The organism is Escherichia whittamii (genome assembly GCF_014836715.1).
Classification (GTDB): domain Bacteria; phylum Pseudomonadota; class Gammaproteobacteria; order Enterobacterales; family Enterobacteriaceae; genus Escherichia; species Escherichia whittamii.
The window spans coordinates 305,218-362,888 of record NZ_JACSQI010000001.1; the positions used below are offsets into that span (position 1 = coordinate 305,218).

Here is a 57,671-nt window from a genome sequence, read left to right on the forward strand (position 1 = left end):
ATTTACTGATGATATATCCAGGTATTTAGCGCGGTGCGGATGTGCGCCAACACACCCGCACCGCTCATCACAATCCCTATTTCTAAGGAATAGTAATCATGACTGACACGCATTCTATTGCACAACCGTTCGAAGCAGAAGTCTCCCCGGCAAATAACCGTCAATTAACCGTGAGTTATGCGAGTCGCTACCCGGATTACAGCCGTATTGCCGCCATCACCCTGAAAGGTCAGTGGCTGGAAGCCGCCGGTTTTGCCACCGGTACGGCAGTAGACGTCAAAGTGATGGAAGGCTGTATTGTCCTCACCGCCCAACCCCCCGCCGCCGAAGAGAGCGAACTGATGCAGTCGCTGCGCCAGGTGTGCAAGCTGTCGGCGCGTAAACAAAAGCAGGTGCAGGAGTTTATTGGGGTGATTGCGGGTAAACAGAAAGTTGCATGAATGGAAAAACGCTCCCGACACGACGTCGGGAGCGGTTCATCATCAGGAGGCGATCACCTCCACCAGCACATCCGTTGCCCAGCTCTCTTCGCTGTTGGCCACATTTCCTTCATTGCAGGCCTGAGCCATTTTGACTAACTGGAAAGAAACGTCATCGCTGAAGTCAAAGTAATGCCATTTCGATGCAAAGTTGATACGCCAGTAGCCCATCCCCTGATCGAAGCGGATCTTCAATACCTGACCATCTTCAAAAGTCACCGTCAGTTTACGATGGTGAGGGATATCGCGCGGCGAGTCGAACACCGTCAGCTCTACCGGCCTGCCCAGCGCAGCTGCAAACCACTGATCAGCGAAATCCTGAAAATCCGCTATGCTCATCCAGTCATGGAAAGGCCGGTTACCGGGGCGATCTTTATCTTTAAACAGCGTATCCAGCGCCACTTCAGCGCCATCGGTCAGCTTTGTTTTTAGCGGTTTCAGAATTGACCCCAACAACGCCAGCGCAACCGGGTTTTGCAGATAGCGATCGGTATAGTGAACGCCGGTAATTCGCGTGTTTTTCATCAGTGACTGCGCTTCTTCATGGTCGTTAAACAGCACGTCCCAGAAGCGTTGCCCAAACTGCGACAGTGGTCCATTCAACTGTTTGTGGATCTGAATGTCTTTGACCCGCTCGACAGCGTTGGCGGCTTTAGCCGGCAGAATAAACTCGCTCAGTTCTACCGTTTTATAACCGAGACTACGCACCACCAGTTCGTCATTCAGGTGCCACTCCGGCCCCGGAATCGTTGCCTGCTGGCTGCGAGAGGCCAGCGTCATCACGCGATCGGCAAAGGTGACCTGGGCAACAATCGGTAATTGCAGCTCCTGCTCAACATGGCACAGCCGCACACCCAGCGCAGCAAATTGCGAAAGTTCATGCAACAGATCCGGGTCATCCACTCCCGCAGGGATAACAAGATCGACCTCGACGTTGTCTTTTAGCCGATAGCTCTGAATAGCCGCGCGGAACTGACGGGCGTATAAATCCCACTCATTGGGCGCGCCGGTCATCCACAGGGTAAGCTTTTCAGCACCTTCGTTAATCGCCCGGCGAATCGTATCGCCAATAGCGCCAGGGCAGTAGCGGGTATCCGGCAGCGAGAATGTCTCTTCATCCGGTAAACCGATGTAATACGTGAAGTCATCGCCAAGCCAGGCCAGTGCCGCTTTGCGGTCCAGCAAATCGTGATCGTGGCGAGTCTGGGAATCAAGCAGGCATTCACTACATGCAGTATCACAATGGCGGCAGCCTAACTGTTTCACCATTCCCTGCAATATAGCTTCAATGTGTACCGGTGCGCTGGAGGCAAAACCTGCACCACCGCTGATCACATCATAAAGCTGAACGGCTAATACCGATTGCCCATCCTCCAGTCTGACCGGACGTACAGAATAGCCGAGTTCTGCGGCGGAGATACCCAGAACGCCCGCCAGCGCCTGACGCAGAGCAACCGCCAGAGTCATGGCGACAATCCGACCCTCCTCTGTGTTATCTGGCAGATACTCGCCGTTTTGCGGTTTGCGCAGAACCATTTCAAAGACATCGGTGCGCGCCAGTGCGCCCAGGGTGACGTTCTTCATGAGTGCCGTCGAACCTGGGCAAATCAGACGATGATTCTGGCTGTCGCGGTCCGCTTTACCCGGACGCGGTGGATAGTGAGCTTCCATACTTTTCGGCGCATCATTTTCATTCAGCATCGACTCCGCACGGCCACAGCTCAGACACAATGCATAACCGTGTCCACCTTCCCCCAGACTTTGCTGGAAAACATGCCCATCAGCCCCAGAAGCCATATAACCCATTAGCGGGTTAGGTAACGGTACGGGCTCTGCTTTAACAAAGACCCAGGCGGGGACAACCGGGACGAATTTCATGGTTTCAATATTGTTCGTTACCGGAGCGTGTGCATCGGTGACAAACCCGGCAGGCTGCAGCACCTGACGGCGATTATCCATGATTATTTTTTCGCCACAGGCGCTATTGGAGCAAAAGAGCATCCCGGAACTGCTCATCCCCTCTTCATAGCCAATGGTCCCGCATTTGTGACAGCGCCAGGCACAATCCAGACGCTGGGCTTCATTGGTATCGGCATTGATATTGTGCCAATGCAGTGAGACACCGGCAGAGCGGAAGACACGGCCATCAAGAATGATCTCTGCTCCCGGCGCATATTCACGAATGGCAACACCGAGGTTACGGGAAGGTAATCCTTTATAACGGGAGACGTTATCTTCACGGTCCTTTTTATCACGACTTTTCTGCGATTTTTCGCGGATATAATCTTCCATCGTGAAGTTATCAAACGTCACTACATCTGTCGGGAAGCCGTATCCCGGCAGGAAGGTTCTGGCAGCCAGGTCGCGCAGCAGATACTCGCCACAGTGCCGTTTCTTCTCCAGCTCTATGCGCTTACGATAAGGCGTTTGCGGCTGCGACTCACGCTCCTGGGCCACGAGATCGCGATAAACGGAGAGCCACCGCTGTTGCAGGAAGGTGATCGCGTTGATTGTTTTATCCCGCAGATGTTCGGCTCTTGCGCCATGCAACGCCGTACCTTTCACCAGCCGTTCCAGCGCCGTGTCGATATCAAGAACCGGGCGTTCCAGCCAGATTTTAAAGCGTTCGCATTTTGATTGCCCGTCATCTTCACCGAAAAACCAGAGGCTATCGAGGCTGGTTTTCTCTTTATCGGTTTCGCCAATAACGTTACATAAAAAGTCGGACAGTAATAATGCATTGACGTGACGTTGCACCAGTCGAGCGGAGTTCATCGCAACCATGGGTGCCGGGATCATGGTTTCAAACGGCCAGAGCGGGTTGGCAAAAACCTGCTGGTCGTGTGGGTTACCTTTACATAGGGTGTAAGAGATCGCACGCGACTCTTTACTACGCCCGGCTCGCCCGGCGCGCTGTAAATAGTTGGCCGGATGTGGCGGAACGTTGTTCATTACCACCGCAGTAATGCCCCCGATATCAACCCCCATTTCCATGGTGGTTGAACAGTTGAGAACATTAAGTTGCCCATTCTTGAACATCTTTTCATAGCTTTGCAGGCGCTCTGAAGACTGCTGGGCTGAGTGCTCGGCTGTACGGTAGTAGAAGCCGCCTTCCACGACACGATCGTTAATGTCTGTCCAGACGTTTTCTGACCGCAATTGTGCGATCAGCGGATCATTGCTGACCCAGTCGCGTGCTTTTGCCAGACCCTCTGCGTAGTCTTCCTGTGAACGATCCAGCTTCCAGATTTCCGGCATGGTGACTTTCTGCGCGACAAAACTGTCATATTGCACCTGGGTAAGATGCTCGAACGAAATATGGGTAGGCAGATAAGGGGTTAAGCCTTTAAAAGCCGTATCCAGGATTTTATTGGTTACCGGGCAAATCCAGGCATCCGTGATTAAAGAAAAAGTCATATGCTCTTTCGGTAAATAAAAACGGTTGCCATCGGGTTTCAGTACTGCAAGCGGTCCGGTAAGTTGGGCCCATGCTTCTTTCAGCCATGTATTGATAATATCAATAGTCGCCGTATTGACGGTTTTGAATCCGGCTCCCAGCATCAGCAACTTCGCTAAACGATGGGTTATATTGCCATTACGAATTTGAGGCCAGCGTCTGTTCTGATTATCTTCAGGATCTTTTGATTCCGGGTTACGGACGAATTTTGATGAAAAACGGCTACCGATCCAGTTTTTCAGCTCATCATCCAACTGTGTGAAGTTACTCTCACGAACGTAATGATCCAGCGTAACTTTGAGAAAATCGCGCCAGTCATCCAGCGTTAATCCTTTTTCCTGCCAGTGCAGAGGGATCTTATGTATTTTCTCCAGTCCCAGGTAACCAACCTGAACAAGCCCCTGTGTTTCCAGGCTGTTGGTTCGTTTAGGGCGACGCATGAATTCCCGGAACAACAACATTTCCGAAAGCTTTAGAGGCCCGCCGTTTTCATTAAAAACTTCAGGCTTAAGATAATGGTTATATTGCAGAACCGGCCCGCGGATATCGGCTCTCTCTTTAAGCTCGTTAACCATTTCTGTCCAGGTTCGGGATACCAGAATAGTCGCGGCTTTCCCACCGGTTGCAGCCTGATAAGCCTGTTCAAGCTGTTCAGCCTGCGCTTGCGACAATTTAGCCTGGTCCGGCAATCCCCAGCTTCGATATTCTTCTGCCTGCTCACGGGCTTGCTTCGCCCTGGCCGCTAATTTTTCCAAATCGGCATTGGCATTCGGCGCTGTGGACGTTTGTGTCCGTTGATGCCAACTCAGAATTTCGACTACGCTTCCACGTAAGCGACTGCGTTCTGCTTCTTGCTGCATACGCACCGCCATTCTGGCTGTACCTTGTCGACTGTCCGTAAAAGTAATGAGTCGACGTCCTCGCCCTGGCAACGAATCTGGTCCGACGCCCTCTTTGCCTTCATCACTGGTAAAGTCCTGACAATACTCAAGAACGGTGGGCACGATGTTAGTAACGTAAAATGGCCCTCCTAATAATGCACGCCGGAAGGGCTGTTTCCCGCTCACGCCGCTGTAGCCACAGCCACTGGCGCCACAAACCTTTTTATCATTAATAATCAGCGGAATGCTGTCATTGTTAATAACGCCAATACGGCGCGTCTGGCGGTCGAGGCGTTGTAGGGTATAGCCTGTCTCGCTGCTCTCTTCTGCGGCAATAATCAACGGAGGCAGGAAACCGTTCTCTTTTTCGACTTTTTCCGCTGTAGCGTCATGTTCAACAGGTACTTCATCCTGCAAAGAGAATTCATCGCCACCTTTATTTTCCCACTGGACTAGTTTGCCCTTTTTATCCTGTGCCAGAAGATGAGGCTCATTACAATCATTACAGAATGCAACTTCGTATACAGGGCTTCCACAGTCACAATTTTGTCGCTGGTTCACATATACATAGCCAAAGGGCCAGCCTTTTTCGAGCGGTGTACCGTGCTTTAACTTACAATCTTTATCAACACAAGCCCATATTCCCTGGGTATTACGCTGGAAGATATGCGCCCTGACTTTAAGAAATGCGGGAGCTTTTGCATTAGGTTGGGTACCTGAACAGACGTCGATCCAACGCAGTACTTCCTGCTGGCTGTAATGCTTTTTAGTCAAAGCATTTAACCGCTGCATCATCTCATCCAGCCTCATTGGATTGGGCTGTTTGACCAACATCTCACGTATGTAACGCGCTTCGGGGGAGTGCGTGAGCGCATAAAAGCGATCCGGACTTATTCCTTTAATTTTATTGTTATTTTTATCTTTTATATCCTCATCAGGTATTTGCTCTATTTCGTCTAACGGAATAGAAACGTTCTTGCACGGTTCCAGCTCAGGAATCACCCGACTTCCGTCCAGAACATCGATGCGCTCCTGCGGAATACCAGATAACTCAGAGAGAAATTTTTTCAGCTGTTTTTCAGCATCGCTGCCGGCAATGGTCGCAGAGGTCGCTACAAAGCGCACGTCATCTGGTGTCACGCCAAACGCTGTCATCACACGACGCAGCTGGAGCGCCAGTTCAGCGGCCTGCGACCCTACATAAGTATGAGCTTCATCCAGTACGATCCAACGTAGTGATTTTTGTTCTCTGGATTGCTGGATAATTGGGGCGTCGATCTGGCGAACCATCATATATTCCAGCATCGTGCCATTGGTCACCAGAATCGGAGCTGGTTCTTCACGCATTTTTTCGCGCGAGAGCACCTCATTCGGCCTTTTTGCCTGTTCGCTTTTTACCGAAGCGTGTAGGTTTTCGGTGTTGCCGTTGTAAAGGCAGTAGCGGATCCCAGTACCAAAACCACGCGTCCAGGCATCCAGACGCTCGCGCTGTGAATTGATCAGGGCGTTCAATGGATAGAGAAAAAGGGCTCGGACACCGACCAACGGATTGTTGCCGTTTTCATGCAATTCCCGGTAGAGATCTTCCAGCACCGGAACCATAAAACATTCCGTTTTACCTGAACCCGTACCACTGGTTACCACCACCGAATGTTTCTTTTCCAGCAAAGCTTTCCAACTGGCTAACTGGTGCGTAAAAGGCTTCCAGTCAGCACCAAACCGGTACCGGCCATTACTCTGATCATCCAGTGAATCAACCACTGCTTTGCTCAACAATGCGTTGCCTTCCGTCAGGCTGCGCATCGTGTGGTTTGACTCCTTCCAGCCAAACATTTGCTGGAATACCGGAGAAGCAAGGAATGAGCCCGGTTTCCCACAATCAGCCCCCATTTGCTGCGCGAGATGTTCACGCAACTGCGGGTTTGTAACGCCCATGATACTGAGCGTTGCTTCAGTTGAACGAGACAACGATTGTTCAATAAGTGACGAAAAATAGCGTGTAGTCATCCTTATTCCTTTTTATTTTTTAGCAACATAACGCAACAGGCTGCACTGGAAGATGGTCTTAAACCAGCGGGAATCGAAGTCCCTGACTTGCCTCAGGAAAAATACGGCACCGGGTTTACGGTCAAATACAGCTTCAAAAGAAGTATTTCCGCTTGCCACAGCTGCAGCGAAGACGGGTAACCAGGCCACGGAATAGCGGTAGTCTGCGTCAGGATTAATACCAATCACTGGATTTTTTTGTGACATCACCCAGCTATGCAGACGCTTGCAGCCATATTCAGGCCAGCGAGCTTCACTGTGCTCACGTAAAAGCTCCTGATACCACTCGTGGACAAAAGACTCAGGAATAGACGGGGGGAGATATCCGTTACTTAACCATTTCTCAATTTCGTCGGCATATGTCGGGAACACGAGCCCCAGTCGTTGAAACATATTAGTAACCAGTAACTTCTGGGTTTCCTCTGGTGCACCTTTTTGGCTCAGGAACAATTTGAAACGCTCAGATGCAGCTTTGATCTCAAAGATGGGGAAAAACTCCCATAAAATAGGGAACTCATTCTCAATACGACTCAGATACTCTGCTGACATTTCGAATTTGAAGAGCGACATCGCCAGTGCCTGCGGATGCTGCACCAGTGCACGCCATACTTCAAAGGTTGCCAGCGGTAAATAACCAAATTGATCGTACAGACTACGCATAAATTGCCAGCCGGAATGGGCAGGATCGTTAGCCATCTGTCCGAGTACCAGTGTGATGGTATTAACTTCTGCCTGTGGATTAAAAAGCTGGGTCGCTTTCTGCAATGAGCGGATGTTGCTTTCTTCTACCGGTAACGAAGATTCGCCACGAATGAAGCAGGGGCGAAAAGCCATCTCTTCACCCGGTTTAGGAACAACCAACCACGGTCCATTTTTGTTAACGATCGAGCTCAATTCATATTCACCGACAGGCACTCCCTCGCTCATTCTTGACGCTAAGGGAATGGATTTCCTCTCGGGTTCACTTAACAGCATGATAACGGGGGAAGGAATTTGTCCGCCTCGATGGTTCACCGACTGGCTGAATAATAGTTCTTTTTCATAGTCATAGCGCAGGTTGTATTTATAACGGCGAATTTGCCAGGCCATGACCACCCCCGCCCCCGTAATACGCATCTCAACAACCTGATCAATACCTGCCTCAAGTGAAATCAGGTTCTCAATATGTTCGCGCAGACTATAGAGATTCAATTCAACAGGACGATCGCTCAATGCCGTATAACACCATTCGTGCCATGCCTGTAATCCACTAACGGAGCGCAAATGCAACTGCAATGTATATCTTGTCGGTTCACCATTTCTGGAAAACAGGAACGCTCTGGAACCCAGCAGATCATGCAGCGTAATGTTTTTATCCAGGGGACGTCCGTTTACATCAAGGGCCAGGCAACCTTTAGCAGGGAAAGGTAATTCAATGTCGATGGGGTCAGCCGCCAAATTAGGCAGAACTTGTAATGTAACAAATGCCGGAGGTATCCCTTCAGCTTTAAGCTGTATCTCTGTTCGCCCCTCGGTACGCTTACGTGTAGCCTCCAATGTTTTATCTTTAAGTTTTGCTACGCAAGGATGCTGTGTGGTGATTACGATAGAACCTTCATTTGCGCGCACACCGCCTTTTATCTCAACACTGAAATCTGCTGGCAGGATACCGATTTTGCGACGTAAGAGCGTTTCATTATTACTATTCCGGATAGAAAGATATTGAGCCCCCATCATCTCTTGTATATGACATTGCTCAATTGATATTCCGCTCAGGTAACGCGTTACATCAATGCTCTGAATATCCGGTAGTGTAGAAATGACTTTTGGTACACCAATAAATGTCTCATCTGGATGACAAACCCAGCTTGCTCGCTTTCCATGTAGAGCAAATCCCCCGGTGTTAATTTGTTCTCTTCCGGTGCGAATCCGATAAGTTTCATTTGCTGTAATAGTAACGTCCCGACATCCTTTAACAGGTAACGCTCTAAGTCCTAATACGTTTATTGCGCTCGGTTGGCCATCAAAACCGACAACAGTGCTGTTGTCCCGGGGGAGCACAATCAGAACATCGCTGCTTTGCACACTGCAGGAAGCCTGACCCTGTAATAGCCATCGTTCTGCATCAACGATGAAGGTTAATGGCACTTCGCCAATGGCAATTTCACTGTCATCAAGTTTAATGCTCCCAACAATCATCCCTCCAGCACGAGCGACTAACGACAAACTTGCCGATGGTTTTTGCCTGACAAATCTCACTTCGCTTTTACGTAACCGAACTGTTGCCTGTCTGTTTTCCAGAGAGGCATAGGCTGGCCCAAGACCAGAAACTTCCTCACCATCTTCACAAATGGCAAGTTCAAAGCGCGTGGTTGAAGGCTCGCTGGTTATAGGGAAAGAAACTTCGTCAGGGAGAGATACTATCGCCCTAAACTCATCAGGATGCTTTTCTGACCAATAGAATCGGCAACGCTTACTCTTATTTTTTTGTACCCGAGGTTTAGCTTCAATAGAGGCTGCGCAAAGCAGTCCATTCAAAAAACGCGTTCCTGTTTCATCATCTAACGGTATTGGAAACTCGCTTCGCCAGGTAGGGTGAACCTTATCAAGCTGTCGTACTGGTTCTTTGTGATTTATTAGATTGTGAGTAAGTACTAAGGAATTGAGGTTATCAGCCATATGGCTGATAAGTTCTACAGAAGTATCTTCGCTAAAAACAGTTGGCAGCGCTGATTTTTCTATGACAGCTCTTGCCAGCGAAAGGGCAGAAAAACCTGACTGTTTTGCTTGCTCATATTGTCCAAGGATCCTCGAGAAAACAGCCAGAAAGCGACTGTCTGATTCTTTGAGTAGCCGGAAAGGTAAACCACCTTCACTGAATAATGTTCCGATAAAATTGCGTCGTTCAGATTCATAAAATCGAATTGGGCGCAGCCAGTAATCTTCCATCCCTTTCGGTACGATAGTACCAAGCTCTGTGGCGGTGAATGAAATTCCTATTTTTTTATATATAGGGTCCCACGTCCATCCGCATTGCCGTTCATAATCCCTGCGGTACCACTCAGAGCAAAAAAGAACAAAACAGGCAGCAAAGTCCCTATTACATATATTAGATTGTGATTGACCGACTGCACGGAGTAGCTGCGTTAATTGGTTATATTCATCATTGGTCGCATGATATTCATAAAGAGGACGGCCATCCGGTTGTCTCAACCCTCTAAGATTCACAAAGTTACTTAGCCAGGAAGTACATTTTACCCATGAAATGTATTCTGATTGATCCAAAGCAAGCCCCTTACAGATAAAAGAAACAAAAACAAAACCCCAGAACAAATTAAAACCAAAAGAAAACTTTTTAGGTTATCGTACAATCAACTAGACGACAACAACTAATTTTCAGATCGGTACTTACAAATCATTTTAAGTAAAAAACAATACCGACCATCTATTAATCACGATTTATTTATCACCTGAGTTTATAATTTCAAATGAAAATAACCTATACATAATCAAAAAGTATTCAGTTACTAAAAATTAACTTTCCAAGATATAAAACAATTAGAGAAACTGCACAATCGGGAATAATGAGAGTTGTAAAGTCAGTCAAAAAACACATGAAATTACTGTGCGTTTTTTGACCATTACTGACATACATCTAAAGAGGCTGGCGAAGAAAATATCCCTGTACACTCCATGACTATTGAGGAGGTGTCTTGGGAAAATGTTTATAACTTAATTTAAAAGTCAAAAACGTTTTAATTTCCCCCCTCACTCCACATCCTCCCTGCGTAACCCAATATCCTTCAACCGCTCATCACTCATCTGCTGTAACACGCGCCGGGTCTGTCTATTCAGACACCAGCTTCTCACCGCCTGCCAGAGTTGCACGAAACCGATAAACGGCGCTTTGGCTTTGTTTTCGTGAAATTCCATCTGCTGCCTCCTCATCTTTCAGAGGCTTAATCATCCGCCTTCTGGCAGTTCACAATACAGATTCAAATATTACTTTTATTTAACATACAGACAGGTTAAAACAACATCTGCATCCGGTTTTTTGCCAGCATCTGTACCGGTTTCTCTCTCTGTATGGTCCAAATAAGGAATACAGCATGACGCGTTACCAACATCTGGCGACTCTGCTTGCCGGGCGAATTGAGCAAGGGCTGTATCGTCACGGGGAGAAATTGCCGTCGGTGCGCAGCTTAAGTCAGGAGCACGGCGTCAGCATCAGCACCGTGCAGCAGGCGTATCAGACGCTGGAAACGATGAAGCTCATCACCCCGCAGCCGCGTTCGGGTTATTTTGTCGCGCAACACAAAGCCCAGCCGCCAGTGCCGCCAATGACGCGTCCGGTGCAGCGCCCGGTGGAAATTACCCAGTGGGATCAGGTGCTGGATATGCTGAAAGCGCATAGCGATAGTTCTGTAATTCCGTTCAGTAAAAGCACGCCGGATGTCGAAGCGCCCAGTCTGAAACCGCTCTGGCGTGAGCTAAGTCGGGTGGTGCAGCATAATCTACAAACCGTTCTCAGCTATGATTCGTTAACCGGTCAGCGGGTATTGCGCGAGCAGATTGCCCGCCTGATGCTCGACAGCGGTTCGGTGGTTACCGCCGATGACATTATCATCACCAGCGGCTGCCATAACTCGATGTCGCTGGCGTTAATGGCGGTGTGTAAACCGGGCGATATTGTCGCGGTTGAATCGCCCTGTTATTACGGTTCGATGCAGATGCTGCGTGGCATAGGCGTGAATGTGATTGAAATCCCAACCGATCCAGAAACCGGCATCAGCGTTGAAGCCCTGGAACTGGCGCTGGAACAGTGGCCGATCAAAGGCATCATTCTGGTGCCAAACTGCAACAATCCGCTGGGATTTATTATGCCGGATGCGCGCAAACGGGCCGTTCTCACTCTTGCGCAACGCCATGATATTGTGATTTTTGAAGATGATGTCTACGGCGAACTGGCAACGGAGTATCCGCGCCCGCGGAGCATTCATTCATGGGATAGCGACGGTCGGGTGCTGCTGTGCAGCTCATTCAGTAAAAGCATTGCCCCTGGCCTGCGCGTGGGCTGGGTCGCGCCAGGGCGTTATCACGATAAGCTGCTGCATATGAAATACGCCACCAGCAGCTTTAATGTGCCGTCCACGCAAATGGCGGCGGCAACGTTTGTGCTGGAAGGCCACTATCATCGCCATATCCGACGGATGCGGCAGAACTATCAGCGCAATATGGCGCTTTATACCTGCTGGATACGGGAATATTTTCCCTGCGAAATCTGTATTACGCGCCCGAAAGGCGGATTTTTACTGTGGATAGAATTGCCTGAACAGGTCGATATGGTCTGCGTCGCGCGGCAATTGTGCCGCATGAAAATCCAGGTAGCGGCAGGCTCGATTTTCTCAGCTTCCGGTAAATACCGTAATTGCCTGCGCATCAACTGCGCTTTGCCACTCAGCGAAACCTATCGCGAAGCACTGAAGCAAATTGGCGAGGCCGTGTATCGGGCAATGGAATAAATACGAAATCGTGACGACGCGCCTGAATTTCCTCTCACGAATAGCCTGTGACTCGTTTTATCTCTGCTGGGTCATCACCAAATTCCAGTATGGCTTAGGAAAGTGCGCTTTGTTCATGCCGGATGTGGCGCTAGCGCCTTATCCGGCATAAAAATATTGCAAATTCAATATATTGCATGGGCTATGTAAGCCTGTTAAGCGTAGCACATCAGGAAGTTTGGCGTTTGTCATCAGTCTCTGATTAGTACTCGATCCATGGAGCGCGCTTTCTTTCAGGCAAGGGCTGTTCTAATGCCTGTATTTGCTCTGCCGAAAGTCCGGTATATCGTTGTATCCATTCAGGATCTGCACCATTTTGCAAAAACAATCGGAGAAGGCGCTGTTCCCCTTCTTCTTTACCTTCGATCCTCCCTTCTTCCCTTCCCAACAGCCATCCCGCATTATGAATTCGCTCTGCAATCGTCATGATTCGCTCCCTGTGTTGTGGCATTCGACGGGTAAGTTCGCTGATAAACTCCTTAAAACTCACTTCATCACCAGTCAGTAAAATGTAATTTAACAGCGCGGTTATCTGGCTGTCATTAGCACACTCTGTAACCAGTAATGCTACCAGTTGATCAATCAGCCCCATCATATTGCGCTGGCGAATATGCTTTTGGATCAACTCCAACAGGGCGACTCTGCGATGCTGCACAATCTCGTCGTCCGGCACCACGGTGATATCCACCAGCGGGAACGCGGCGGTATAAAGCTTCCGTGCGGTAATCGGGTCGGCAAATTCATCCAGCCAGCACAAAGACCAGGGGTAAGGACTACGACTACCGTGATAAAACAGCATCGGAATGACCAGCGGTAGCGGTCGGCGTTTATCATGCTCTATATGGCGCTGCATCACCGCCATGGAATATCGCATCAGGCGAAAGGCCATATGTATATCCTCGCGGCTCTGATGTTCAATCACCACATAGATATAGCCATCGCCTTCGCGGGTCTTTACCGACCACAGAATGTCGGAATGTAGCGCCCGTAATTTTTCATCGACAAAGCTGGCTGACTCCAGTTTTAAGGTGTCGAGATCGCACAGTTCACGTAAATCTTTGGGTAAATGGATCTCCATAAAATCCCGCGCAGTGTCAGGGTGTGTGAGAAAAGATTTGAATAATGCATCATGCGGCGTGCTGGTCGTGAAGTTTGTCATGGCGGTCCGTCACCTATAAAAGAGATGGCCTGACTTTAGCGATTAATAAACCAACTCTCACCCGGCAATATCCCGTTCCCCGAGGCGCTTTCCAGGCTATTTTTATTCTTCTGCAAGCGATACATTTTTATGGAAGATATCTCGCTTTTTGCGCTTTCTTATCGTCAGGCTCTATTCTTAACATTATGAATAAACTCATTGAACTCAGACGAGCCAAAATGTTGGCGCTCTCTTTGCTGCTTATCGCCGCGGCTACCTTTGTCGTTACGCTGTTTTTGCCGCCCAATTTTTGGGTGAGCGGCGTGAAGGCGATTGCCGAAGCAGCGATGGTCGGCGCGCTGGCGGACTGGTTTGCGGTGGTGGCGCTATTTCGCCGTGTGCCGATTCCGATTATTTCTCGTCATACGGCGATTATTCCGCGTAATAAAGACCGGATTGGCGAAAATCTCGGCCAGTTCGTACAGGAAAAATTTCTCGATACCCAGTCGCTGGTGGCATTAATTCGGCGTCACGAACCAGCGTTGTTAATTGGTAACTGGTTCAGCCAGCCGGAGAACGCCGCCCGCGTGGGTCAGCATCTGTTGCAGATCATGAGCGGTTTTCTCGAATTAACTGATGATGCGCGTATTCAGCGCCTGCTTAAGCGCGCGGTGCATAAGGCGATCGATAAAGTGGATCTTTCCGGCACCAGTGCGCTGATGCTGGAAAGCATGACCAAAAACGATCGTCATCAGGTGCTGCTCGATACGTTAATCGCACAACTGATCGCCCTGCTCCAGCGCGACAAATCGCGCAAATTTATCGCCCAACAGATTGTGCGCTGGCTGGAGAGTGAGCATCCACTGAAAGCGAAAATCTTACCTACCGAATGGCTGGGCGAACATAGCGCGGAGTTGGTTTCTGACGCCGTGAATTCTTTGCTTGATGATATCAGCCGCGATCGCGCGCATCAGATCCGCCATGCTTTTGATCGCGCTACCTTCGCGCTGATCGAGAAACTGAAAAACGATCCCGAAATGGCAGCGCGAGCCGACAATATCAAAGCGTATCTGAAAGAAGATGAAGCTTTTAACCGCTATCTCGGTGAATTGTGGGGAGATTTGCGGGAGTGGTTGAAAGTGGATATCAACAGCGAAGATTCTCGCGTGAAGGAACGCATCGCGCGAGCAGGACAGTGGTTTGGCGAGACGTTAATTGCCGATGATGCCCTGCGTGCCTCGTTAAATGGTCATCTGGAACAGGCCGCTCACCGCGTCGCGCCAGAGTTTTCGGCATTCCTGACTCGCCATATTAGCGATACGGTAAAAAGTTGGGACGCGCGGGATATGTCCCGGCAAATCGAGTTAAATATCGGCAAAGATCTCCAGTTTATCCGCGTTAACGGCACGCTGGTCGGCGGTTGTATTGGGCTGATATTGTATCTTTTATCGCAAATTCCGACCTTGTTATCCCTCGGCAACTTTTAGAAAACGATGATAAAAGCTAAATGACTAACCGCGAGAGAGAACAAATAAAGCACACTTAAATCATGGTGATAATGCGGTCTTTTTCATTGTCTCCCGTGCACGGGGAAGCACTTGTCACCGCTCTACCCGCCAGTTTCGAGCAGTTCTCCGAAGCGCGGCATTCCGCTGGTTGGCACTGACTGCACGTTTATGTCGCAGAAGATGCTAGCGGCCTCCGGTGCGGTTGCTCCACCTTAGCTGAAACTATCGAAGAAGCGGAGAAAGAGCCTGCGCAATCTTTGTCATTGCGCAACGAACTGAAGCCCGCATTCATCAACTACAGGAAGAAAGACAGCGACTGAAAATGCATTGCACATTACGGTCTGGCTCCGCGTTAAGGATTCATTAAGATCGCTACGTATACTTCTCGATATCTTATTGATTTGCCTTAAAGGGATTACCGTGACAAAAAGTATTTCGTTAAGTAAACGCATCGCCGTTATTGTGATTCTTTTTGCCATTGTGGCAGTGTGTACTTTCTTCGTGCAATCTTGCGCCCGTAAAAGCAATCATGCGGCATCATTTCAGAATTACCACGCCACCATTGACGGCAAAGAAATTGCAGGCGTAACGAATAATATCTCCTCGCTGACCTGGTCGGCACAGAGCAATACCTTGTTTAGCACTATCAACAAACCCGCCGCCATTGTTGAAATGACCACCAATGGCGATTTGATCCGCACTATTCCGCTGGATTTTGTTAAGGATCTCGAGACGATCGAATACATTGGCGATAATCAGTTTGTCATTAGCGATGAGCGCGATTATGCCATTTATGTGATTTCACTGACCCCAAACTCGGAAGTAAAAATCCTCAAAAAAATAAAAATCCCGCTGCAGGAATCTCCAACCAATTGTGGTTTTGAAGGGGTGGCCTATTCTCGCCAGGATCACACTTTCTGGTTTTTTAAAGAGAAAAATCCGATTGAGGTCTATAAAGTTAACGGACTGTTAAGTAGCAATGAATTGCACATCAGCAAAGACAAGGAACTACAACGTCAATTTACTTTAGATGATGTGTCCGGCGCAGAATTTAACCAGCAAAAAAATACGCTTCTGGTGCTGTCTCATGAATCACGCGCACTCCAGGAAGTAACGCTGGCGGGCGAAGTTATCGGTGAAATGTCACTAACTAAAGGTAGTCGAGGTTTGTCGCATAACATTAAACAGGCCGAAGGGGTTGCGATGGATGCCTCTGGTAATATTTATATCGTTAGCGAACCAAATCATTTTTATCGCTTTACCCCTAAATCATCACATTAACAGGCTGGCATGTTTCACTTTTTTGTTATTAACTTGTTAACAACAAAAAATACAAACAAGGTTAAACATGCCCCCGTCCTCGCATCCCGTAGAACGCTTTTCTTTCAGCACCGCGCTTTTCGGGATGCTGGTTCTGACCTTAGGGATGGGATTAGGTCGCTTCCTTTATACGCCTATGTTGCCCGTCATGATGGCGGAAGGGGCATTTTCATTTAGCCAGCTCTCGTGGATTGCCAGCGGCAACTACGCGGGGTATCTGACTGGCAGTCTGCTATTTTCATTTGGCGCATTTCACCAGCCGTCGCGCCTGCGCCCATTTCTGTTGGCTTCTGCCCTGGCGAGCGGATTGTTGATCCTCGCAATGGCATGGTCGCCGTCGTTTATTCTGGTGTTATTGATTCGCTTCCTGGCGGGTGTCGCCAGCGCCGGAATGCTGATTTTTGGTTCGACGCTGATTATGCAGCACACCCGCCATCCCTTTGTGCTGGCTGCTCTGTTTTCTGGCGTTGGTATTGGCATCGCGCTGGGCAATGAATATGTACTGACGGGCCTGCATTTTGCCCTCTCCTCGCAAACGTTATGGCAAGGCGCCGGGGCGCTTTCTGGCATGATGCTGATTGCACTTGCGCTTTTAATGCCCTCGAAAAAACACACCATCGCGCCAGCGCCATTGGCAAAAGCGGAGCAACAGATAATGAGCTGGTGGTTACTGGCTATTCTGTACGGCCTGGCGGGATTTGGTTATATCATCGTCGCGACTTACCTGCCGCTCATGGCAAATGATGCAGGCTCACCATTGTTAACCGCTCATCTCTGGACGTTAGTCGGCTTATCAATTGTGCCTGGCTGCTTTGGCTGGCTATGGGCAGCAAAACGCTGGGGGGCTTTGCCCTGCCTGACGGCGAATTTACTGGTGCAGGCTATCTGTGTACTGCTTACTCTCGCCAGCGACTCTCCTCTCTTGCTTATCATCAGTAGTATTGGTTTTGGCGGCACCTTTATGGGTACGACCTCTCTGGTGATGACCATCGCCCGCCAACTGAGCGTACCAGGAAATCTCAATCTTTTAGGCTTTGTGACGCTCATTTACGGCATTGGGCAAATTCTGGGCCCGGCGCTAACCAGTATGCTCGGCAATGGAACATCGGCGCTTGCCAGCGCCACTCTTTGCGGCGCAGCGGCGTTGTTTATTGCCGCGCTGATCAGCACAGTGCAATTATTCAAGCTGCAAGTGGTCGCTTCATAAGGGCAATTTCCCTTACCACTCAAGAAACTCAACCGCAACCGTTGATGTCAGCCAGACCCCGTTTTCCGCTTGCCATTTTCCACTATGCAAAAAACGCATAGCCAGAAACATACTTGCATTTTCCCCATACCCACATGACTGATAAGGTTTTTCAGCTCCAGGAATTTTCCTGGTAGCCGCAACACACATACACAAAAAAACAATGGGGATTGTTATGACACAACAAGGGGATGCTGTAGCTGGGGAGCTGGCGACAGAAAAAGTGGGTATTAAAGGGTATCTGGCCTTTTTTCTCACGATTATCTTTTTTCCGGAGTTTTTTCCGGAACAGACGGTTGGTGGCGTGTTTTTGATTTTTCCGTTCTGAACGGATCGTTTGGGCAACTGCCTGGTGCGAATGGCGCGACCACCTCGTTTCGCGGCGCAGGTGGCGCAGGGGCTAAAGATGGCTTTCTCTTCGCGCTGGAACTGGCACCGTCAGTGATTCTCTCGCTGGGGATTATCTCAATTACCGATGGTCTTGGCGGATTGCGCGCCGCGCAGCAGCTAATGACGCCCGTGCTAAAACCGTTGTTGGGCATTCCAGGTATCTGTTCACTGGCGCTAATCGCCAACCTGCAAAACACCGATGCCGCCGCGGGTATGACCAAAGAGCTGGCACAGGAAGGGGAAATTACCGAGCGCGATAAAGTGATTTTTGCCGCTTATCAAACCAGCGGTAGCGCCATCATCACCAACTATTTCTCTTCCGGCGTCGCTGTGTTTGCCTTTCTGGGGACGTCCGTAATCGTACCTTTAGCTGTCATCCTGGTGTTTAAATTTGTCGGTGCCAACATTTTGCGCGTCTGGCTTAACTTCGAAGAACGTCGCAACCCAACGCAAGGAGCGCAAGCATGACAACTCAGGTCCGCAAAAATGTCATGGATATGTTTATCGATGGCGCACGCCGTGGCTTTACTATCGCCACCACCAACCTGCTGCCGAACGTGGTGATGGCGTTTGTCATCATTCAGGCACTGAAAATTACTGGTCTGCTCGACTGGGTGGGACATATCTGTGAACCGGTAATGGCACTGTGGGGATTGCCCGGTGAAGCGGCAACCGTCCTTTTAGCCGCATTAATGAGTATGGGCGGCGCAGTCGGCGTTGCCGCCAGCCTGGCGACCGCTGGCGCATTAACCGGCCACGATGTCACTGTATTACTACCCGCGATGTATTTAATGGGCAACCCGGTGCAAAATGTCGGTCGCTGCCTGGGGACAGCCGAAGTGAATGCCAAATATTACCCGCATATCATTACGGTCTGCGTGATTAACGCACTGCTGTCGATCTGGGTTATGCAGCTTATTGTTTAACAAGGAGTTACCATGATTGATTATTCCGCAGCCGGTTTTACCCTGCTGCAGGGAGCGCATTTGTACGCGCCCGAAGATCGGGGAATTTGCGATGTCCTCGTCGCTAACGGCAAGATTATCGCCGTTGCCAGCAACATCCCTTCCGACATCGTACCGGACTGCACGGTTGTCGATCTCAGCGGGCAGATCCTCTGCCCAGGTTTTATTGATCAACACGTCCATTTAATTGGCGGCGGCGGCGAAGCTGGCCCTACCACACGTACGCCGGAAGTGGCATTAAGTCGTCTGACAGAAGCAGGCGTCACGTCAGTGGTTGGTCTGCTCGGCACTGACTCTATCTCTCGCCACCCGGAATCCTTACTCGCCAAAACTCGTGCACTCAATGAAGAAGGCATCAGCGCCTGGATGCTGACCGGTGCTTATCATGTGCCTTCCCGCACCATTACTGGTTCGGTGGAAAAAGATGTGGCGATTATCGATCGCGTGATTGGCGTGAAATGTGCCATCTCAGACCACCGTTCGGCCGCGCCGGATGTTTATCATCTGGCCAATATGGCGGCGGAATCCCGCGTTGGGGGGTTGCTTGGCGGTAAGCCTGGCGTCACCGTGTTCCACATGGGCGACAGCAAAAAGGCGTTACAGCCGATCTATGACCTCCTTGAGAACTGCGATGTGCCTATCAGCAAATTGCTGCCGACCCACGTTAACCGCAATGTACCTTTGTTTGAACAGGCGCTGGAGTTCGCGCGCAAAGGCGGCACCATCGATATCACCAGCAGCATTGACGAACCGGTCGCCCCTGCCGAAGGTATTGCCCGCGCCGTTCAGGCGGGTATTCCACTGGCTCGCGTCACCCTTAGCTCCGACGGCAACGGCAGTCAGCCGTTCTTTGACGACGAAGGGAATTTAACGCATATCGGCGTTGCGGGTTTTGAGACGTTGCTGGAAACCGTGCAAGTGTTGGTCAAAGACTATAACTTCAGCCTTAGCGATGCCCTGCGTCCACTCACCAGCAGCGTCGCTGGTTTTCTCAACCTGACCGGTAAAGGCGAAATTCTGCCGGGTAACGATGCGGACCTGTTAGTCATGACGCCGGAACTACACATTGAACAGGTATACGCTCGCGGCAAACTGATGGTTAAAAACGGCAAAGCCTGCGTGAAAGGAACGTTCGAAACTGCATAAGCGGTTGTCAGCCGCCCGAATGGACGTAGAATGCCCGCAACGGCGGCTGACAGAGTAAAACGCAATGGATGACAGTGGTGCGGTCTTGCATAATATTGAAACCAAATGGCTTTATGATTTTCTGACCCTGGAAAAATGCCGTAATTTCTCCCAGGCAGCAGTCAGCCGCAACGTCTCACAACCGGCATTCAGCCGCCGAATACGCGCGCTGGAACAGGCGGTTGGCGTTGAGTTGTTCAATCGTCAGGTAACGCCGCTACAACTCTCGGAACAAGGGAAAATCTTCCATTCGCAAATCCGCCATCTGTTGCAGCAGTTAGAGAGCAACCTCGCAGAACTTCGTGGCGGCAGCGATTATGCGCAACGTAAAATCAAGATTGCCGCCGCACACTCCCTTTCCCTCAGTCTGTTACCGTCCATTATCAGCCAGATGCCACCGCTCTTTACCTGGGCGATTGAAGCCATTGATGTCGACGAAGCGGTTGATAAGCTGCGCGAAGGGCAAAGTGACTGTATTTTTTCCTTTCACGACGAAGACTTACTGGAAGCGCCATTCGACTACATTCGGCTGTTTGAATCACGACTGTTCCCCGTCTGCGCCGTTAACGAACGGGGGGAAGCGCTTTTTAACCTCGCACAGCCGCACTTTCCTCTGCTCAACTACAGCCGCAACTCTTACATGGGGCGATTGATTAACCGTACCCTGACGCGCCACTGCGAGTTAAGTTTCAGCACCTTTTTCGTGTCTTCAATGAGCGAGTTATTAAAGCAGGTTGCCCTGGACGGTTGTGGGATTGCCTGGCTACCGGAGTACGCAATACAACAAGAAATTCGCGGCGGGCAGCTCATTGTCCTGAATCGGGACGAATTAGTTATCCCGATTCAGGCCTACGCATACCGGATGAACACACGGATGAATCCCGTTGCAGAGCGTTTCTGGCGTGAACTACGCGAACTAAAGATTGAACCTGGCTGAAACTCCCGGTATTGAACTGTGCCAGCTCCCCTTCTGCCAGACCAGGTCAAATGTGAGCGGCTCATCATCGTGGTACAGCATCATCTCCAGACTAATGGCCAACTCGTGGCAATAGACTTCTTTCAGGTTGACCTGCAATGCCGCAATACGTGGTTCATGAAATAAAAGCGCAGAACGTAACTGACGGCAATACCAACTCTGGAGAAGCTTGTCGCTCTGATTATTCCCTTGCCACTCAGGCATGCCTGAAACAAGTAATGTTGGTAGCGGTGAATGGGGAGAACTAAAAAGTTGAAAGAGATCCCGGCATACGGAATCACGCAGCGATAACGTATTGTTCCCTGTACTTTCAGGTAATAGCGTCTGAACTGATTGGCGCATCATTTTGCGCACTCCTGACGTTTAGTGGCATCTGTATCCTGCCCTGGCTGCTGGACACCACTGGGTTGATGCTCATATTCCATAATCATTCCTTTATGCTCATTGCGTCCCTGGCACTTTCATAAGGGATTTATAAGATCCGCCAAAGATAAAACACTGGACTGAAAAGAATATCCACTGACTTTTTATTTAAAAAGGTGTCATTTGACAAAAGTCATTAAACATAACGGAAATACGTTAACATATTCTGATTATTCCGAATAATTTCTCAGCGTTAAACTGATATATAATTATTCCAAAATAATATATCGTACGTAATTATTGAATTACGCATAATATATTCTGCAGAACATAATTAATTATTCGGGGAACATAGACAGTGCAAAGCGGTTCAACTTTGCACCAGAGATGAGGGATTGATCAGGCGTCCACTTTATCCAACGGCCACGAGTCAAACAGATAACCATCGAAATAGATGTCATCAACGTTAGAGAACTCCAGCAAGCGCTGTTTCACATTCTCCAGATGCTGCCACATCGCCAGTTTTGCTGCGCGGGCATCTTTCTTGATTAACGCAGCCAGGATCTGCTTGTGATCGTCCAACCACTCTTTGCGGTATAAGCTGTCATCCAGATGGCTATGTAACTGGATCCACATAGGGTTGTTTTCACGCCACTCCCAGGACTGACGGAACAACTCTACCAGCATGCTGTTATGCGTGGCTTCGGCAATAGCGAGGTGGAACTGCATGTCGCCGCTTTCGCTACTGCCCGGCGCACTGGAGGCCAGTTCACGCTCTTCCAGTTGCAATGCCTGACGCATTTTAACGATGTCTTCACGGGTGGCCTGCAAAGCGGCAAACTCGGCGATGTTACTTTCCAGCAACTGGCGCGCCTGTAACAGTTCAAAAGGACCGGCGTCATTGCAGACGTTGGCCTCTGCGCTGTCTGCATTGTGGCTGGGTAAATTGTCGAGAACATAAATACCGGCACCACGTCGTACTTCTACCAGCCCTTTGATCTCCAGCATGATCAGCGCCTCACGGACCACCGTGCGGGTGACATCCAGCATTTCTGCGATTTCGCGCTCCGGCGGCAGCCGTTCGCCAGGATTATACGGCGTCTTAAGGATCAGATCGCGGATCATCGCCCCAACTTCCTGGTAAGGTCTTTGCGCAGAGGTGGCAGATTTCATGATGTTGTGTCCGTTAGATGCGATTAATCAAATTATTGCCGAATGCAGCGTGAACGCCTTATTCGGCCTACAAAGAGTGCGTATTCAATAAATTGCGATTGATCCGTAGGCCCGATAAGCTTGTTTATCGGGCAATTTTACGTTGACCGTTAATTTCAAACTATACCATTAGCACTGGAAGTTGGCACGTACAGGTGGGCAAAAAACGAAAACTGGTCAACCAAATATGTTTTTGATTGACCAGAATGTCTGTAGGGTAATCAGTCAGTTACAGTGCAGCCACACACTCACGCGCGCCGCGCTCGCACAGTTGCTGATAAGCCGCAGTCACCGCGCCCACAAAGTCTGCATTTTGCGGCAGATCATCGGCAAAAATACCACTCAAGCCCAGTAGCGCTTTCACGCGTTCTGCGCCCTGATACTGCGCGTTGATCTTCTGGAACTCGGCCAGCATCGGGTCTACCACGTCGATAGCGTTACCTTGCTCATCCACGCCCTGGGTGTAACGCATCCAGCCCGCTACGCCAAGCGCCAGGTGACGCCAGCTACCGCCGTTTTGCAGGTGCAGACGCACCGGGTCCAGCAGACGTTGCGGTAACTTCTGGCTGCCGTCCATCGCAATCTGCCAGGTACGGTGACGCAGAGACGGGTTGCTAAAACGCTCGATCAGCAGCGTCGCATAGGCGTTCAGGTCAGTCCCTTCCGGCATTGACAGCGTTGGCGCTTGTTCCTGCATCATCAGGGCAAAGGCTGCTTTGCGATAATCCGGGTTAGTCATGGTGTCGGCGATAGTTTCATAGCCGCCGAGATAACCGAGGTACGCCAGGAAGGAGTGGCTGCCGTTAAGCATACGCAGTTTCATCATTTCGAACGGTACAACATCCGCAACGAACTGCGCGCCGACTTTATCCCAGTCCGGACGACCATTAACGAAGTTATCTTCAATGACCCACTGACGGAACGGTTCGCAGGCAATGGCGCACGGGTCATAAACGCCCAGCTGGTCAGCAATTTCTTGCAACGTTTCTGGGGTAGCTGCCGGAACGATACGGTCAACCATGGTGCATGGGAAGGTGACGTTCTCTTCGATCCATGACGCCAGCTGCGGGTCACGCGCCTGAGCCAGCCCCAGAACGGCAACTTTCGCCACATGACCATTTTCACGTACGTTGTCGCAGGACATCACCGTGAACGCTTTCAGCCCTTTTTCACGACGCAGACGCAGGGCTTCTACGATGTAACCAATCGCGGATTTCGGCGCGGTCGGGTTTTCCAGATCGTGTTTGATCAGCGGATTGTTAAGATCCAGCTGACCACTTGCCGCATCGGCGCAGTAACCTTTTTCCGTGACCGTCAGAGAGACAATCGCCGTCTGAGGACGCGCCATCGCGTTGAGAATACCTTCGCAACCGTCGATTTCCGGATGCAGGGCTTCTTTCATCGAACCAATAATTTTCAGCTCGGTGCTTTCTGCGCCTTTTTCCGCCACGGTGTACAGCAGTTGCTGTTTTTTCAGGTTTTCGATCAGCACGCGGTCGTTGCCTGGCATCAGGTTAACTTCGCAGATGCCCCAGTCGCTGTCGGTACTTTCCAGCAGATGATGGGTGTACAGCGCCTGGTGCGCGCGGTGAAACGCCCCGCAACCGAGATGCACAATGCGTGATTCCAGACGAGAATGATCCCATGACGGGCGGGCAACCGGCAGATTGCTGTCAACAATAGTAGTCATCGTAAACTCCAGAATCCGTCTTCAAAGAGTGACGGCAAGGAAGAAGGAACCGGCACGGCGCGCAGCCATGCCGGTGGATATTAACGGCTAAAGAAAGCGCGCTGGATCGCCATTTCGACGCCGCGAACTTCGGCCAGGCCTTTCAGACGACCAATCGCGGAGTAACCTGGGTTGGTTTTCTTCTTCAGGTCGTCCAGCATCTGGTGGCCGTGGTCCGGACGCATCGGGATCAGGTCTTCTTTGCCTTCCGCTTTACGACGGTGCTCTTCTTCAACGATCGCTTTCACCACTTCGTACATATCAACGTCACCGTTCAGGTGCGCCGCTTCGTGGAAGGTTTTCGGGTTATCTTCACGCATGGTGGAGCGCAGATGGGTGAAGTAAATACGCGGGCCGAACTGCTTGATCATATCAACCAGATCGTTGTCAGCACGCACGCCGTAGGAACCGGTGCACATGGTGAAACCGTTCGCCATGCTGTTCACGGTGTCGACCATCCACTGCATATCTTCAATGGTGGAAACGATGCGCGGCAGGCCGAGGATCGGGCGCGGCGGATCGTCCGGGTGAACAGCCATACGCACGCCGACTTCTTCCGCAACTGGAATGATCGCCTTCAGGAAGACAGCAAAGTTTTCGCGCAGTTTGGCTTTGTCGATATCTTTGTACAGTTCCAGGTGCTTACGGAACTGGTCGAGGGTATAACCTTCTTCCGCGCCCGGCAGACCAGCGATGATGTTACGGGTCAGACGCGCTTTATCTTCGTCGCTCATGGTGGAGAAGCGAACAGCGGCCTGAGCAATTTCTTCTTCAGTGTAATCGGCTTCCGCGCCCGGACGCTTCAGGATATGCATTTCAAACGCAGCGAATTCGATCTGGTCGAAACGCAGCGCTTTTGAGCCGTCTGGCAGTACATATTCGAGGTCGGTACGGGTCCAGTCGAGCACTGGCATGAAGTTGTAGCACACGGTGCGGATGCCGCACTGCGCCAGGTTGCGCAGGGTCTGCTGATAGTTAGCAATCCACTGCTCATAGTTGCCAGTGTGGGTCTTGATATCTTCGTGAATTGGCACGCTTTCCACGACAGACCACACCAGGCCTGCGTCTTCAACGATAGCCTTGCGTTTGAGGATCTCTTCAACGGACCATACTTCGCCGTTCGGGATATGGTGCAGCGCGGTAACCACGCCAGTTGCGCCCGCCTGACGGACATCAGCTAAAGAAACCGGATCGTTAGGGCCGTACCAGCGCCAGGTCTGTTCCATGTTTATTCCTCTTTCACGTAGTGGGTTCAACAGCGAAGAGACGCGGAACCCCGGAGTTGTTTAGGTATCCGAATGAACAACCAGACCACAGCCGTGGCGTTGCATCGGATGAGATGGCGTATAAGTTCTACCTTTTGGTAATACATGTCAACCTGAAATCTAAAATTGGTTAACCACATCACAAGAAATCCACTCTCCTGCCGGTTGCTGCAAATGATAACAAAGGGGGATCGGCAGTTAGTGATCGGGGAATGTGACATTCATCGCAATAATGGTTGACCAATTTACATAACGTGTCGTCCAACATAACAATGGATTAACCTGGAAAAATTAAACTTTATTGGTTCCTCGGCGATTGTGGTGGTGATTGCTGACGGCGTGCTGAAGCACACTGACTGTAAAACGCATCATATCCCCTGATGCTTCTCTCTTAACCTGTTCCCCCATTGCATAAGTTGTGACCGACACAACAAAACTGACTTTGTTGCAAAGATTGCTATTTAGTTTTGGTATAAAAGGTATACAGGCACATGGTGCGACATTTGAATTCCAGCGTAGCAGGAGTCATTCACAATGAATAAAACAATAATGGCGCTTGCTATCATGATGGCATCATTTGCCGCGAACGCGTCTGTATTACCGGAGACTCCAGTGCCATTGAAAAGTGGTACTGGAGCAATTGAAAACAACACTGTCTACATTGGTTTAGGTAGTGCAGGAACAGCATGGTACAAGCTGGATACGCAAGCCAAAGATAAAAAATGGACAGCTCTGGCTGAGTTCCCCGGTGGCACGAGAGATCAAGCAACGTCCGCATTTATTGATGGTGATTTGTATGTATTCGGCGGTATTGGCAAAAACCAACAAGGTTTAACCAGGGTGTTCAATGATGTGTACAAATATAGCCCAGCAACTAATACCTGGATTAAATTGATGTCACACGCACCGATAGGCATGGCGGGTCATGTGACATTTGTACACAACGGCAAAGCCTATATTACCGGTGGAGTAAATCAGAATATATTTAATGGCTATTTTGAGGATCTCAATGAGGCCGGAAAAGATTCAAAAATCATAGATAAAATCAACACCCACTATTTCGATAAAAAAGCAGAAGATTATTTCTTCAATAAGTTTCTGTTGTCTTTTGATCCCTCTACACAGCAATGGAGTTACGCTGGCGAATCTCCCTGGTACGGTACGGCTGGTGCGGCGGTTGTGAATAAAGGTGATAAAACCTGGCTTATTAATGGGGAAGCAAAGCCTGGGCTGCGGACAGATGCCGTATTTGAACTTGATTTTACCGGCAATAACATAAAATGGAATAAGCTTCCTCCCGTCTCATCACCAGATGGCGTCGCTGGCGGTTTTGCGGGGATAAGCAATGATTCTCTTATATTTGCCGGAGGCGCAGGTTTTATAGGCTCGCGCAAAAATTACCAGAACGGTAAGAACTATGCGCATGAAGGCCTGAAAAAATCGTATAGTGCTGATATTTATTTGTGGCATAACGGGAAATGGGATAAGTCTGGCGAACTGACACAAGGTCGGGCCTACGGAGTATCATTGCCCTGGAATAATAGTTTATTGATTATTGGCGGTGAAACTGCGGGGGGTAAAGCGGTGGCGGATTCAGTGTTGCTCTCGGTGAAAGATAATAAAGTTACTGTGCAAAACTAACTTTTCAGGGTTCTCATTGCCTGAAAATAAAGATGTTGTTCATCCTGGAATAAAACAACTGGCGCGGTTTGCGCAGACATATCCCGCACCCGTCATATCACTTTAAAAGAGAACTGACAAACGCACCTGATGAAAATCCAAATAATTTGAGAAAGGGATATTACGGTTCAGCGTACCGATCGCCGGAGAACTGGACGACGGCGCTACGAAGCCGTCATTTCAGTCGGGGGATGATTGTAGACAAATTTGTTGACGCTATTTTGCAGTTTTGGCGTGAAGGGTGAGCGTTTATTAATTTGATTTATTTGCATCTAGCTAGTTTTTCGTAAGAAAAACCTTGGTGTTGACGTTGACCTTGGTTTTTATTTTAACCGGCGACAAGCAACTGTCGGTAGACCCACGCACTCAAGAATTAAGTGTATAGGTTGTCATTGCTTTATTTTTATATTTCATAAAGGAGTTTTAAATAATGACGATGTAAAAACTTTGTCTATAATTAAATATAGACTATAGCTTTAATATCTGTGGAATTAATAGGATGGAAATCGGATGAGTATGGTTATATTAAATGTATTATTTTTAGAGGGCGCCTGTAAGTACAAGCGTAGTGTTTCCTTCCTGCCGTAAGGCGGGGAAGCTTAAATCAGATAGAATTGTGAAAATAACAGATGCCTTTATGTGTTGCACAATTTACAGGTTAAGAGATGAAATAAGAATCTAAAGACAACAGGTGAAATTGTTTTCATTGATTTGATAAAATAAGGAACACTGAGAGTCTCAGATATTTTAATTTAGTGATTGTACTCGTTTGTATTGCATAATTTTATTTTGAGCTTGCTGTCTTATCATTTTTAAAACCAAAGCACCATTTTTCGGGAAGAATACCATCATGAACAGGGTTAGCTTATTCAGCAGGTGATTGTCTGGAATAATCATTTCGTGCTGCGTATTTTAATTTGAAATGAAAAATATTCAACTTTCTGCGTATTATTTGACCTTTTATTTTTTAATTGTAATTCATTTTTTTAAAAACAAAAAAGCAAAGTAATTATGAGTACGGACGATAAAAACAGAAAGCCGAGAACAGAAAAAACAATTGAGCAAAAAATAGCATCAGCGCAGATGCGTCTAAATCGACTCAAGACCAAAGAGAAATCTTTATCCAAAAGCGTTGAAACACGCCTGAAAATCATCCTCGGTGCGGAAATAGCTAAGGCTATTAGTTGCAAAGTAGAAAATGTCGATAAGGAATTTGTATTGGAGATATTATTACAAACTTCGAATCTTAATTCGGAGACTAAAGCAAGAGTTAAATTACGAGGGCAAAGATTCCTTGAGTATATGGTTGGTAGAAATGAGTAATTTTTGATTCAGTCGGCGGATATTTATAGTAGCAAAACAAGAATATCTAGCGGGGTTTCGGGGGTTAAAGTTAACTAGGAAGACAGTTTAGTATATAGCACGTTAGGAATTATGACCATCAAGGTTTTATTGCATTTAATTCTATATCACCACAAGTAGGTGGTTTATAAAAAACCACCTACTTAAACAACGGTAAATAAATTATTCAATCAAAGGAGATAGCCATTTTGCAACCCATAATTTACACCACCCTCCCAATCAGACGTTAGGAAGTCTTTTACAAGAATAAACAAATGCATCACTGCATCTTCGTAAATTGGATTTTTTACATAACCATCTAAAAACCTGTATTCTCTATCGGTGTTCTTTTGTTTGCGTAGCACATAAATTTGATCAACCTTATATTTTTTCAAATTTATATTCTCGGTTAACTTTATCCATTCTGCAACTACAATATACATTGCATTTGGATTTTTGAGTTTTATTTCTTCAGCCGCCGTTGAAACATCCTGTAGCATTGTTTTATCAAGGTACGTTTTACATTCAATTGCTATAGCAGGAATATCCCAAATATGAACCTCATTTTTTTGAGATCCATTGCAATTCATCTCAGCATTTACACTGACTCCGATCGAAAAATCATGATCTTTTTTCTCAATTACAGCATAAGGCCTTTCCACCATATTACCATATGAATTTGACCTAAAAAATATATCTTTAAACGAATGTGATTTACCTATAAGAGCATGTGGACTTATTTCTTCAACTATATCTTTAAATAAATAATACATAAACTCTTCAAGAACGGATGAGTGTAGATTTGATCTTGAGTCAAAATGTTCTGCATATTTTTGAACATCAAGAAAATCCTTGTAATTATTTAAGAGTTCAACTCTTTTACAGATTATTTCTTGTATTTCATCTAAAGAAGAATTTTTAAATGGTCCTTTGAGTTCTAGATTACCTTTCTTCCAAACTTCATATCTTTGGCTTATCTCTTTTAAAAATAAAACTGATTCTCGATCTGTATACTTTACTTTACTGTTAAGCTTTTGTAATATATTATTTCCATGCACAAACACATTATTTTTTATCATTATAAAATACCTCATTAAAGATATTTAATGCAATTTCCTTTGCCATTAATGGTGGAACGGCATTGCCTATTTGATTGTATTGACATAAGTATTTTTCATCTTCACGACCTTCTCTCTGTAACAATTTGTGGCTTACTACAGTAGGTTTCCCCTTAAATACATACCAGTCTGGAAACGACTGAATTCTAGCCCCCTCTCTCGCAGTAAAGTTTCGGTTTAAATAAGGATGAACGAAGTTTGCATAAAATGAAGCAGCAATTGTATGACATGGTTTATTAGGATGCATACGTCTATTATTCTGATCATATACCTTTTCAGAAATTTCTTTGCTATTTCTTTTATACGGTTTTAAATGTTCAGGAACATCAGAAGTAGATTGCCCCCAAGTCATGGACGAAAAACGCTCAACTAGTCTTTTTGAATGATTCATTGCCTTATGATTAAATATTTTATAACTATTAAACCTGAGTTTTTTTTGATAATCAGTTAAAGCTTGTTTATCATAATCCATCTCTTCGCTTCCCTCTCTGGCATTAATTTGAGGAAGATCTGAAATAGCGTCCCATAATGTGGGTGTTTTTTTCAATCCATCACTACCAGTTATGTTATGTGTTGGTTTTGGAAATGGATTTTTTAATTCTTTTCTGGATGCTATAATAAACAACCGCCTTCTGATTTGCGGTACTCCAAAATCTGTTGCCTCCAAAATACTGTGATATACATGATATCCTAATGAGGACAGTTCTTCTTTTATAATATCGACGACAAATATTCCATCTTTCGTTTTTGCTTTAACTATATTCGGAACATTCTCCATTATCATTACCATTGGCGATAATATTCTTCCAATGCGAAGAAACTCCTCAAATAATGAATTTCGTGGATCTTTATGATCGCCATTATTTTTATTAGCTATTGAAAAACCTTGGCATGGCGGCCCACCGAGTATAATATCAGGTTTGTTATTTTTAAAAGTCTTCAATATCTCTTCGTCACTAAACTGTGATATGTCTTTTTTAATTACCAATGACTCTGGATGATTAAATTTAAATGTTTCAGTTGCCCAACTATCAACCTCGATAGCGCCAATTATTTCGGCACCTGCCATATGGAATCCCAGACTAAATCCTCCTGCTCCAGCGAAGGTGTCTAACACTTTAACTTTACTCATTTTATTAATCTAATCCTAATTCCACGTTGATATTTGTAAACTATTTTAAGAGCGGCACAACAAACTTGTTCACGATTTATCAAAGCTAAATGGTTGCTTATAACTAGTTCTACATTAGTGTAAATAATCACCCCACCACTGAATCATAAGTCTACGTTCATGAAGATGTTCTGCAAGTTGGATGTAAGCCGCACGGATATTGTTTCGTTCCTGATGGCTCATCTGGCGTTCAACAGCGTCTCTTAACCATAAACCAGACTCAATCAAGGCACTACAAGCCATCGCCCTAACCCGTGCTCACAGCCTCCGTTTTCGTGTCGTACACCATTGAACGAAGGGTCTTGTTAACAGTGTTCTCACTCATTGGCCTATCTGACTGGTAATCACCCGTGAAGACCAACTCGTTATCTCCACTGATATGTTTTATCTCTTCTAACATTTTCAGTGCCTGACGGCTTAAGGAAATAAGGTGAGGACTAAGCATTTTTAGAACCACGTTGTGACTGTTTATCGCCCTTTAAAGGTTCTTGCTCTGGAGGTATCGTCCAAAGCACATTTATAAAATCGATTTATTTCCATCTGGCAAAACGAAGTTCACTCGAACGAATGAAGGCTAATAACGTTAACGCCACCGCCAACTTAGTCAATGTTCAACCATTGAAGCGCTCAATTTTATCAAACAATTCAGGGATTCGCTCAAAATTGAGGGCGGGACGATGCACCCGTTTAACCATGGCTACCGCACCAGCCATGTCTTGGGCCGGGTTATAATCACTCAGACCATTTTGTACCGCAAAATGCATGATAACAGTTGTATGTTGTTGAAGACGAGAGGCAACTTCATATCGTCCGTTCGCCTCAACTACCTTTATCGGGGCGAGTAAATCTCTTGTCTTCCGAAATTTTCCGCTGACCTAACGCTAGGAAAAGATTATCCACTAAGCTTTTAAGCACTCGTTCACTATGGGACGCCGACCATTTTTTACTAAGGATGCCTGCCAATCTCTTACCACAGCCTCAAAGGTTAGTGCTCCGCTTTCTGCAATCTTTTCCTCTTTTTCTTTTGAGAGGGATCGATGCCATCAGATACCAGTTTCTTTGCTGCATCGCACCTCTTACTAGCCTCTGCCGATGAAATCATTAGATACCCCCCTAACGCCAGCATCTTCTGTTTGCAACTGAATCGATATTGAAAACGCCAGTATTTTGAGCCATTAGGGTTAACCCGCAGATGCATACCCTCACCATGGGTAAGTTTGAAAGGTTTATCTGCAGGCTTAACCGTTCTGACTTTGATATCAGTAAGAGCCATAGATCGCCCTCGCCGTGATGGTATCAATATAAATCGAACAGAAACCACCAACAGTATTTATTGGTAGACATTGATATTCGACAGTAGATTTTGATAGACCTGAAACAAGAAGAACACTATCTAACTTATTGATTTTGTACACATAAGTAGACTTTAGTAGTAGACTGTAAAAGCCTTGACTGGTGCCGAAGGCCGGACTCGAACCGGCACGTATTTCTACGGTTGATTTTGAATCAACTGCGTCTACCGATTTCGCCACTTCGGCACTGAAGAGGTATGCGGAAAACGTTGTGAATTATACCTGTCACGCGCCACCATGCAAGCGCCAGCTTGTGCCTGCCTCGCTAAGTGCTGAAAATTTCAGCATTGTCTTCAGCGATATGTAACCTTTGTCACACTCCTGGCCCCGCCCAGCCATGCTCTACACTTCCCAGACAACACCAGAGAACGACAAAAATATGCCGATGATCGATAACGAATAAGGATTTTCGCAATATCCGCGGGTTGCCGGACATGTGGTGATTGTCCGTGTGGTTGCCTTGGGTAGCACCGCGCAGGATAAAGATTAGCAGTTAGGTCAACAGACGGCGCGCAGCCGTGGTCACTGCGGCGCCGGTATTCGCGGTAATCAGATCAACTTTTGGCAAGGTTCGGTGCCGACAATTATGAATCGAGGAGGCTTTTCCGGTGCGCCTCTGCCAGGCCTTTAAGATATCTCGCAATCGGCTGAATTTAGTGGTGAAAGGAGCTCAACCGTGTCTATACTCCAGGCAGGGAACTGGAGGAAATCTCATGAGCGAATCACGTTTAATTGCCCGCACGCCGGACACAGAACTGTTTTTACTACCCGCTATGGCTAACCGTCACGGACTGATTACTGGCGCAACGGGGACAGGTAAAACTGTCACGCTGCAAAAACTGGCGGAATCTCTGTCAGAAATCGGCGTTCCGGTGTTTATGGCCGATGTAAAAGGTGATTTGACCGGGGTGGCGGCAGAAGGTACTACCTCGGAAAAACTGCTCGCTCGGTTGAAAAATATCGGCGTCAACGACTGGCAACCACATGCGAATCCAGTGGTGGTATGGGATATTTTTGGTGAGAAAGGTCATCCAGTGCGGGCAACGGTATCGGATCTCGGGCCGTTGTTGCTGGCGCGTTTGTTGAATCTCAACGATGTGCAATCTGGCGTGCTGAATATTATTTTCCGTATTGCTGACGATCAGGGATTGTTGCTTCTCGACTTTAAAGATTTGCGGGCGATTACCCAATACATCGGTGATAACGCCAAATCATTCCAGAATCAGTACGGTAATATCAGTGGCGCATCGGTTGGCGCCATTCAGCGCGGATTACTGACGCTGGAACAGCAAGGGGCGACGCATTTCTTTGGCGAGCCGATGCTGGATATCAAAGACTGGATGCGTACCGATGCCAACGGTAAGGGTGTTATCAATATCCTTAGCGCCGAAAAACTCTACCAGATGCCAAAACTGTACGCCGCCAGCCTGTTGTGGATGCTTTCAGAGTTGTATGAACAACTTCCGGAAGCGGGCGATTTGGAAAAACCGAAACTGGTGTTTTTCTTCGACGAAGCGCATCTGTTGTTTAATGATGCGCCGCAGGTGCTGCTGGATAAGATTGAACAGGTAATAAGGCTTATCCGTTCAAAAGGTGTAGGCGTCTGGTTTGTTTCGCAAAACCCTTCTGATATCCCGGACAACGTGCTTGGGCAGTTGGGAAATCGCGTTCAGCACGCTCTGCGCGCCTTTACACCGAAAGACCAGAAAGCGGTGAAGACGGCAGCGCAAACCATGCGCCCCAATCCTGCATTTGATACGGAAAAGGCGATTCAGGAACTAGGAACCGGCGAAGCGTTGATCTCTTTTCTGGATGCGAAAGGAAGCCCTTCTGTGGTAGAGCGTGCGATGGTGATCGCGCCTTGTTCACGGATGGGGCCGGTAACAGAAGATGAGCGTAATGGCTTGATTAATCACTCCCCGGTGTATGGCAAGTATGAAGATGACGTGGACCGGGAATCCGCCTATGAGATATTGCAAAAAGGCGTACAGGCAAGTACCGAGCAGCAAAATACTCCTCCGGCCAAAGGGAAAGAGACAGGTGAAGATGACGGTATTCTGGGTGGGTTGAAGGATATTTTGTTTGGCACTACCGGACCACGCGGCGGGAAGAAAGATGGTGTGGTGCAAACAATGGCGAAAAGCGCCGCCCGCCAGGTCACGAATCAGATTGTACGCGGTGTGCTGGGGAGTTTGCTGGGGGGAAGAAGAAGGTAAGTCAGGTGCTGTCTGTGCCTCTCACCCTGGCCCTCTCCCCAAAGGGGCGAGGGGACAGTTTGGTGCGGTTTGTATTCTCTCACACCAGCTTGCCTTTGCCTGATGCACTACGCTTATCAGGCCTACGCCTCTGCAATATATTGATTTTGTAGGTATGAACAAAGCGCACTTAGCTAACAATAATAAAGGGAGCTTTAGCTCCCTTTATTCACTCATCAGATTACGATTTTCTCATTAACAGCCACAGGCTGATTAAGAAGAAGCTGGCGCTTGGCAACAATGCGCCGATGATCGGCGGGATGCCGTAAACCAACGTCAGTGGGCCGAAGATCTGGTCCAGTACGTAGAAGACAAAACCGAAGCTGATACCGGTGACCACGCGCACGCCCATCGGCACGCTACGCAGTGGGCCGAAGATAAACGACAGCGCCATCAGCATCATTACCGCAACAGAAAGCGGCTGGAAGATTTTGCTCCACATGTTGAGCTGATATCGTCCGGCATCCTGACCGCTCGACTTCAGATACTTCACGTAGTTGTGCAAACCACTGATGGAAAGCGCATCCGGGTCCAACGCCACCACGCCCAGTTTGTCCGGCGTGAGGTTGGTTTTCCAGGTGCCGCTCACAGTCTGCGAACCGGTTATCTGTTTTGGATTGGTCAGGTCAGATTCATCAACCTGTGACAGACGCCAGACTTTATGTTCAGGGTCAAACTTCGCGGAAGCGGCATAGCGAACGGATTGCAGACGACGATTCTCGTTAAAGGCATAAATACTGATACCGCCTAATTCTTCGTCACCTTTTACTCGCTCAATATAGACAAAGTTGTCACCATCTTTGGCCCATAAACCTTGCTGAGTAGAGAGCAACGAACCACCGTACATCGCTTGCGCGCGGTAGTTACGCGCCATCTGTTCGCCCTGCGGCGCGACCCATTCGCCAATCGCCATCGTCAGTAAAACCAGCGGAATGGCGGTTTTCATTACCGACAGCGCCACCTGCATACGGGTAAAACCAGAAGCCTGCATTACCACCAGTTCGCTGCGCTGTGCCAGCATCCCCAATCCGAGCAACGCGCCCAGCAGGGCCGCCATCGGGAAGAAGATTTGCACATCTTTCGGCACGCTCAACAGGGTATACATTCCCGCGCCTAACGCGTCGTAACTCCCCTGCCCGGCTTTTTTCAGCTGATCGACAAACTTGATAATGCCGGAGAGCGACACCAGCATGAACAGCGTCATCATGATGGTGGTGAAAATAGTTTTACCGATATAGCGGTCAAGTACGCCAAAAGGTTGCATCACACCGCTCCTTTACGCGAAAAACTGGCGCGCAGGCGGCGAACCGGCACCGTATCCCAAAGGTTGAGAACAATCGCCAAAGCCAGATAAATCAGGTTAACGGTCCACATCCATAGCGTCGGGTCCAGCTTACCTTTGCCGCCGTTCGATTTCAGGGAGGTCTGGATCAGGAAGAAAAGCAGATACAGCAGCATGGCTGGTAGCATCGACAGGACACGCCCCTGACGCGGGTTAACCACACTCAGAGGCACAACCATGAGCGCCATCATAAACACGGTGAATACCAGCGTGATACGCCAGTTTAGTTCCGCACGGGCGCGATCGGTATCGGTGTTCCATAACGTGCGCATGTCCATCTGGTCGGTATCATTCGGATCCAGCGCCACCGCCTGGTGACCAATGATCGCCTGATAATCCTGGAAGTCAGTAATGCGGAAATCACGTAACAATGCGGTGCCTTCGAAGCGCGCTCCCTGGTTGAGGCTAACGACCTGGGAGCCGTCACGCAGTTGCGTTAAATGTCCGGAATCGGCCACCACCACAGAAGGACGTGCGTTACCTTTTGGTCGAATTTGCGCGAGAAACACATCTTTGAAATCGCTGCCATCAACACTTTCGATGAACAGCACTGAGCTGCCATTGGTCGCTTGCTGGAATTGCCCTTGCGCCAGCGCAGCCATGCCAGGGTTCGCTTTCGCTTCTGCCAGCACTTCATCCTGATGGCGCGATGACCACGGCCCCGCCCACATAACGTTAACCGCCGCGACAATCGCTGTGAACACCGCGAGAACCATTGCCGCTTTCACCAGAACCGCTTTGCTCAGGCCGCAGGCATGCATGACCGTAATTTCACTTTCGGTATACAGTTTACCCAACGTCATCAGCAGCCCGAGGAACAGGCTTAATGGCAGGATAAGCTGCGCCATTTCCGGCACGCCCAGACCCAACAGGGAGAGCACCAGATTCGCCGGAATGTCACCGTCAACCGCTGCGCCGAGGATCCTCACTAACTTTTGACAGAAGAAGATCAAAAGCAAGATGAAGAGTATCGCCAGCTGGCTTTTGAGCGTCTCCCGAACCAGATATCTTATGATTATCACTTTAAATACGCCCGTAAAAACTCGTCTTTTGCAGGATTTTAGCTTGTTTCATGGCTTAAACGTCATTTATTCTCTTGAGTCGTCGAAATCGTCGCTAAGATAATTATACTCAACGGATTCACCTCTCAGATTTTGTTCTGACGTGCCAATGCTGTAATAACGTTAAGATTAACACGAAGTCATCGCAACAGCGGACATGAGTTACGAAAGCTTGCAATTCTATCTGTAGCCACCGCCGTTGTCTTTAAGATTCAGGAGCGTAGTGCATGGAGTTTAGTGTAAAAAGCGGTAGCCCGGAGAAACAGCGGAGTGCCTGCATCGTCGTGGGCGTCTTCGAACCACGTCGCCTTTCTCCGATTGCAGAACAGCTCGATAAGATCAGTGATGGGTACATCAGCGCCCTGCTGCGCCGAGGCGAACTGGAAGGAAAGCCGGGGCAGACCCTGTTGCTGCACCATGTGCCGAATGTGCTTTCTGAGCGCATTCTCCTTATTGGTTGCGGCAAAGAACGTGAGCTGGATGAGCGCCAGTACAAGCAGGTTATTCAGAAAACCATTAATACGCTGAATGATACTGGCTCGATGGAAGCGGTTTGCTTCCTGACTGAACTGCACGTTAAAGGCCGTAACAACTACTGGAAAGTACGTCAGGCTGTCGAGACAGCAAAAGAGACGCTCTACAGTTTTGATCAGCTGAAAACGAATAAGAGCGAACCGCGTCGTCCGCTGCGTAAAATGGTCTTCAACGTGCCGACCCGCCGTGAGCTGACCAGCGGGGAGCGCGCGATCCAGCACGGTCTGGCGATTGCTGCAGGGATTAAAGCCGCGAAAGATCTCGGCAATATGCCACCGAATATCTGTAACGCCGCTTACCTTGCTTCACAAGCGCGTCAGTTGGCTGATAGCTACAGCAAGAATGTCATCACTCGCGTTATCGGCGAACAGCAGATGAAAGAGTTGGGGATGCACTCCTATCTGGCGGTCGGTCAGGGTTCACAAAACGAATCACTGATGTCGGTGATTGAGTACAAAGGCAATGCGTCGGAAGATGCGCGCCCAATCGTGCTGGTCGGTAAAGGTTTAACCTTCGACTCCGGCGGTATCTCCATCAAGCCTTCAGAAGGCATGGATGAGATGAAGTACGATATGTGCGGCGCGGCGGCGGTTTACGGCGTGATGCGTATGGTGGCAGAGCTGCAACTGCCGATTAACGTTATCGGCGTGCTGGCAGGCTGCGAAAACATGCCTGGCGGGCGCGCGTATCGTCCGGGCGATGTGTTAACCACCATGTCCGGTCAGACCGTAGAAGTGTTGAATACCGACGCCGAAGGCCGTCTGGTGCTGTGCGATGTGTTAACTTACGTTGAACGTTTTGAGCCGGAAGCGGTGATTGACGTGGCAACGCTGACGGGTGCCTGCGTGATCGCGCTGGGTCATCACATTACCGGTCTGATGGCGAACCACAATCCGCTGGCCCATGAGCTGATTGCCGCATCTGAACAATCCGGTGACCGCGCATGGCGTTTACCGCTGGGTGACGAGTATCAGGAACAACTGGAGTCCAATTTTGCCGATATGGCGAACATTGGCGGTCGTCCTGGTGGGGCGATTACCGCAGGTTGCTTCCTGTCACGCTTTACCCGTAAGTACAACTGGGCACACCTGGATATTGCAGGTACCGCCTGGCGTTCTGGTAAAGCAAAAGGCGCAACCGGTCGCCCGGTGGCGTTGCTGGCACAGTTCCTGCTGAACCGTGCTGGGTTTAACGGCGAAGAGTGATTGCATCAGCCATTGTTGTTATTGTCGGATGCGGCATGAACGCCTTATCCGACCTACACAGAGCATTGAACTCGTAGGCCTGATAAGACGCGACAGCGTCGCATCAGCCATTGTTGTTATTGTCGGATGCGGCGTGAACGCCTTATCCGACCTACACAGAGCATTGAACTCGTAGGCCTGATAAGACGCGACAGCGTCGCATCAGGCAATGTTGTGTATACCTGATGCGTATTTAAATCCACCACAAGAAGCCCCATATATGAAAAACGCAACGTTCTACCTTCTGGACAATGACACGACCATCGATGGCTTAAGCGCCGTTGAGCAACTGGTGTGTGAAATTGCCGCAGAACGTTGGCGCAGCGGTAAGCGCGTGCTCATCGCCTGTGAAGATGAAAAGCAGGCTTATCGACTGGATGAAGCCCTGTGGGCACGTCCGGCAGAAAGCTTTGTTCCGCACAATTTAGCGGGAGAAGGACCGCGCGGCGGTGCGCCGGTGGAGCTCGCCTGGCCGCAAAAACGGAGCAGCAGCCCGCGCGATATATTGATTAGTCTGCGAACAAGCTTTGCAGATTTTGCCACCGCTTTCACAGAAGTGGTAGACTTCGTCCCTTATGAAGATTCTCTGAAACAACTGGCGCGCGAACGCTATAAAGCCTACCGCGTGGCTGGTTTCAACCTGAATACGGCAACCTGGAAATAATGGAAAAGACATACAACCCACAAGATATCGAACAGCCGCTTTACGAGCACTGGGAAAAGCAGGGCTACTTTAAGCCTAATGGCGATGAAAGCCAGGAAAGTTTCTGCATCATGATCCCGCCGCCGAACGTCACCGGCAGTTTGCATATGGGTCACGCCTTCCAGCAAACCATCATGGATACCATGATCCGCTATCAGCGCATGCAGGGTAAAAACACCCTGTGGCAGGTCGGTACTGACCACGCCGGGATCGCTACCCAGATGGTCGTTGAGCGCAAGATTGCCGCAGAAGAAGGTAAAACCCGTCACGACTATGGCCGCGAAGCTTTCATCGACAAAATCTGGGAATGGAAAGCGGAATCCGGCGGCACCATTACCCGTCAGATGCGTCGTCTCGGCAACTCTGTAGACTGGGAGCGTGAACGCTTCACTATGGATGAAGGCCTGTCCAATGCGGTGAAAGAAGTTTTCGTTCGTCTGTATAAAGAAGACCTGATTTACCGTGGCAAGCGCCTGGTAAACTGGGACCCGAAACTGCGTACCGCTATCTCTGACCTGGAAGTGGAAAACCGCGAATCGAAAGGCTCGATGTGGCACATCCGCTATCCGCTGGCTGACGGCGCGAAAACCGCTGATGGTAAAGATTATCTGGTGGTTGCGACTACCCGTCCGGAAACCCTGCTGGGCGATACCGGCGTAGCTGTTAACCCGGAAGATCCGCGTTATAAAGATCTGATTGGCAAATATGTCATTCTGCCGCTGGTTAACCGTCGTATTCCGATCGTTGGCGACGAACACGCCGACATGGAAAAAGGCACCGGCTGCGTGAAGATCACTCCGGCGCACGACTTTAACGACTATGAAGTGGGTAAACGTCACCAGCTTCCGATGATCAACATCCTGACTTTTGACGGTGATATCCGTGAAAGCGCTCAGGTGTTCGATACCAAAGGTAACGAATCTGACGTTTATTCCAGCGAAATCCCGGCAGAATTCCAGAAACTGGAGCGTTTTGCTGCACGTAAAGCGATCGTTGCGGCGGTTGACGCCCTCGGCCTGCTGGAAGAGATCAAACCGCACGACCTGACCGTTCCTTACGGCGACCGTGGCGGCGTGGTTATTGAACCAATGCTGACCGACCAGTGGTACGTACGCGCCGATGTACTGGCGAAACCAGCAGTTGAAGCGGTTGAGAACGGCGACATTCAGTTCGTACCGAAGCAGTACGAAAACATGTACTTCTCCTGGATGCGCGATATTCAGGACTGGTGTATCTCTCGTCAGCTGTGGTGGGGTCACCGTATCCCGGCATGGTACGACGAAGCAGGTAACGTTTATGTTGGTCGCAACGAAGACGAAGTGCGTCAGGAAAATAACCTCGGTGCCGACGTTGCTCTGCGTCAGGACGAAGACGTTCTCGATACCTGGTTCTCCTCTGCGCTGTGGACCTTCTCTACGCTCGGCTGGCCGGAAAACACCGACGCCCTGCGTCAGTTCCACCCAACCAGCGTAATGGTGTCTGGCTTCGACATCATCTTCTTCTGGATTGCCCGCATGATCATGATGACCATGCACTTCATCAAAGATGAAAATGGCAAACCGCAGGTGCCGTTCCACACCGTTTACATGACCGGTCTGATTCGTGATGACGAAGGCCAGAAGATGTCCAAATCCAAGGGTAACGTAATTGACCCACTGGATATGGTTGACGGTATTTCGCTGCCAGAACTGCTGGAAAAACGTACCGGCAATATGATGCAGCCGCAGCTGGCGGATAAAATCCGTAAGCGCACCGAGAAGCAGTTCCCGAACGGCATTGAGCCGCACGGTACTGATGCGCTGCGCTTCACCCTGGCGGCGCTGGCTTCTACCGGTCGTGACATCAACTGGGATATGAAGCGTCTGGAAGGTTATCGTAACTTCTGTAACAAGCTGTGGAACGCCAGCCGCTTTGTGCTGATGAACACAGAAGGTCAGGATTGTGGCTTCAACGGCGGCGAAATGACGCTGTCGCTGGCGGACCGCTGGATTCTGGCGGAGTTCAACCAGACCATCAAAGCGTACCGCGAAGCGCTGGACAGCTTCCGCTTCGATATCGCTGCGGGCATTCTGTATGAATTCACCTGGAACCAGTTCTGTGACTGGTATCTGGAGCTTACCAAGCCGGTAATGAACGGTGGCAGCGAAGCCGAATTGCGTGGTACTCGCCATACGCTGGTAACCGTGCTGGAAGGCTTGCTGCGCCTGGCGCATCCGATCATTCCGTTTATCACCGAAACCATCTGGCAGCGTGTGAAAGTACTTTGCGGCATCACTGCCGACACCATCATGCTGCAGCCGTTCCCGCAGTACGATGCGTCTCAGGTGGATGAAGCGGCGCTGGCCGACACCGAGTGGCTGAAGCAGGCGATCGTTGCTGTACGTAATATCCGCGCGGAAATGAACATCGCGCCGGGTAAACCGCTGGAGCTGCTGCTGCGTGGTTGCAGTGCAGATGCAGAACGTCGCGTGAACGAAAACCGTGGCTTCCTGCAAACGCTGGCGCGTCTGGAAAGCATCACCGTGCTGCCTGCCGATGACAAAGGCCCGGTTTCCGTTACTAAGATCGTCGACGGCGCAGAGCTGCTGATCCCGATGGCTGGCCTCATCAACAAAGAAGATGAGCTGGCGCGTCTGGCGAAAGAAGTGGCGAAGATTGAAGGTGAAATCAGCCGTATCGAGAACAAACTGGCGAACGAAGGCTTTGTGGCCCGCGCACCGGAAGCGGTTATCGCGAAAGAGCGCGAGAAGCTGGAAGGTTATGCGGAAGCGAAAGCGAAGCTGATTGAACAGCAGGCAGTTATCGCCGCGCTGTAATATTCACGATGTAAACGAAGGCCGGAGCATGCTCCGGCCTTTTTACTTAGATAAACGGAACATACGGCACAATACCGCGAGAAATCCACATTAACGGACCGCTATCCTGCGGTTTGTCATCATTCGCTAACTCCAGCGAATCAAGGTCACCCTGGACATGGGTATTGTTAGCAATCCAGCTAATCATCCACATTTTCAGCCAGGGATAAGCCAGACCACAGGTAATTGAGGAACCCATTAATACTGCAAACATGCGCAGAAGCATACCGAACGTGGTAACGGACGAATGAAAACGAATTGTTCCATTTGCCAGCGTTAAATTATTCAGAAACAGATTGCGTAACGTGACATAGAGATAACTGGCAAACACAAGAATCGCAACAAAATAAAGGAAATAAGAAGCCGCAATCTGCGGGTAATATTGCAATACAAGCTCACTACCTGCCTTAGACTGCCCCAACATGGTCATCATCATTAACTGCTGGAATACTGGTGCAATCATAATACCAATCACAATGATGAAAGGAGCCATGGTTAATATTGCGAGTGTACATCCTTTAATGCATTCTTTTACGTTTACCTGAATAGAAAACTTATGAATGCCAAAAGTTGCATTGTTACCCAGCAATGGCATCCATTTACTATAGGTTATACCATTGACGACACCCAGCCCGATGGCAGAAAGCAAACTTAACGCGACTAAGTTAAAGAATAATCCTCCTATCGATGTCGTCACTTGCGCAATAAGATACAGTGCGAACCAAAAAGCTAACGCCAACAGTACAGGTAGACCTAACATGACCCACCATGCACGGAGCATCGAGCAGTTAAAGCCAAAGCGAATGCCATTCAGTGAGGTCATGTTCGCCTGATACTGTAGACTCTTCACTGCCATGCAAGGAATACCGCAGATCAAGAGAGCAAACAGGAGAAAGCCAAGAACAAAGTGTTGGCCTGAAAAACAAGAAATACTAAGAAGATAAACGACAAAAATAAGGAACATGCTAACGAAAATGGCACCACCTGTTCCCTTATAACTAAATGGTTGCCCCTTGAGTGTCACATGTTGATAAATATAACGACGGCATTTCACCAATGCCCACGGCCCATATATTCCAAGAGTAATAATTGTCAGTAAAAAATTCACAAGACAAATAAGAAAATACTCACCGCCTTTGCCTGTAAAAACAAATGCGTGACGAGAATTATCTTTCCCGACGTTTACACCATTCATGAATCATATCCCTAAAATAAATTCCATTCATATAGATAATAATTCCAGTAAGTTGATACTGGTACGCCTAGAATACGCTTTCTCAAAGAGATATATGCTTAATATTTTCTGATTTATCTTCTTCTTGCACCGCATTAGCGAGGGTGGTATTAAAGTGAGCTATAAATCATACATTTGAAATTGAGCTATGCTATGAATGTTGTCGCTTCTCCCGCGCTCCGTTTGCGCAAACTTACTGCCGCCGATAATCCCGCCATCGCCAGCGTCATCCGCCAGGTATCTGCAGAATACGGTCTTACCGCTGATAAAGGCTATACCGTCGCCGATCCGAATCTCGACGAACTGTATCAAGTGTACAGCCAGCCTGGTCATGCTTATTGGGTGGTTGAATACAATGGTGAAGTGGTCGGCGGCGGCGGGATTGCGCCATTAACAGGTAGTGAAGCGGACATTTGCGAACTGCAAAAGATGTACTTTCTCCCCGTCATTCGCGGTAAAGGGCTGGCAAAAAAACTGGCCTTAATGGCGATGGAGCAGGCGCGAGAAATGGGTTTCAAACGCTGCTATCTGGAAACGACCGCTTTTTTGAAAGAAGCGATTGGTTTGTATGAACATTTAGGTTTTCAACATATCGATTATGCACTTGGCTGTACGGGTCATGTCGATTGTGAAGTGCGGATGCTGCGCGAACTCTAAAAAAATGCCCGCTAGTGTGTGCTATCGGGCCTTTTAATCAATTAATTAGTGGCGAACGCCGTCATCGTCTTCGTCGACGTAATCTTCATCGTCGCCGTCTTCGCCATTAGGATCTTCAAAGTAAGTTCCCCAACCGTCGTATTCAACGTCGAATTTTTCTGCCAGGTTCATCAGTTGTTCAACCTGAGCGTCGATCAGATCGGCATTCAACGCGCATTCGCTGAGAATGTCACAGCAGATAACGATATCGCCATCTTCCACTTCCAGCTCTTCTGGATCGGTCACTTCGTAGCCGAGTTTAAATGCTTCAACCGCGGCTTTTTCCAGGGTTTCCAGATCGTCCGCGGACAGATGGTGTTCGATGGTGTACAGCGCGTCCGGATCGCTACCATCTTCCAGTAATTCTTCAATAATCAAACGGGTTTCTTCACGCTGTTCTTCGAGCTGTTCCGGGTTTGCCATGTCTTATTCCTCTTAATGTCCTGCTGATACTCTTATTGTCACACACCACTGACATTGCCTCCACCTTTGTGACAAAGTTTTATGCTTTAGGCTTGCAAATGAATATTCATACATATAAATTGAATTTTAATTCATTATGGCGTAAGCCACAGGAGGGATCTATGTCCGGGTTTTATCATAAGCATTTCCTGAAATTACTTGATTTCACGCCAGCTGAACTCAACACCTTGCTCCAGTTAGCCGCGAAACTAAAAGCAGATAAAAAAAACGGTAAAGAAGAAGCCAGACTCATCGGTAAAAACATCGCGCTCATCTTCGAAAAAGACTCGACTCGTACCCGATGCTCTTTCGAAGTTGCCGCATATGACCAGGGCGCTCGCGTCACTTATCTCGGCCCCAACGGCAGTCAGATTGGCCATAAAGAGTCAATTAAAGATACCGCCCGCGTGCTTGGCCGCATGTATGACGGTATTCAGTATCGCGGCTATGGTCAGGAGATTGTCGAAACACTGGCGGAATACGCTGAAGTCCCGGTATGGAACGGACTGACCAATGAGTTCCACCCCACGCAACTGCTGGCAGATCTGCTGACCATGCAAGAACACTTGCCGGGTAAAGCGTTCAATGAGATGACGCTGGTCTACGCCGGAGATGCCCGCAATAACATGGGCAACTCGATGCTGGAAGCGGCCGCGCTGACCGGCCTGGATTTGCGTCTGGTGGCGCCAAAAGCGTGCTGGCCGGAAGCCTCACTGGTTGCCGAATGCCGCGCTCTGGCGCAGCAAAATGGCGGGAATATTACGCTGACAGAAGATATCGCAGCAGGCGTTAAAGGTGCTGACTTTATCTATACCGATGTGTGGGTGTCGATGGGGGAAGCGAAAGAGAAATGGGCAGAACGTATTGCATTGCTACGTGATTATCAGGTGAATAGCAAAATGATGCAGTTGACTGGTAATCCCGAAGTCAAATTCCTCCACTGCCTGCCCGCGTTTCATGACGACCAAACGACGTTAGGTAAAAAGATGGCCGAAGAATTTGGCCTGCACGGTGGGATGGAAGTGACGGATGAAGTCTTTGAATCTGCCGCCAGCATTGTTTTTGATCAGGCGGAAAACCGTATGCATACTATCAAAGCGGTGATGGTCGCAACGCTCGCCCAATAACGCCAGTACCGGAGGCGCGTAACGGCGCCACCGGTATAACTCGCTTACGCCATCAGCATTTTCACAACCGCTTTGCGAACCTGAGCAGGCTCACCTACTGCGCACAGCGGTTTGTGCACTTCACCCGGATAGAACACGACAAAGTCACCTTCATTGAGGATGACTGTTTTCTCCTCAACGCCTTCCGGCAAAAAAGCGATGTCTTTATCGGCTAACCAGTCAGTATCCGGCGTACCCGCAGGCTGCGTGCTAAAGGTCATTCCTTCCTGCCCTTTTAACACAATCTGAATGTCGAGATAGCGGGCATGGTACTCCGCACGACGCGCTTCATACGGCTCGGTCATATCTTCAGAGATAAGATAAAACAGACGGTTGCCTTCGATATCGTGCTTACCTTTTGGTGTTTCTGCCGTAACGTGCATTTTGATATGTTCAATAGCCTGGCGTAACTCTTCTGGCAACCACGGTTGGAGATTATGAATATTTCCGATGATCATCTTTTTCATTCCTCAATTAAAACAATGTTTCATTTCTCTCGTTATACGTAATTCCTTACTGCCATACCAGCATTTTTTGCCGTCCGATTGCGCCAGAGCATGTTCTTCTGTCCGCTTGCCATAAAAACAAATATTGTTAAAAATTCAATTTTAAAGCATATAAATTCACTACAATCGTTTACCTGGGTAATTTTTTGCATTAATCGCTTGATCACATTTTCTGCCTGAGTATAATGCCGGACGATTTGCCGGGAGGATGTATGGTTCAGTGTGTTCGACATTTTGTCTTACCGCGTCTGAAAAAAGACGCTGGCCTGCCGTTTTTCTTCCCGTTGTTCACCTATTCCCAGCCCCTCAATCGAGGGGTTTTTTTTTGCCCAGGCGTCAGGAGATAAACATGGCTAATCCGCTATATCAAAAACACATCATTTCCATAAATGACCTTAGTCGCGATGACCTTAATCTGGTGCTGGCGACAGCGGCGAAACTGAAAGCCAATCCGCAGCCAGAGCTTTTGAAGCATAAAGTGATCGCCAGCTGCTTCTTCGAAGCCTCTACGCGTACCCGCCTCTCTTTCGAAACCTCGATGCACCGCCTGGGCGCCAGCGTGGTGGGATTTTCTGACAGCGCAAACACCTCACTGGGAAAAAAAGGTGAAACGCTGGCTGATACCATCTCGGTTATCAGCACCTATGTCGATGCGATTGTGATGCGCCATCCGCAGGAAGGTGCGGCGCGCCTGGCCACCGAGTTTTCCGGCAATGTACCAGTACTGAATGCCGGCGATGGTTCCAACCAACATCCAACCCAAACCTTGCTGGATCTGTTCACTATTCAGGAAACCCAGGGACGTCTCGACAATCTCCACGTTGCGATGGTCGGCGACCTGAAATATGGCCGTACCGTTCACTCCCTGACTCAGGCATTGGCGAAGTTCGATGGCAACCGTTTTTACTTCATCGCCCCGGATGCGCTGGCAATGCCGCAGTACATTCTGGATATGCTCGATGAAAAAGGTATCGCCTGGAGTCTGCATAGTTCCATTGAAGAAGTGATGGCGGAAGTGGACATTCTGTATATGACTCGCGTGCAAAAAGAGCGTCTGGACCCGTCCGAGTACGCCAACGTGAAAGCACAGTTTGTCCTGCGCGCCAGCGATCTTCACAACGCCAAAGCCAATATGAAAGTGCTGCATCCGCTGCCACGCGTTGATGAGATTGCCACTGATGTGGATAAAACGCCGCACGCCTGGTACTTCCAGCAAGCAGGCAACGGGATTTTCGCTCGCCAGGCGTTACTGGCACTGGTTCTGAATCGCGATCTGGTACTGTAAGGGGAAATAGAGATGACACACGATAATAAATTGCAGGTTGAAGCTATCAAACGCGGCACGGTAATTGACCATATCCCCGCCCAGGTCGGTTTTAAGCTGTTGAGCTTGTTCAAGTTAACCGAAACCGATCAGCGCATCACCATCGGTCTGAACCTGCCTTCCGGAGAGATGGGCCGCAAGGATCTGATCAAAATCGAAAATACTTTTTTAAGTGAAGATCAGGTAGACCAACTGGCACTGTATGCACCGCAAGCCACGGTAAACCGTATCGACAACTATGACGTGGTCGGCAAATCGCGCCCCAGCCTGCCTGAACGTATTGATAATGTGCTGGTCTGCCCGAACAGCAACTGTATCAGCCATGCTGAACCGGTTTCTTCCAGCTTTGCCGTGAGAAAGCGCGCCAATGATATTGCGCTCAAATGCAAATACTGCGAAAAAGAGTTTTCCCATAATGTGGTGCTGGCCAATTAATTGCGGTTGGTAATAAATGTCAGGCTCCCTATAATGAGCCAGACTTTTTACCGCTGTAATAAAGGAGAAATCATGAGCAAAACTATCGCGACGGAAAATGCACCCGCAGCTATCGGACCTTACGTTCAGGGCGTTGATCTGGGCAGTATGATCATCACCTCCGGTCAGATCCCGGTAAACCCGAAAACTGGCGAAGTACCGGCAGACGTAGCGGCACAAGCGCGTCAGTCTTTGGATAACGTGAAAGCGATCGTGGAAGCGGCTGGCCTGAAAGTGGGCGATATCGTTAAAACCACCGTGTTTGTGAAAGACCTGAACGATTTCGCAACCGTAAACGCCACTTACGAAGCGTTCTTCACCGAGCACAATGCCACCTTCCCGGCACGTTCTTGCGTTGAAGTTGCACGTCTGCCGAAAGACGTGAAGATTGAGATCGAAGCGATCGCTGTTCGTCGCTAATCTCTTTCAAATAGATAATCCAGGTTTCGCGCCTGGATTATCTGATTCAACCACGGAGGGTTGAAGATGGCTAAAGCCCGCTTCACTGACGAACAAATTGCTGAAATTTTACAGCAGTCAAAAAAAGGTGCGCCTAATAAGGAACTATGTGAACGCTATCAATTTAGTGTTAGTACGCTCCGGCGCTGGCAAGAACAGCACGCAGAAGGCGTAAGAAGTGAAATAAAAAAAATAGAATCTAAAGCGCAAATCGTCTTTCTCCTTTTCTTTGCAGTCTCCATTATACTCACGCTTATATTTGGCAAACCTACAGGTGGGTGGGTAATACCACCTTTATTACTTTATTGTATTTATTATATTCGCCTGTATCGCAACATCTCCTCCAGACACATTAAAGAAGAAGACATCTATCTCTCTCGTTCGGTGAATAAAAGCTATAGCGCCCTTTATAATTTAAGCTGGACGTTTATTTGTTTTTTTATTTTTGTAGTAATCTATTTTTTTGTGTAGATCTTTTCGTAGGAGACTGATCTGAAAAAGTATTTCAGATCAGTCTCATCACTGGCTTACTGCCAACCGTAACGACGACTATAACCCCCTTTGACCAACTGCGTTAACGTCATATACCCTGCCAGAATCGCAACCAGCCACGGGAAGTAACTTAACGGCAGCGCCTGCAGTTGCAGATAACCAGCCAGCGGTGAAAACAGCAACGCGATCCCCACGACCATCACAATCGCGGTCATCGCCATTAATGGCCACGACGCGCAACTTTGAATAAACGGCACACGGCGGGTGCGGATCATATGCACAACCAGCGTTTGCGACAGCAATCCCACCACAAACCAGCCCGACTGGAACAGAGTTTGCGTTTCCGGCGTATTGGCATGAAATACCCACCACATCAGACAAAACGTCAGGATATCGAAGATCGAGCTGATCGGTCCGAAGAAGATCATAAAGCGGCCAAGATCCGCCGGATTCCAACGCTGCGGCTTTTGAATCTGCTCGTCATCAACGTTATCAAACGGGATTGCTACCTGTGATACATCGTACAGTAAGTTCTGGATCAGTAAGTGTAATGGCAACATCGGCAGGAAGGGTAAGAAAGCACTCGCCACCAGCACGCTGAACACATTACCGAAGTTAGAACTCGCCGTCATTTTGATGTATTTCAACATGTTGGCGAACGTGCGGCGCCCTTCAATGACCCCCTCTTCCAGCACCATCAGACTTTTTTCCAGCAGAATGATATCAGCCGCTTCACGGGCTATATCTACCGCGCCGTCTACGGAAATACCGATATCAGCGGCACGTAACGCTGGTGCGTCATTAATACCATCCCCCATAAAGCCAACCACATGCCCTTCGCGCTTCAGTAAGGTCACAATACGTTCTTTATGCATCGGCGTCAGACGGGCAAACAGCGTGGTACGCTGCGCGAGATTTGCCAGTTCGTCGTCTGATAGTGTTTCAATATCACTACCAATAACCACCTTTCCCGCGTCCAGCCCCACTTCATGGCACACCTTCGCCGCCACCAGTTCGCTATCGCCAGTGAGGATTTTTACGGTGATCCCACTCGCCTTTAACGCCTGCAGCGCCGGAGCCGTTGTCTCTTTTGGTGGATCAAGAAAAGCAATATATCCTTCGAGGATCAGGTCGGATTCATCCGCCCGTTGGTAATCCCCTTCACGCGCTGGCAGGTATTTCGTCGCCACCGCAACTACGCGCAGCCCCTGACGATTCAGCGTATCGGTTACCCGCTTAATCTTACGCAGCATGGTGTCATCGAGCGGAATAATCGCGCCATGATGACGCACCTGCGAACACACATTGAGGATTTCCTGCAATGCGCCTTTGCACACCAGTTGATGGTGTTCGGCATTTTCTGCCACGACCACCGACATCCGGCGACGCTCGAAATCAAAAGGAATTTCATCCACTTTCTGCCAACGGCTGGCCAGCGAACGCGCTGACTTTTCATCTATACCTTCCAGCACCGCCGTATCAAGCAGGTTTTTAAGTCCGGTCTGGTAATGACTGTTCAACCACGCGCTATGCAGCACGCGTTCGCTGGTTTTGCCGGAGATATCGGTATGATTCTCCAGCACAATTTTATCTTGCGTCAGGGTGCCTGTTTTATCGGTGCACAGAATATCCATTGCACCAAAGTTCTGAATCGCATCCAGATGTTTGACGATCACTTTCTGTTTCGACAGTTTTACCGCACCACGCGCCAGCGTCGAGGTGACAATCATCGGCAGCATTTCCGGCGTTAAGCCCACCGCTACCGAAAGCGCGAATAGCGCAGCTTCCCACCAGTCGCCTTTGGTGTAGCCGTTGATGAACAGCACCACGGGCGCCATCACTAGCATAAAGCGAATCAGCAGCATACTGACGCGGCTGATCCCTTGCTGAAAAGCATTCGGTTCGCTTTCCTGCTCGCTGACTCGTCCTGCCAGTTGACCAAACCAGGTATTGGCGCCTGTGGCAATCACCATTGCTTGCGCCGTGCCGCTCACCACGGTGGTCCCCATATAACACAGGGTATCGCACTCCAGCGGATTGCTATGCTCTGGCTGGCGAGTGGTTGCTGTTTTTTCAACGGGTAGAGACTCACCGGTTAACGACGCCTGGGCGACGAACAGATCCCGCGCCTGCAAAATACGTAAATCTGCCGGGATCATATCTCCCGCTGCCAGTTTAATAATATCGCCAGGCACTAGCTGGTCGATGGGGATCTCCAGCCAGCCATTTTCGCCTTTGTCGTTAATTACGCGCAGCACTGTCGCGGTATTACTAACCATCGCTTTCAGAGCATCTGCCGCTTTGGTGGAACGCGCTTCCTGAACGAAATTCAGCAACGTAGAAATGGCCACCATTAACGCGATAACGCCTGCGGCAAATAAATCTTCCGTGGCATAAGAAATACCGCCGAGGATGGTGAGCAAAATATTAAAGGGGTTGCGATAGCAGACCCACAAATGTACCCACCACGGCGACGGTTGTTGCGCAGGTAATTTATTTTCACCGTATTGTTCGCGGGCAGATTCCACTTCTGCCTGATTTAACCCCTCCGGATGGGTGTCGAACGTTTTCCATAGTTCCTCTTCTGGCATCACCGCCATCTTCAGGCAATGCGCGCTTAAGGAAGGCGGGATCGGTGCATTCGCTGTCTGCTGCGCACCAGGCAGCGGATCGCGACGGATCAGACGGGAAGGTAAATGGCGAATTAGCCGGGTAAAAATTTCTTTAAACATAGAAAGTCCCTCCGCACCGTCTGGAACAGTGCAGAAATGTCTTCAGGCGTAGCAAAGCCTTACCTGACGGTAATAAATATGAGCAGGGACGTTAAAACGTCACGGCCTTACGCATCCGGTAACACCGTGAAAAGACAGGCTTACCGGAAAAGTTTTAATCTCCAACGGGGGAGAGGCGTGGGATCAGGTTCCATATAACCTCCGGTAAGTGAATAAATAGCGCCGCGAATCCAATAATATTCGTAGCATTTATGCCGATATAATACCTGTAAGCAACTAAACCAACGATAAACCAGACTTTACCCATTGCTGAATGCGTGGGTAAAGTTAGGCTCAAATAATTAAACGCAAATTACGGGACAACAGGATGCAAAATCGGCTGACCATCAAAGACATCGCTCGCTTAAGCGGCGTGGGGAAATCCACGGTTTCCCGAGTGCTGAATAACGAAAGCGGCGTGAGTCGGCACACGCGCGAGCGAGTTGAAGCCGTGATGAATCAGCATAGATTTTCCCCTTCCCGCTCTGCGCGCGCCATGCGTGGACAAAGCGATAAAGTTGTCGCCATTATCGTTACCCGTCTGGATTCGTTTTCAGAAAATCTCGCCGTTCAGACCATGCTGCCTGCATTCTATGAACAGGGTTACGACCCAATCATGATGGAAAGCCAGTTTTCCCCGCAATTAGTGGCCGAACATTTGGGGGTACTGAAACGTCGTAATATCGACGGCGTGGTACTGTTTGGTTTTACCGGCATAACAGAAGAAATGTTAGCCCCCTGGCAGTCATCGCTGGTTCTGCTGGCGCGTGACGCAAAAGGCTTTGCTTCGGTCTGTTATGACGACGAAGGGGCAATCAAAATCCTGATGCAACGGCTGTATGACCAGGGGCATCGCAATATCAGCTATCTCGGCGTACCGCACAGCGACGTGACTACCGGTAAGCGGCGTCACGAAGCCTACCAGGCGTTCTGCAAAGCACATAAGCTACATCCCGTCGCCGCCCTGCCTGGCCTCACCATGAAGCAAGGTTACGAGAATGTGGCAAAAGTAATTACCCCTGAAACCACCGCGTTACTGTGCGCAACCGACACACTGGCACTTGGCGCAAGTAAATACCTGCAAGAACAACGCATCGATACCTTACAACTGGCGAGTGTTGGTAATACGCCTTTGATGAAGTTTCTCCATCCGGAAATCATAACCGTTGATCCAGGCTACGCAGAAGCCGGACACCAGGCGGCCTGCCAGTTGATCGGGCAGGTAACCGGACGCAGTGAACCTCAACAAATCGTCATACCCGCGGCCCTTTCCTGAGTGTTTCCTTCTACCAGATTTATCCAAAGAGTGTTCAGAACACCACAGGTAACTTCTGATGCATAAATTGAAGAAGCCTCTCTACAACGCTGTGCCATGACATTACGGTCTTTTAAGGCTGTCTGGCGGTTTCAGAGATAATCCTCCTCCAGACCACGCTAAAGCGAGTATTTCCGGGGACTTACCGGGTAGTATATTGTTTTTGTTGATTTTATAACCAGAAAATCATTAAAAAATTTACACATCGCTCTAGCGCCCGCCATCCGTACTCTCTGCCTTTTACTTTGAGCTAAATCAAAAAAACCGCAAACATCCTTAATGCAAAGCACTATATATAGACTTTAAAATGCATCTGAACCCAATATGTTGTATCCATCGTCTAAACTTGCAACAAGATACATACCAACGAAGCCGACACAATTGTGGATAAAGCGAATTGGGATTGCCGTAAATCCCCGTAACAAGAGCTGAATAAACCGGGGCGCACTTCCCCACTTTCTGTGGATAACCTGTTCTTAAAAATATGGAGCGATCATGACACCGCATGTGATGAAACGAGACGGCTGCAAAGTGCCGTTTAAATCAGAGCGCATCAAAGAAGCTATTCTGCGTGCAGCTAAAGCAGCGGAAGTCGATGATGCAGATTATTGTGCCACTGTTGCCGCTATCGTCAGCGAGCAAATGCAGGGGCGTAACCAGGTAGATATCAACGAAATCCAGACCGCCGTTGAAAACCAGCTGATGTCTGGCCCGTACAAACAACTGGCCCGTGCATATATTGAGTACCGTCACGATCGCGACATTGAACGTGAAAAACGCGGTCGTCTGAACCAGGAGATCCGTGGTCTGGTCGAGCAGACTAATTCCTCGCTGCTCAATGAAAACGCGAATAAAGACAGTAAGGTCATTCCGACCCAGCGTGACCTGCTGGCCGGGATTGTTGCTAAACACTATGCACGTCAGCACCTGCTGCCGCGTGACGTGGTGCAGGCGCATGAACGTGGCGATATCCACTACCACGATCTCGATTACTCGCCGTTCTTCCCGATGTTCAACTGCATGTTGATCGACCTGAAAGGCATGCTGACGCAAGGCTTTAAGATGGGGAATGCCGAGATTGAACCGCCGAAGTCGATCTCTACAGCTACAGCAGTAACTGCGCAGATTATTGCTCAGGTCGCCAGCCATATTTATGGTGGCACCACCATTAACCGTATCGACGAAGTTCTGGCGCCGTTTGTCACCGCCAGCTACAACAAGCATCGTAAAACTGCGGAAGAGTGGAGCATCCCGGACGCCGAAGGCTACGCCAACTCTCGTACCATCAAAGAGTGCTACGACGCATTCCAGTCGCTGGAATATGAAGTAAATACCCTGCACACCGCTAACGGTCAGACGCCGTTTGTGACCTTTGGCTTTGGTCTGGGTACCAGCTGGGAATCGCGCCTGATTCAGGAATCTATCCTGCGTAACCGTATCGCGGGCTTGGGTAAAAACCGTAAAACCGCCGTGTTCCCGAAACTGGTGTTTGCAATTCGCGATGGCCTGAACCATAAAGTGGGCGATCCGAACTACGACATCAAACAGCTGGCGCTGGAGTGCGCGAGCAAACGCATGTATCCAGATATCCTGAACTACGATCAGGTAGTGAAAGTCACTGGCTCGTTTAAAACGCCAATGGGTTGCCGCAGCTTCCTCGGCGTGTGGGAAGACGAAAACGGTGAGCAGATCCACGATGGTCGTAACAACCTCGGCGTGATCAGCCTGAACCTGCCACGTATTGCGCTGGAAGCGAAAGGTGATGAAGCCACCTTCTGGAAGTTGCTGGATGAACGTCTGGTGCTGGCGCGTAAGGCGCTGATGACCCGTATCGCCCGTCTGGAAGGCGTGAAAGCGCGCGTAGCGCCGATCCTCTATATGGAAGGTGCTTGTGGCGTGCGTCTGAATGCTGACGACGACGTTTCTGAAATATTCAAAAACGGTCGTGCATCTATTTCGCTGGGCTACATCGGTATCCACGAAACCATTAACGCGCTGTTCGGCGGCGAGCATGTTTACGACAACGAGCAGCTTCGTGCGAAAGGAATTGCGATTGTTGAGCGTCTGCGTCAGGCGGTGGATCAGTGGAAAGAAGAAACCGGTTACGGTTTCAGCCTCTACAGTACGCCGAGTGAGAACCTGTGTGACCGCTTCTGCCGTCTCGATACCGCAGAGTTTGGCGTAGTGCCGGGCGTGACGGACAAAGGTTACTACACCAACAGTTTCCACCTCGATGTGGAGAAGAAGGTGAACCCGTACGACAAGATCGACTTTGAAGCGCCTTATCCCCCGCTGGCCAACGGTGGCTTCATTTGCTACGGCGAGTATCCAAACATTCAGCACAACCTGAAGGCGCTGGAAGATGTCTGGGATTACAGCTATCAGCATGTACCGTATTACGGCACCAACACGCCGATCGATGAATGCTACGAATGTGGCTTTACCGGCGAGTTTGAGTGCACCAGCAAAGGCTTCACCTGTCCGAAATGTGGTAACCATGACACCTCCCGTGTGTCGGTGACTCGCCGCGTGTGCGGATATTTAGGTAGCCCGGATGCGCGTCCGTTTAACGCCGGTAAGCAGGAAGAAGTTAAGCGCCGCGTTAAACATTTGGGAAATGGGCAGATCGGTTGATCTCCACGCTGCGTTAAGCAAATGCCGGATGCGACGCTAAAGCGTCTTATCCGGCCTACGTTCGGCAACGGCTGTAGGCTTTCACATATCACTCCGTTTTCGCAAAGCAATTGGCGTCAGGACAAGGCGGCAAACGAATGAACCCCAGGGAGCTTACGTCAAGTAAGTGACCTGGGTGAGTGAGAGCTGCCACCGCAGTCATGGCGTCAATTGAGAAGCGAAAATGAACTTTCATCAGTACTATCCTGTCGACATCGTCAACGGCCCCGGCACTCGTTGCACCCTGTTTGTCTCCGGGTGCGTTCATGAATGCCCCGGTTGCTATAACAAAAGCACCTGGCGGGTAAATTCCGGTCAGCCATTTACCAAAGAAATGGAAGACCAGATCATCAACGATCTGAACGACACCCGCATCAAACGCCAGGGCATTTCCCTTTCCGGCGGCGACCCGCTGCATCCGCAAAACGTGCCGGATATTCTGAAGCTGGTACAACGCATCCGCGCCGAGTGCCCTGGTAAGGATATCTGGGTGTGGACAGGCTATAAACTCGACGAACTCAACGCTGCGCAAATGCAGGTTGTTGATTTGATTAACGTGCTGGTCGACGGCAAATTTATGCAGGATTTAAAAGACCCTTCCCTGATCTGGCGCGGCAGCAGCAACCAGGTGGTGCACCATTTGCGGTAATCACTCTTCCAGCCGTTTATCCGCGTCTTCATAAACGGCTGAGTTCTCTCTCTTACCAATAGCTATCACCAACACGAGCAACTCTGTATCATTGACCTGATAGACCAGGCGATATCCCATTGTGCGAAGCTTAATTTTGTAGCAGTCCGGCAAATCCCGCAGTTTAGCCGACTGATTGCACGGTCTTTTCAGCGCCCCTCAAGCTTTTTTTAAAATTGTTCCCGGGCTGTCACGCCCAGTTCTTGCCACTCTTTCAGTGCTCGCGGAGCAAAGGCCAGCTCATAGCTCATCCAGTCGGACCTTAATGGTCTCTTGTGAGTTGACCAGTCGTTCCCTGACAGTGCGTAACAAGGCTTCTTCACTGTCACTGACAGTAAGCGTTTTTACCGGCATTCGCCCATTTTCCGCAACGTACTGAAACAGCAGCCGTACGGCTTCAGTAGGCGTGATATTTAATTTTTCCAGCACCGCATAAGCCTCATTTTTCAGTTTGTCATCCAGGCGGACGTTAAGTGTGGCCATTATGCCTCCGGTAATTATGAAAAGTGTAATGCATAATAGCATTACATATGCATTACATTCATTTCTGGAAAACGCCTCGCAAAAATGTCGGTGACACGCAGGAATATGCTGTAGTGAAGATAGATTTTGCGGTGATTTTACGAAGGGAGAAGAGTGCGTTGGGCGGCGACGTTTCACCGCCCAATGAGGAATTAACGATACTTCTTGTGATATGAATTGCGGGTCGTTTTCAGTTGCTCTGCGGCGGCCTGTGCTTCTTTGACTTTACCTTCATTAGCCAGCTTCAGCGCATCGTCAATCTGGCCAACCAGAATGTCGAAACCGTGGCGGAAATCTTTCATTTCCGGGCTGTCTGGCGATTTGCCTTCCAGCTTCGGCGGCGTCGCTTTTTGCGCATCCAGCGCCGCGGCGCGCATCTTCGTTAACGCGTCTTTGACTTGCGCCGCGTTATCCGCTTTTTCAACCACTTTTAAATTGTCGTTGAGGGTTTCCATATTGCTTTCCAGTTCCGCGGCAAACGACGCCGAACTGAATACCAACGAGGAGACTGCAAGAATAGCTAACAGGCTTTT

Annotated in this window: 45 protein-coding genes, 1 tRNA gene and 6 pseudogenes (1 of these 52 running past the window's edge); 27 read left to right on the top strand and 25 right to left on the bottom strand. The window is 49.1% G+C overall.

All coding sequences use genetic code 11. The features are described from left to right. Window positions 1–98 precede the first annotated feature (98 nt). Complete coding sequence (gene symE, locus H9644_RS01380; RefSeq protein ID WP_064530236.1) at window positions 99–440, top strand: endoribonuclease SymE; 342 nt, start codon at window positions 99–101, stop codon at window positions 438–440. A 42-nt stretch (window positions 441–482) separates the two neighbouring features. On the opposite strand, the gene H9644_RS01385 is transcribed toward symE, so the two are convergent. The 3 genes from H9644_RS01385 to H9644_RS01395 all read right to left on the bottom strand — a co-directional run bounded on the left by H9644_RS01385 (window position 483) and on the right by H9644_RS01395 (window position 10,739). Further along, window positions 483–6,824: a DEAD/DEAH box helicase gene (locus tag H9644_RS01385; RefSeq protein WP_191772788.1), complete on the bottom strand. Its 6,342-nt coding sequence runs from the start codon at window positions 6,822–6,824 to the stop codon at window positions 483–485. A gap of 12 nt (window positions 6,825–6,836) precedes the next feature. Continuing rightward, window positions 6,837–10,127: a protein YjiT gene (gene yjiT / locus H9644_RS01390; RefSeq protein ID WP_191772790.1), complete on the bottom strand. Its 3,291-nt coding sequence runs from the start codon at window positions 10,125–10,127 to the stop codon at window positions 6,837–6,839. A gap of 483 nt (window positions 10,128–10,610) precedes the next feature. Then, complete coding sequence (locus H9644_RS01395) at window positions 10,611–10,739, bottom strand: DUF1127 domain-containing protein (protein WP_225567298.1); 129 nt, start codon at window positions 10,737–10,739, stop codon at window positions 10,611–10,613. A 212-nt stretch (window positions 10,740–10,951) separates the two neighbouring features. On the opposite strand from H9644_RS01395, the gene H9644_RS01400 reads away from it, so the two are divergent. Continuing rightward, window positions 10,952–12,364 (top strand): aminotransferase-like domain-containing protein, encoded by a 1,413-nt coding sequence (locus tag H9644_RS01400; protein ID WP_191772794.1) that lies wholly within the window; start codon window positions 10,952–10,954, stop codon window positions 12,362–12,364. Between the two features lie 241 nt (window positions 12,365–12,605). Here the strand turns inward: H9644_RS01400 and H9644_RS01405 are convergent, their stop codons facing one another. Next, window positions 12,606–13,562 (bottom strand): Rpn family recombination-promoting nuclease/putative transposase, encoded by a 957-nt coding sequence (locus H9644_RS01405; RefSeq protein WP_191772796.1) that lies wholly within the window; start codon window positions 13,560–13,562, stop codon window positions 12,606–12,608. Between the two features lie 185 nt (window positions 13,563–13,747). On the opposite strand from H9644_RS01405, the gene H9644_RS01410 reads away from it, so the two are divergent. The 4 genes and pseudogenes from H9644_RS01410 to H9644_RS01420 all read left to right on the top strand — a co-directional run bounded on the left by H9644_RS01410 (window position 13,748) and on the right by H9644_RS01420 (window position 17,576). Then, entirely contained in the window at window positions 13,748–15,028 is a 1,281-nt protein-coding gene (locus tag H9644_RS01410) for a DUF445 domain-containing protein (RefSeq protein WP_191772798.1), read from the top strand. Between the two features lie 71 nt (window positions 15,029–15,099). Next, window positions 15,100–15,309, top strand: a pseudogene (locus H9644_RS21460) (hypothetical protein); the annotation flags it as partial. Between the two features lie 160 nt (window positions 15,310–15,469). After that, window positions 15,470–16,330, top strand: a complete 861-nt coding sequence (locus tag H9644_RS01415; RefSeq protein WP_064530229.1) for an SdiA-regulated domain-containing protein — start codon at window positions 15,470–15,472, stop codon at window positions 16,328–16,330. A 67-nt stretch (window positions 16,331–16,397) separates the two neighbouring features. Continuing rightward, entirely contained in the window at window positions 16,398–17,576 is a 1,179-nt protein-coding gene (locus H9644_RS01420) for an MFS transporter (RefSeq protein ID WP_191772800.1), read from the top strand. Between the two features lie 12 nt (window positions 17,577–17,588). Here H9644_RS01420 and H9644_RS01425 read toward each other — a convergent pair. Further along, a pseudogene (locus H9644_RS01425) lies at window positions 17,589–17,651 on the bottom strand (RNA 2'-phosphotransferase); the annotation flags it as partial. Between the two features lie 139 nt (window positions 17,652–17,790). On the opposite strand from H9644_RS01425, the pseudogene H9644_RS01430 reads away from it, so the two are divergent. The 4 genes and pseudogenes from H9644_RS01430 (at window position 17,791) to hypT (ending at window position 21,092) form a co-directional block, all read left to right on the top strand. Beyond that, a pseudogene (locus H9644_RS01430) lies at window positions 17,791–18,473 on the top strand (nucleoside recognition domain-containing protein). After that, on the top strand, window positions 18,470–18,931 hold the full coding sequence (locus H9644_RS01435) for a YjiG family protein (protein WP_000211971.1): 462 nt from the start codon (window positions 18,470–18,472) through the stop codon (window positions 18,929–18,931). The pseudogene H9644_RS01430 and the gene H9644_RS01435 overlap by 4 nt, the downstream one beginning before the upstream one ends. Window positions 18,932–18,943: 12 nt before the next feature. Continuing rightward, a complete protein-coding gene (iadA, locus tag H9644_RS01440) occupies window positions 18,944–20,116 on the top strand; it encodes a beta-aspartyl-peptidase (protein WP_191772802.1) in 1,173 nt (390 codons plus the stop codon). Window positions 20,117–20,180: 64 nt separating this feature from the next. Further along, complete coding sequence (hypT, locus tag H9644_RS01445; protein ID WP_191772804.1) at window positions 20,181–21,092, top strand: hypochlorite stress DNA-binding transcriptional regulator HypT; 912 nt, start codon at window positions 20,181–20,183, stop codon at window positions 21,090–21,092. On the opposite strand, the gene iraD is transcribed toward hypT, so the two are convergent. The 4 genes from iraD to uxuA form a co-directional block, all read right to left on the bottom strand. Further along, window positions 21,072–21,476 carry an anti-adapter protein IraD gene (gene iraD / locus H9644_RS01450; protein WP_064530225.1) on the bottom strand — a complete coding sequence of 135 codons (405 nt, stop codon included), beginning with the start codon at window positions 21,474–21,476 and terminating at the stop codon, window positions 21,072–21,074. The two genes, hypT and iraD, sit on opposite strands and share 21 nt — an antisense overlap. A 417-nt stretch (window positions 21,477–21,893) precedes the next feature. After that, window positions 21,894–22,667 (bottom strand): Uxu operon transcriptional regulator, encoded by a 774-nt coding sequence (gene uxuR, locus H9644_RS01455; protein ID WP_064530224.1) that lies wholly within the window; start codon window positions 22,665–22,667, stop codon window positions 21,894–21,896. Between the two features lie 268 nt (window positions 22,668–22,935). Then, a complete protein-coding gene (locus tag H9644_RS01460; protein WP_064530223.1) occupies window positions 22,936–24,396 on the bottom strand; it encodes a fructuronate reductase in 1,461 nt (486 codons plus the stop codon). Window positions 24,397–24,476: 80 nt separating this feature from the next. Further along, window positions 24,477–25,661 (bottom strand): mannonate dehydratase, encoded by a 1,185-nt coding sequence (gene uxuA, locus H9644_RS01465; RefSeq protein WP_064530222.1) that lies wholly within the window; start codon window positions 25,659–25,661, stop codon window positions 24,477–24,479. 573 nt (window positions 25,662–26,234) lie between these two features. Between uxuA and H9644_RS01470 the strand changes: the two genes are divergently transcribed. After that, on the top strand, window positions 26,235–27,341 hold the full coding sequence (locus H9644_RS01470) for an N-acetylneuraminate epimerase (RefSeq protein WP_064530221.1): 1,107 nt from the start codon (window positions 26,235–26,237) through the stop codon (window positions 27,339–27,341). A gap of 214 nt (window positions 27,342–27,555) precedes the next feature. On the opposite strand, the gene H9644_RS22035 is transcribed toward H9644_RS01470, so the two are convergent. Further along, entirely contained in the window at window positions 27,556–27,642 is an 87-nt protein-coding gene (locus tag H9644_RS22035; RefSeq protein ID WP_449757717.1) for a hypothetical protein, read from the bottom strand. A 749-nt stretch (window positions 27,643–28,391) separates the two neighbouring features. Between H9644_RS22035 and H9644_RS01480 the strand changes: the two genes are divergently transcribed. Then, complete coding sequence (locus H9644_RS01480) at window positions 28,392–28,703, top strand: conjugal transfer protein TraD (RefSeq protein ID WP_064530220.1); 312 nt, start codon at window positions 28,392–28,394, stop codon at window positions 28,701–28,703. 209 nt (window positions 28,704–28,912) lie between these two features. Here the strand turns inward: H9644_RS01480 and H9644_RS01485 are convergent, their stop codons facing one another. From H9644_RS01485 to H9644_RS01500, 4 genes and pseudogenes are all read right to left on the bottom strand, one after another. Continuing rightward, window positions 28,913–29,800 (bottom strand): Bpu10I family restriction endonuclease, encoded by an 888-nt coding sequence (locus H9644_RS01485; protein ID WP_064530219.1) that lies wholly within the window; start codon window positions 29,798–29,800, stop codon window positions 28,913–28,915. Continuing rightward, entirely contained in the window at window positions 29,787–30,971 is a 1,185-nt protein-coding gene (locus H9644_RS01490) for a DNA cytosine methyltransferase (RefSeq protein ID WP_064530218.1), read from the bottom strand. The genes H9644_RS01485 and H9644_RS01490 overlap by 14 nt, the downstream gene beginning before the upstream one ends. 114 nt (window positions 30,972–31,085) lie before the next feature. Next, window positions 31,086–32,283: pseudogene (locus H9644_RS01495) on the bottom strand (tyrosine-type recombinase/integrase). 180 nt (window positions 32,284–32,463) lie between these two features. Continuing rightward, window positions 32,464–32,548: transfer RNA gene (locus tag H9644_RS01500), tRNA-Leu, on the bottom strand. Window positions 32,549–32,738: 190 nt separating this feature from the next. On the opposite strand from H9644_RS01500, the pseudogene H9644_RS01505 reads away from it, so the two are divergent. Then, window positions 32,739–32,969 (top strand): annotated as a pseudogene (locus tag H9644_RS01505) (alcohol dehydrogenase); the annotation flags it as partial. 106 nt (window positions 32,970–33,075) lie between these two features. Beyond that, the gene (locus H9644_RS01510) at window positions 33,076–34,578 is read left to right on the top strand and encodes a helicase HerA-like C-terminal domain-containing protein (protein ID WP_064530217.1); all 1,503 of its coding nucleotides are present in this window, start codon (window positions 33,076–33,078) and stop codon (window positions 34,576–34,578) included. Between the two features lie 220 nt (window positions 34,579–34,798). Here H9644_RS01510 and lptG read toward each other — a convergent pair whose 3' ends face one another. From lptG to ytgA, 3 genes are all read right to left on the bottom strand, one after another. Next, complete coding sequence (lptG, locus tag H9644_RS01515; protein ID WP_001182249.1) at window positions 34,799–35,881, bottom strand: LPS export ABC transporter permease LptG; 1,083 nt, start codon at window positions 35,879–35,881, stop codon at window positions 34,799–34,801. Further along, window positions 35,881–36,981 carry an LPS export ABC transporter permease LptF gene (gene lptF / locus H9644_RS01520; protein WP_105289190.1) on the bottom strand — a complete coding sequence of 367 codons (1,101 nt, stop codon included), beginning with the start codon at window positions 36,979–36,981 and terminating at the stop codon, window positions 35,881–35,883. The genes lptG and lptF overlap by 1 nt, the downstream gene beginning before the upstream one ends. 62 nt (window positions 36,982–37,043) lie before the next feature. Beyond that, on the bottom strand, window positions 37,044–37,094 hold the full coding sequence (ytgA, locus tag H9644_RS21465; protein ID WP_211180521.1) for a protein YtgA: 51 nt from the start codon (window positions 37,092–37,094) through the stop codon (window positions 37,044–37,046). Window positions 37,095–37,247: 153 nt separating this feature from the next. Here ytgA and pepA point away from each other — a divergent pair, with 153 nt between their 5' ends. The 3 genes from pepA to valS all read left to right on the top strand — a co-directional run bounded on the left by pepA (window position 37,248) and on the right by valS (window position 42,317). Next, the gene (gene pepA / locus H9644_RS01525; RefSeq protein WP_000397144.1) at window positions 37,248–38,759 is read left to right on the top strand and encodes a leucyl aminopeptidase; all 1,512 of its coding nucleotides are present in this window, start codon (window positions 37,248–37,250) and stop codon (window positions 38,757–38,759) included. A 259-nt stretch (window positions 38,760–39,018) separates the two neighbouring features. Further along, window positions 39,019–39,462, top strand: coding sequence for a DNA polymerase III subunit chi (holC, locus tag H9644_RS01530; protein WP_191772806.1), 444 nt, complete (start codon window positions 39,019–39,021; stop codon window positions 39,460–39,462). Next, window positions 39,462–42,317: a valine--tRNA ligase gene (gene valS, locus H9644_RS01535; RefSeq protein WP_064530215.1), complete on the top strand. Its 2,856-nt coding sequence runs from the start codon at window positions 39,462–39,464 to the stop codon at window positions 42,315–42,317. Before holC ends, valS begins: the two co-directional genes overlap by 1 nt. 46 nt (window positions 42,318–42,363) lie before the next feature. Here valS and H9644_RS01540 read toward each other — a convergent pair whose 3' ends face one another. Further along, entirely contained in the window at window positions 42,364–43,551 is a 1,188-nt protein-coding gene (locus H9644_RS01540) for a YjgN family protein (protein WP_064530214.1), read from the bottom strand. Window positions 43,552–43,743: 192 nt separating this feature from the next. Here H9644_RS01540 and H9644_RS01545 point away from each other — a divergent pair, with 192 nt between their 5' ends. Then, the gene (locus H9644_RS01545) at window positions 43,744–44,247 is read left to right on the top strand and encodes a GNAT family N-acetyltransferase (RefSeq protein WP_064530213.1); all 504 of its coding nucleotides are present in this window, start codon (window positions 43,744–43,746) and stop codon (window positions 44,245–44,247) included. 45 nt (window positions 44,248–44,292) lie between these two features. Here H9644_RS01545 and rraB read toward each other — a convergent pair whose 3' ends face one another. After that, a complete protein-coding gene (rraB, locus tag H9644_RS01550; RefSeq protein ID WP_000002947.1) occupies window positions 44,293–44,709 on the bottom strand; it encodes a ribonuclease E inhibitor RraB in 417 nt (138 codons plus the stop codon). A gap of 161 nt (window positions 44,710–44,870) precedes the next feature. On the opposite strand from rraB, the gene argF reads away from it, so the two are divergent. Then, window positions 44,871–45,875: an ornithine carbamoyltransferase gene (gene argF, locus H9644_RS01555; protein WP_064530212.1), complete on the top strand. Its 1,005-nt coding sequence runs from the start codon at window positions 44,871–44,873 to the stop codon at window positions 45,873–45,875. Between the two features lie 44 nt (window positions 45,876–45,919). Here argF and tabA read toward each other — a convergent pair whose 3' ends face one another. Continuing rightward, on the bottom strand, window positions 45,920–46,372 hold the full coding sequence (gene tabA / locus H9644_RS01560) for a toxin-antitoxin biofilm protein TabA (RefSeq protein ID WP_180555602.1): 453 nt from the start codon (window positions 46,370–46,372) through the stop codon (window positions 45,920–45,922). A 260-nt stretch (window positions 46,373–46,632) separates the two neighbouring features. Between tabA and pyrL the strand changes: the two genes are divergently transcribed. The 5 genes from pyrL to H9644_RS01585 all read left to right on the top strand — a co-directional run bounded on the left by pyrL (window position 46,633) and on the right by H9644_RS01585 (window position 49,148). After that, window positions 46,633–46,767 carry a pyr operon leader peptide gene (pyrL, locus tag H9644_RS01565; RefSeq protein WP_191772808.1) on the top strand — a complete coding sequence of 45 codons (135 nt, stop codon included), beginning with the start codon at window positions 46,633–46,635 and terminating at the stop codon, window positions 46,765–46,767. 2 nt (window positions 46,768–46,769) lie between these two features. Continuing rightward, window positions 46,770–47,705, top strand: a complete 936-nt coding sequence (gene pyrB / locus H9644_RS01570; protein WP_000013046.1) for an aspartate carbamoyltransferase — start codon at window positions 46,770–46,772, stop codon at window positions 47,703–47,705. 12 nt (window positions 47,706–47,717) lie between these two features. Then, window positions 47,718–48,179: an aspartate carbamoyltransferase regulatory subunit gene (pyrI, locus tag H9644_RS01575; RefSeq protein ID WP_064530210.1), complete on the top strand. Its 462-nt coding sequence runs from the start codon at window positions 47,718–47,720 to the stop codon at window positions 48,177–48,179. Window positions 48,180–48,251: 72 nt separating this feature from the next. Further along, window positions 48,252–48,638 (top strand): enamine/imine deaminase, encoded by a 387-nt coding sequence (locus H9644_RS01580; RefSeq protein ID WP_000047542.1) that lies wholly within the window; start codon window positions 48,252–48,254, stop codon window positions 48,636–48,638. A gap of 66 nt (window positions 48,639–48,704) precedes the next feature. Further along, window positions 48,705–49,148, top strand: coding sequence for a transposase (locus tag H9644_RS01585; RefSeq protein ID WP_191772810.1), 444 nt, complete (start codon window positions 48,705–48,707; stop codon window positions 49,146–49,148). 56 nt (window positions 49,149–49,204) lie between these two features. Here the strand turns inward: H9644_RS01585 and mgtA are convergent, their stop codons facing one another. Next, complete coding sequence (gene mgtA, locus H9644_RS01590; RefSeq protein ID WP_191772812.1) at window positions 49,205–51,901, bottom strand: magnesium-translocating P-type ATPase; 2,697 nt, start codon at window positions 51,899–51,901, stop codon at window positions 49,205–49,207. A gap of 140 nt (window positions 51,902–52,041) precedes the next feature. Further along, the gene (gene mgtL / locus H9644_RS01595; protein WP_100207247.1) at window positions 52,042–52,095 is read right to left on the bottom strand and encodes a mgtA regulatory leader peptide MgtL; all 54 of its coding nucleotides are present in this window, start codon (window positions 52,093–52,095) and stop codon (window positions 52,042–52,044) included. 173 nt (window positions 52,096–52,268) lie between these two features. Here mgtL and treR point away from each other — a divergent pair, with 173 nt between their 5' ends. The 3 genes from treR (at window position 52,269) to nrdG (ending at window position 56,577) form a co-directional block, all read left to right on the top strand. Next, window positions 52,269–53,216 (top strand): trehalose operon repressor TreR, encoded by a 948-nt coding sequence (gene treR, locus H9644_RS01600; protein ID WP_191772814.1) that lies wholly within the window; start codon window positions 52,269–52,271, stop codon window positions 53,214–53,216. A gap of 534 nt (window positions 53,217–53,750) precedes the next feature. Further along, window positions 53,751–55,889, top strand: a complete 2,139-nt coding sequence (nrdD, locus tag H9644_RS01605; protein ID WP_064530205.1) for an anaerobic ribonucleoside-triphosphate reductase — start codon at window positions 53,751–53,753, stop codon at window positions 55,887–55,889. Window positions 55,890–56,112: 223 nt separating this feature from the next. Beyond that, window positions 56,113–56,577, top strand: coding sequence for an anaerobic ribonucleoside-triphosphate reductase-activating protein (gene nrdG / locus H9644_RS01610; protein WP_064530204.1), 465 nt, complete (start codon window positions 56,113–56,115; stop codon window positions 56,575–56,577). On the opposite strand, the pseudogene H9644_RS01615 reads toward nrdG, so the two are convergent. From H9644_RS01615 to cybC, 3 genes and pseudogenes are all read right to left on the bottom strand, one after another. Continuing rightward, window positions 56,578–56,867: pseudogene (locus H9644_RS01615) on the bottom strand (type II toxin-antitoxin system RelE family toxin). Further along, on the bottom strand, window positions 56,857–57,099 hold the full coding sequence (locus H9644_RS01620; RefSeq protein WP_064530203.1) for a type II toxin-antitoxin system RelB/DinJ family antitoxin: 243 nt from the start codon (window positions 57,097–57,099) through the stop codon (window positions 56,857–56,859). Before H9644_RS01620 ends, H9644_RS01615 begins: the two are co-directional and overlap by 11 nt. 191 nt (window positions 57,100–57,290) lie before the next feature. Beyond that, on the bottom strand, window positions 57,291–57,671 hold the 3' portion of the coding sequence (gene cybC, locus H9644_RS01625) for a cytochrome b562 (protein WP_191772816.1). Its footprint extends 6 nt past the window's final position; the window shows 381 of its 387 coding nt (coding positions 7–387); the start codon falls outside the window, past its right edge — the gene reads right to left on this strand; it ends in the stop codon at window positions 57,291–57,293.

Coding starts and splice junctions, on each gene's coding strand:
- symE (WP_064530236.1), top strand. CDS start 99: ATGACTGACACGCATTCTATTGCACAACCGTTCGAAGCAGAAGTCTCC.
- H9644_RS01385 (WP_191772788.1), bottom strand. CDS start 6,824: ATGACTACACGCTATTTTTCGTCACTTATTGAACAATCGTTGTCTCGT.
- H9644_RS01400 (WP_191772794.1), top strand. CDS start 10,952: ATGACGCGTTACCAACATCTGGCGACTCTGCTTGCCGGGCGAATTGAG.
- H9644_RS01405 (WP_191772796.1), bottom strand. CDS start 13,562: ATGACAAACTTCACGACCAGCACGCCGCATGATGCATTATTCAAATCT.
- H9644_RS01410 (WP_191772798.1), top strand. CDS start 13,748: ATGAATAAACTCATTGAACTCAGACGAGCCAAAATGTTGGCGCTCTCT.
- H9644_RS01420 (WP_191772800.1), top strand. CDS start 16,398: ATGCCCCCGTCCTCGCATCCCGTAGAACGCTTTTCTTTCAGCACCGCG.
- H9644_RS01435 (WP_000211971.1), top strand. CDS start 18,470: ATGACAACTCAGGTCCGCAAAAATGTCATGGATATGTTTATCGATGGC.
- iadA (WP_191772802.1), top strand. CDS start 18,944: ATGATTGATTATTCCGCAGCCGGTTTTACCCTGCTGCAGGGAGCGCAT.
- hypT (WP_191772804.1), top strand. CDS start 20,181: ATGGATGACAGTGGTGCGGTCTTGCATAATATTGAAACCAAATGGCTT.
- iraD (WP_064530225.1), bottom strand. CDS start 21,476: ATGATGCGCCAATCAGTTCAGACGCTATTACCTGAAAGTACAGGGAAC.
- uxuR (WP_064530224.1), bottom strand. CDS start 22,667: ATGAAATCTGCCACCTCTGCGCAAAGACCTTACCAGGAAGTTGGGGCG.
- H9644_RS01460 (WP_064530223.1), bottom strand. CDS start 24,396: ATGACTACTATTGTTGACAGCAATCTGCCGGTTGCCCGCCCGTCATGG.
- uxuA (WP_064530222.1), bottom strand. CDS start 25,661: ATGGAACAGACCTGGCGCTGGTACGGCCCTAACGATCCGGTTTCTTTA.
- H9644_RS01470 (WP_064530221.1), top strand. CDS start 26,235: ATGAATAAAACAATAATGGCGCTTGCTATCATGATGGCATCATTTGCC.
- H9644_RS01480 (WP_064530220.1), top strand. CDS start 28,392: ATGAGTACGGACGATAAAAACAGAAAGCCGAGAACAGAAAAAACAATT.
- H9644_RS01485 (WP_064530219.1), bottom strand. CDS start 29,800: ATGATAAAAAATAATGTGTTTGTGCATGGAAATAATATATTACAAAAG.
- H9644_RS01490 (WP_064530218.1), bottom strand. CDS start 30,971: ATGAGTAAAGTTAAAGTGTTAGACACCTTCGCTGGAGCAGGAGGATTT.
- H9644_RS01510 (WP_064530217.1), top strand. CDS start 33,076: ATGAGCGAATCACGTTTAATTGCCCGCACGCCGGACACAGAACTGTTT.
- lptG (WP_001182249.1), bottom strand. CDS start 35,881: ATGCAACCTTTTGGCGTACTTGACCGCTATATCGGTAAAACTATTTTC.
- pepA (WP_000397144.1), top strand. CDS start 37,248: ATGGAGTTTAGTGTAAAAAGCGGTAGCCCGGAGAAACAGCGGAGTGCC.
- holC (WP_191772806.1), top strand. CDS start 39,019: ATGAAAAACGCAACGTTCTACCTTCTGGACAATGACACGACCATCGAT.
- valS (WP_064530215.1), top strand. CDS start 39,462: ATGGAAAAGACATACAACCCACAAGATATCGAACAGCCGCTTTACGAG.
- H9644_RS01540 (WP_064530214.1), bottom strand. CDS start 43,551: ATGAATGGTGTAAACGTCGGGAAAGATAATTCTCGTCACGCATTTGTT.
- H9644_RS01545 (WP_064530213.1), top strand. CDS start 43,744: ATGAATGTTGTCGCTTCTCCCGCGCTCCGTTTGCGCAAACTTACTGCC.
- rraB (WP_000002947.1), bottom strand. CDS start 44,709: ATGGCAAACCCGGAACAGCTCGAAGAACAGCGTGAAGAAACCCGTTTG.
- argF (WP_064530212.1), top strand. CDS start 44,871: ATGTCCGGGTTTTATCATAAGCATTTCCTGAAATTACTTGATTTCACG.
- tabA (WP_180555602.1), bottom strand. CDS start 46,372: ATGATCATCGGAAATATTCATAATCTCCAACCGTGGTTGCCAGAAGAG.
- pyrL (WP_191772808.1), top strand. CDS start 46,633: ATGGTTCAGTGTGTTCGACATTTTGTCTTACCGCGTCTGAAAAAAGAC.
- pyrB (WP_000013046.1), top strand. CDS start 46,770: ATGGCTAATCCGCTATATCAAAAACACATCATTTCCATAAATGACCTT.
- pyrI (WP_064530210.1), top strand. CDS start 47,718: ATGACACACGATAATAAATTGCAGGTTGAAGCTATCAAACGCGGCACG.
- H9644_RS01580 (WP_000047542.1), top strand. CDS start 48,252: ATGAGCAAAACTATCGCGACGGAAAATGCACCCGCAGCTATCGGACCT.
- H9644_RS01585 (WP_191772810.1), top strand. CDS start 48,705: ATGGCTAAAGCCCGCTTCACTGACGAACAAATTGCTGAAATTTTACAG.
- mgtA (WP_191772812.1), bottom strand. CDS start 51,901: ATGTTTAAAGAAATTTTTACCCGGCTAATTCGCCATTTACCTTCCCGT.
- treR (WP_191772814.1), top strand. CDS start 52,269: ATGCAAAATCGGCTGACCATCAAAGACATCGCTCGCTTAAGCGGCGTG.
- nrdD (WP_064530205.1), top strand. CDS start 53,751: ATGACACCGCATGTGATGAAACGAGACGGCTGCAAAGTGCCGTTTAAA.
- nrdG (WP_064530204.1), top strand. CDS start 56,113: ATGAACTTTCATCAGTACTATCCTGTCGACATCGTCAACGGCCCCGGC.
- H9644_RS01620 (WP_064530203.1), bottom strand. CDS start 57,099: ATGGCCACACTTAACGTCCGCCTGGATGACAAACTGAAAAATGAGGCT.